This window comes from Labedaea rhizosphaerae (genome assembly GCF_004362825.1).
Taxonomy (GTDB): Bacteria; Actinomycetota; Actinomycetes; order Mycobacteriales; family Pseudonocardiaceae; genus Labedaea; species Labedaea rhizosphaerae.
On the sequence record NZ_SNXZ01000001.1, the window covers coordinates 1,879,295 to 1,935,939 of the forward strand.

The 56,645-nt window shown below is 69.4% G+C and carries 56 protein-coding genes and 2 pseudogenes (2 of these 58 running past the window's edge); 35 read left to right on the plus strand and 23 right to left on the minus strand.

Annotation, left to right across the window (positions count from 1 at the left end; genetic code table 11):
* Positions 1–2,073 carry the 3' portion of a DNA helicase PcrA gene (pcrA, locus tag EV186_RS09075; protein WP_133848542.1) on the plus strand. The gene continues 336 nt to the left of window position 1, outside the view, so the window shows 2,073 of its 2,409 coding nt (coding positions 337–2,409); its start codon lies off the left edge, out of view; the stop codon is at positions 2,071–2,073.
* A gap of 95 nt (positions 2,074–2,168) precedes the next feature.
* Positions 2,169–2,447 (plus strand): hypothetical protein, encoded by a 279-nt coding sequence (locus EV186_RS09080; protein ID WP_133848543.1) that lies wholly within the window; start codon positions 2,169–2,171, stop codon positions 2,445–2,447.
* A gap of 229 nt (positions 2,448–2,676) precedes the next feature.
* Here the strand turns inward: EV186_RS09080 and EV186_RS09085 are convergent, their stop codons facing one another.
* Positions 2,677–3,426 (minus strand): M23 family metallopeptidase, encoded by a 750-nt coding sequence (locus EV186_RS09085; RefSeq protein WP_243753888.1) that lies wholly within the window; start codon positions 3,424–3,426, stop codon positions 2,677–2,679.
* 609 nt (positions 3,427–4,035) lie between these two features.
* Here EV186_RS09085 and EV186_RS09090 point away from each other — a divergent pair.
* The 8 genes from EV186_RS09090 to purH all read left to right on the plus strand — a co-directional run bounded on the left by EV186_RS09090 (position 4,036) and on the right by purH (position 13,248).
* A complete protein-coding gene (locus EV186_RS09090; protein WP_133848545.1) occupies positions 4,036–5,925 on the plus strand; it encodes a hypothetical protein in 1,890 nt (629 codons plus the stop codon).
* On the plus strand, positions 5,922–6,179 hold the full coding sequence (locus EV186_RS09095; RefSeq protein WP_133848546.1) for a hypothetical protein: 258 nt from the start codon (positions 5,922–5,924) through the stop codon (positions 6,177–6,179). Before EV186_RS09090 ends, EV186_RS09095 begins: the two co-directional genes overlap by 4 nt.
* A gap of 107 nt (positions 6,180–6,286) precedes the next feature.
* On the plus strand, positions 6,287–7,456 hold the full coding sequence (sucC, locus tag EV186_RS09100) for an ADP-forming succinate--CoA ligase subunit beta (protein ID WP_133848547.1): 1,170 nt from the start codon (positions 6,287–6,289) through the stop codon (positions 7,454–7,456).
* A gap of 3 nt (positions 7,457–7,459) precedes the next feature.
* Entirely contained in the window at positions 7,460–8,350 is an 891-nt protein-coding gene (sucD, locus tag EV186_RS09105; protein WP_133848548.1) for a succinate--CoA ligase subunit alpha, read from the plus strand.
* 190 nt (positions 8,351–8,540) lie between these two features.
* Complete coding sequence (locus EV186_RS09110) at positions 8,541–9,212, plus strand: DUF5336 domain-containing protein (RefSeq protein ID WP_133848549.1); 672 nt, start codon at positions 8,541–8,543, stop codon at positions 9,210–9,212.
* A gap of 415 nt (positions 9,213–9,627) precedes the next feature.
* Positions 9,628–10,971: a cell division protein PerM gene (locus tag EV186_RS09115; protein WP_133848550.1), complete on the plus strand. Its 1,344-nt coding sequence runs from the start codon at positions 9,628–9,630 to the stop codon at positions 10,969–10,971.
* A gap of 58 nt (positions 10,972–11,029) precedes the next feature.
* Positions 11,030–11,671, plus strand: coding sequence for a phosphoribosylglycinamide formyltransferase (gene purN / locus EV186_RS09120; RefSeq protein ID WP_243753944.1), 642 nt, complete (start codon positions 11,030–11,032; stop codon positions 11,669–11,671).
* Entirely contained in the window at positions 11,668–13,248 is a 1,581-nt protein-coding gene (gene purH, locus EV186_RS09125; RefSeq protein WP_208115505.1) for a bifunctional phosphoribosylaminoimidazolecarboxamide formyltransferase/IMP cyclohydrolase, read from the plus strand. Before purN ends, purH begins: the two co-directional genes overlap by 4 nt.
* Here purH and EV186_RS09130 read toward each other — a convergent pair.
* On the minus strand, positions 13,181–14,122 hold the full coding sequence (locus EV186_RS09130) for a TetR/AcrR family transcriptional regulator C-terminal domain-containing protein (RefSeq protein WP_133848552.1): 942 nt from the start codon (positions 14,120–14,122) through the stop codon (positions 13,181–13,183). The two genes, purH and EV186_RS09130, sit on opposite strands and share 68 nt — an antisense overlap.
* A 146-nt stretch (positions 14,123–14,268) precedes the next feature.
* Here EV186_RS09130 and EV186_RS09135 point away from each other — a divergent pair, with 146 nt between their 5' ends.
* A complete protein-coding gene (locus tag EV186_RS09135; RefSeq protein WP_133848553.1) occupies positions 14,269–15,489 on the plus strand; it encodes an FAD-dependent monooxygenase in 1,221 nt (406 codons plus the stop codon).
* Here EV186_RS09135 and EV186_RS09140 read toward each other — a convergent pair.
* Positions 15,474–16,247 carry a putative hydro-lyase gene (locus EV186_RS09140; RefSeq protein WP_208115506.1) on the minus strand — a complete coding sequence of 258 codons (774 nt, stop codon included), beginning with the start codon at positions 16,245–16,247 and terminating at the stop codon, positions 15,474–15,476. The two genes, EV186_RS09135 and EV186_RS09140, sit on opposite strands and share 16 nt — an antisense overlap.
* 92 nt (positions 16,248–16,339) lie before the next feature.
* Between EV186_RS09140 and EV186_RS09145 the strand changes: the two genes are divergently transcribed.
* The 4 genes from EV186_RS09145 (at position 16,340) to EV186_RS09155 (ending at position 22,524) form a co-directional block, all read left to right on the plus strand.
* Positions 16,340–17,119: a hypothetical protein gene (locus EV186_RS09145; RefSeq protein ID WP_208115507.1), complete on the plus strand. Its 780-nt coding sequence runs from the start codon at positions 16,340–16,342 to the stop codon at positions 17,117–17,119.
* A 385-nt stretch (positions 17,120–17,504) separates the two neighbouring features.
* Positions 17,505–19,067 (plus strand): DNA polymerase Y family protein, encoded by a 1,563-nt coding sequence (locus tag EV186_RS09150; protein ID WP_133848554.1) that lies wholly within the window; start codon positions 17,505–17,507, stop codon positions 19,065–19,067.
* Positions 19,067–19,192, plus strand: coding sequence for a hypothetical protein (locus EV186_RS40445; RefSeq protein ID WP_279538284.1), 126 nt, complete (start codon positions 19,067–19,069; stop codon positions 19,190–19,192). Before EV186_RS09150 ends, EV186_RS40445 begins: the two co-directional genes overlap by 1 nt.
* Positions 19,192–22,524, plus strand: coding sequence for an error-prone DNA polymerase (locus tag EV186_RS09155; RefSeq protein ID WP_133848885.1), 3,333 nt, complete (start codon positions 19,192–19,194; stop codon positions 22,522–22,524). Before EV186_RS40445 ends, EV186_RS09155 begins: the two co-directional genes overlap by 1 nt.
* On the opposite strand, the gene EV186_RS09160 is transcribed toward EV186_RS09155, so the two are convergent.
* Positions 22,454–23,707, minus strand: coding sequence for a cytochrome P450 family protein (locus EV186_RS09160; RefSeq protein WP_133848555.1), 1,254 nt, complete (start codon positions 23,705–23,707; stop codon positions 22,454–22,456). The genes EV186_RS09155 and EV186_RS09160 overlap by 71 nt on opposite strands.
* Before the next feature lie 43 nt (positions 23,708–23,750).
* Between EV186_RS09160 and EV186_RS09165 the strand changes: the two genes are divergently transcribed.
* The 5 genes from EV186_RS09165 to EV186_RS09185 all read left to right on the plus strand — a co-directional run bounded on the left by EV186_RS09165 (position 23,751) and on the right by EV186_RS09185 (position 26,945).
* Complete coding sequence (locus EV186_RS09165) at positions 23,751–24,818, plus strand: TetR family transcriptional regulator (protein WP_133848556.1); 1,068 nt, start codon at positions 23,751–23,753, stop codon at positions 24,816–24,818.
* Between the two features lie 87 nt (positions 24,819–24,905).
* Positions 24,906–25,298 (plus strand): MmcQ/YjbR family DNA-binding protein, encoded by a 393-nt coding sequence (locus tag EV186_RS09170; RefSeq protein ID WP_133848557.1) that lies wholly within the window; start codon positions 24,906–24,908, stop codon positions 25,296–25,298.
* 39 nt (positions 25,299–25,337) lie between these two features.
* Complete coding sequence (locus EV186_RS09175) at positions 25,338–25,880, plus strand: dihydrofolate reductase family protein (protein ID WP_133848558.1); 543 nt, start codon at positions 25,338–25,340, stop codon at positions 25,878–25,880.
* Positions 25,881–25,902: 22 nt separating this feature from the next.
* Entirely contained in the window at positions 25,903–26,355 is a 453-nt protein-coding gene (locus EV186_RS09180; protein WP_133848559.1) for a universal stress protein, read from the plus strand.
* Complete coding sequence (locus EV186_RS09185; RefSeq protein WP_133848560.1) at positions 26,352–26,945, plus strand: pentapeptide repeat-containing protein; 594 nt, start codon at positions 26,352–26,354, stop codon at positions 26,943–26,945. The genes EV186_RS09180 and EV186_RS09185 overlap by 4 nt, the downstream gene beginning before the upstream one ends.
* A 67-nt stretch (positions 26,946–27,012) precedes the next feature.
* On the opposite strand, the gene EV186_RS39855 is transcribed toward EV186_RS09185, so the two are convergent.
* A complete protein-coding gene (locus tag EV186_RS39855; protein WP_243753889.1) occupies positions 27,013–31,962 on the minus strand; it encodes a glycohydrolase toxin TNT-related protein in 4,950 nt (1,649 codons plus the stop codon).
* 75 nt (positions 31,963–32,037) lie between these two features.
* Here EV186_RS39855 and EV186_RS09200 point away from each other — a divergent pair, with 75 nt between their 5' ends.
* Genes EV186_RS09200 through EV186_RS09215 form a run of 4 tightly spaced genes read left to right on the plus strand, consistent with a single transcriptional unit; the run spans position 32,038 to position 35,262 of the window.
* The gene (locus EV186_RS09200) at positions 32,038–33,054 is read left to right on the plus strand and encodes a DMT family transporter (protein WP_166659064.1); all 1,017 of its coding nucleotides are present in this window, start codon (positions 32,038–32,040) and stop codon (positions 33,052–33,054) included.
* Between the two features lie 12 nt (positions 33,055–33,066).
* Positions 33,067–33,921, plus strand: a complete 855-nt coding sequence (locus tag EV186_RS09205) for a bifunctional methylenetetrahydrofolate dehydrogenase/methenyltetrahydrofolate cyclohydrolase (RefSeq protein WP_133848561.1) — start codon at positions 33,067–33,069, stop codon at positions 33,919–33,921.
* Positions 33,918–34,220 carry a DUF3017 domain-containing protein gene (locus tag EV186_RS09210; protein WP_133848562.1) on the plus strand — a complete coding sequence of 101 codons (303 nt, stop codon included), beginning with the start codon at positions 33,918–33,920 and terminating at the stop codon, positions 34,218–34,220. Before EV186_RS09205 ends, EV186_RS09210 begins: the two co-directional genes overlap by 4 nt.
* 49 nt (positions 34,221–34,269) lie before the next feature.
* Positions 34,270–35,262 (plus strand): malate dehydrogenase, encoded by a 993-nt coding sequence (locus EV186_RS09215; RefSeq protein WP_133848563.1) that lies wholly within the window; start codon positions 34,270–34,272, stop codon positions 35,260–35,262.
* Here the strand turns inward: EV186_RS09215 and EV186_RS09220 are convergent.
* Positions 35,255–35,770: a hypothetical protein gene (locus tag EV186_RS09220; protein WP_133848564.1), complete on the minus strand. Its 516-nt coding sequence runs from the start codon at positions 35,768–35,770 to the stop codon at positions 35,255–35,257. The two genes, EV186_RS09215 and EV186_RS09220, sit on opposite strands and share 8 nt — an antisense overlap.
* 153 nt (positions 35,771–35,923) lie before the next feature.
* Here EV186_RS09220 and EV186_RS09225 point away from each other — a divergent pair, with 153 nt between their 5' ends.
* Complete coding sequence (locus EV186_RS09225; RefSeq protein ID WP_133848565.1) at positions 35,924–36,328, plus strand: SsgA family sporulation/cell division regulator; 405 nt, start codon at positions 35,924–35,926, stop codon at positions 36,326–36,328.
* Here EV186_RS09225 and EV186_RS09230 read toward each other — a convergent pair.
* Together EV186_RS09230 and EV186_RS09235 are read right to left on the minus strand one after the other, a co-directional pair.
* The gene (locus tag EV186_RS09230) at positions 36,325–36,666 is read right to left on the minus strand and encodes a hypothetical protein (RefSeq protein ID WP_133848566.1); all 342 of its coding nucleotides are present in this window, start codon (positions 36,664–36,666) and stop codon (positions 36,325–36,327) included. The genes EV186_RS09225 and EV186_RS09230 overlap by 4 nt on opposite strands.
* Before the next feature lie 9 nt (positions 36,667–36,675).
* Positions 36,676–36,996, minus strand: coding sequence for an ArsR/SmtB family transcription factor (locus EV186_RS09235; protein ID WP_243753890.1), 321 nt, complete (start codon positions 36,994–36,996; stop codon positions 36,676–36,678).
* A 79-nt stretch (positions 36,997–37,075) separates the two neighbouring features.
* Here EV186_RS09235 and EV186_RS09240 point away from each other — a divergent pair, with 79 nt between their 5' ends.
* Positions 37,076–38,239: an MFS transporter gene (locus EV186_RS09240; RefSeq protein WP_243753891.1), complete on the plus strand. Its 1,164-nt coding sequence runs from the start codon at positions 37,076–37,078 to the stop codon at positions 38,237–38,239.
* A gap of 2 nt (positions 38,240–38,241) precedes the next feature.
* Here EV186_RS09240 and EV186_RS09245 read toward each other — a convergent pair whose 3' ends face one another.
* A complete protein-coding gene (locus tag EV186_RS09245; protein ID WP_133848569.1) occupies positions 38,242–38,430 on the minus strand; it encodes a DUF1918 domain-containing protein in 189 nt (62 codons plus the stop codon).
* A 76-nt stretch (positions 38,431–38,506) separates the two neighbouring features.
* On the opposite strand from EV186_RS09245, the gene EV186_RS09250 reads away from it, so the two are divergent.
* Complete coding sequence (locus EV186_RS09250) at positions 38,507–39,142, plus strand: spermidine synthase family protein (protein WP_133848570.1); 636 nt, start codon at positions 38,507–38,509, stop codon at positions 39,140–39,142.
* Here EV186_RS09250 and EV186_RS09255 read toward each other — a convergent pair.
* Positions 39,135–39,634 (minus strand): annotated as a pseudogene (locus tag EV186_RS09255) (HhH-GPD-type base excision DNA repair protein); the annotation flags it as partial. The gene EV186_RS09250 and the pseudogene EV186_RS09255 overlap by 8 nt on opposite strands.
* A gap of 92 nt (positions 39,635–39,726) precedes the next feature.
* On the opposite strand from EV186_RS09255, the gene EV186_RS09260 reads away from it, so the two are divergent.
* Positions 39,727–40,707 carry a TIR domain-containing protein gene (locus tag EV186_RS09260; RefSeq protein WP_166659065.1) on the plus strand — a complete coding sequence of 327 codons (981 nt, stop codon included), beginning with the start codon at positions 39,727–39,729 and terminating at the stop codon, positions 40,705–40,707.
* A 16-nt stretch (positions 40,708–40,723) separates the two neighbouring features.
* Entirely contained in the window at positions 40,724–41,485 is a 762-nt protein-coding gene (locus EV186_RS09265; RefSeq protein ID WP_133848572.1) for a DUF6414 family protein, read from the plus strand.
* On the opposite strand, the gene EV186_RS09270 is transcribed toward EV186_RS09265, so the two are convergent.
* From EV186_RS09270 to EV186_RS09285, 5 genes are all read right to left on the minus strand, one after another.
* Positions 41,472–42,053, minus strand: a complete 582-nt coding sequence (locus EV186_RS09270) for an HhH-GPD-type base excision DNA repair protein (protein ID WP_133848573.1) — start codon at positions 42,051–42,053, stop codon at positions 41,472–41,474. The two genes, EV186_RS09265 and EV186_RS09270, sit on opposite strands and share 14 nt — an antisense overlap.
* 447 nt (positions 42,054–42,500) lie before the next feature.
* Positions 42,501–43,850 (minus strand): replication initiator, encoded by a 1,350-nt coding sequence (locus tag EV186_RS09275; protein WP_341814452.1) that lies wholly within the window; start codon positions 43,848–43,850, stop codon positions 42,501–42,503.
* Positions 43,850–44,008 (minus strand): hypothetical protein, encoded by a 159-nt coding sequence (locus EV186_RS38815; RefSeq protein WP_208115509.1) that lies wholly within the window; start codon positions 44,006–44,008, stop codon positions 43,850–43,852. The genes EV186_RS09275 and EV186_RS38815 overlap by 1 nt, the downstream gene beginning before the upstream one ends.
* A gap of 300 nt (positions 44,009–44,308) precedes the next feature.
* Complete coding sequence (locus EV186_RS09280; protein WP_133848574.1) at positions 44,309–44,617, minus strand: hypothetical protein; 309 nt, start codon at positions 44,615–44,617, stop codon at positions 44,309–44,311.
* Positions 44,604–44,849, minus strand: a complete 246-nt coding sequence (locus tag EV186_RS09285) for a hypothetical protein (RefSeq protein WP_133848575.1) — start codon at positions 44,847–44,849, stop codon at positions 44,604–44,606. The genes EV186_RS09280 and EV186_RS09285 overlap by 14 nt, the downstream gene beginning before the upstream one ends.
* 129 nt (positions 44,850–44,978) lie before the next feature.
* On the opposite strand from EV186_RS09285, the gene EV186_RS09290 reads away from it, so the two are divergent.
* On the plus strand, positions 44,979–46,403 hold the full coding sequence (locus EV186_RS09290; RefSeq protein ID WP_481808308.1) for an NsdA family TPR-like regulatory protein: 1,425 nt from the start codon (positions 44,979–44,981) through the stop codon (positions 46,401–46,403).
* Here EV186_RS09290 and EV186_RS09295 read toward each other — a convergent pair.
* From EV186_RS09295 to EV186_RS40455, 6 genes and pseudogenes are all read right to left on the minus strand, one after another.
* Positions 46,400–46,954, minus strand: a complete 555-nt coding sequence (locus EV186_RS09295; RefSeq protein ID WP_133848577.1) for an NUDIX hydrolase — start codon at positions 46,952–46,954, stop codon at positions 46,400–46,402. The two genes, EV186_RS09290 and EV186_RS09295, sit on opposite strands and share 4 nt — an antisense overlap.
* Positions 46,955–46,971: 17 nt before the next feature.
* On the minus strand, positions 46,972–48,264 hold the full coding sequence (locus tag EV186_RS09300; protein ID WP_133848578.1) for a hypothetical protein: 1,293 nt from the start codon (positions 48,262–48,264) through the stop codon (positions 46,972–46,974).
* 59 nt (positions 48,265–48,323) lie between these two features.
* Entirely contained in the window at positions 48,324–49,919 is a 1,596-nt protein-coding gene (locus EV186_RS09305; protein WP_133848579.1) for a recombinase family protein, read from the minus strand.
* Positions 49,920–49,945: 26 nt separating this feature from the next.
* Positions 49,946–50,041, minus strand: a pseudogene (locus EV186_RS09310) (HhH-GPD-type base excision DNA repair protein); the annotation flags it as partial.
* A 60-nt stretch (positions 50,042–50,101) separates the two neighbouring features.
* Positions 50,102–51,094: a Fic family protein gene (locus EV186_RS40450; protein ID WP_208115510.1), complete on the minus strand. Its 993-nt coding sequence runs from the start codon at positions 51,092–51,094 to the stop codon at positions 50,102–50,104.
* A gap of 106 nt (positions 51,095–51,200) precedes the next feature.
* Positions 51,201–51,335 (minus strand): hypothetical protein, encoded by a 135-nt coding sequence (locus tag EV186_RS40455; protein ID WP_279538288.1) that lies wholly within the window; start codon positions 51,333–51,335, stop codon positions 51,201–51,203.
* A gap of 225 nt (positions 51,336–51,560) precedes the next feature.
* Here EV186_RS40455 and EV186_RS09320 point away from each other — a divergent pair, with 225 nt between their 5' ends.
* The gene (locus EV186_RS09320; RefSeq protein ID WP_208115511.1) at positions 51,561–51,914 is read left to right on the plus strand and encodes a phospholipase A2; all 354 of its coding nucleotides are present in this window, start codon (positions 51,561–51,563) and stop codon (positions 51,912–51,914) included.
* 89 nt (positions 51,915–52,003) lie between these two features.
* Here EV186_RS09320 and EV186_RS09325 read toward each other — a convergent pair whose 3' ends face one another.
* Together EV186_RS09325 and EV186_RS09330 are read right to left on the minus strand one after the other, a co-directional pair.
* A complete protein-coding gene (locus EV186_RS09325; RefSeq protein WP_208115547.1) occupies positions 52,004–52,381 on the minus strand; it encodes a YciI family protein in 378 nt (125 codons plus the stop codon).
* A 17-nt stretch (positions 52,382–52,398) separates the two neighbouring features.
* Positions 52,399–53,208 (minus strand): metal-dependent hydrolase, encoded by an 810-nt coding sequence (locus EV186_RS09330; RefSeq protein ID WP_166659067.1) that lies wholly within the window; start codon positions 53,206–53,208, stop codon positions 52,399–52,401.
* Between the two features lie 138 nt (positions 53,209–53,346).
* Here EV186_RS09330 and EV186_RS09335 point away from each other — a divergent pair, with 138 nt between their 5' ends.
* The 4 genes from EV186_RS09335 to EV186_RS09350 all read left to right on the plus strand — a co-directional run.
* Complete coding sequence (locus EV186_RS09335) at positions 53,347–54,477, plus strand: serine hydrolase domain-containing protein (RefSeq protein WP_133848583.1); 1,131 nt, start codon at positions 53,347–53,349, stop codon at positions 54,475–54,477.
* Between the two features lie 148 nt (positions 54,478–54,625).
* Entirely contained in the window at positions 54,626–55,309 is a 684-nt protein-coding gene (locus tag EV186_RS09340; RefSeq protein WP_133848584.1) for an LPXTG cell wall anchor domain-containing protein, read from the plus strand.
* Between the two features lie 123 nt (positions 55,310–55,432).
* Positions 55,433–56,407 carry a hypothetical protein gene (locus tag EV186_RS39395; RefSeq protein ID WP_208115512.1) on the plus strand — a complete coding sequence of 325 codons (975 nt, stop codon included), beginning with the start codon at positions 55,433–55,435 and terminating at the stop codon, positions 56,405–56,407.
* A 166-nt stretch (positions 56,408–56,573) separates the two neighbouring features.
* Positions 56,574–56,645, plus strand: the 5' end (the start) of a protein-coding gene (locus EV186_RS09350) for an NADP-dependent isocitrate dehydrogenase (protein ID WP_133848585.1). Its footprint extends 1,149 nt past the window's final position; only the first 72 of its 1,221 coding nucleotides appear in the window; its start codon is at positions 56,574–56,576; its stop codon lies off the right edge, out of view.

The window sequence follows — 56,645 nt, forward strand, 5'->3', positions numbered from 1 at the left end:
CGCCGTGAGGCGAAAACCCTTGGCATGTCGTCGAACCTGTCCATCTACGACTCCGACGACACGCGCCGGCTGATCACCCTCGTCGCGCGCGACCTCGACCTCGACCCGAAGCGCTACCCGGCGCGCACGCTCGCCGTGCAGATCTCCAACCTCAAGAACGAGCTGATCGACGCGATCACCGCGACCGACCGCGCGTCGGGTGACATGGAGCGCCGGGTCGCCGAGGTCTACACCGAGTACCAGCGGCGGCTGAACGACGCCAACGCGCTCGACTTCGACGACCTGATCATGCGCACGGTCGAGTTGCTGCAGGAGCACCCGGACGTCGCCGAGTACTACCGCAGGCGGTTCCGGCACGTCATGGTCGACGAGTACCAGGACACCAACCACGCGCAGTACACGCTGGTCCGCGAGCTGGTCGGCACGGAAACGACCGGCGACCTCCCCCCGGCCGAGCTGTGCGTGGTCGGCGACGCCGACCAGTCCATCTACGCCTTCCGCGGCGCCACGATCCGCAACATCGAGGAGTTCGAGCGGGACTACCCGCAGGCCACCACGATCCTGCTGGAGCAGAACTACCGCTCCACGCAAACGATCCTGAACGCCGCCAACGCGGTGATCAGGCGCAACCCCGGCCGCCGGGACAAGCGGCTGTGGACCGCCAGCGGCGACGGCGCCCAGATCGTCGGCTACGTCGCCGACAACGAGCACGACGAGGCCGCGTTCGTCGCCGGGGAGATCGACGCGCTGATGGACGCGTCCGGCGACGACCACGCCGACTACGGCGACGTCGCGGTCTTCTACCGCACCAACAACCAGTCCCGGGTGTTCGAGGAGATCTTCATCCGCCTCGGCCTGCCGTACCGGGTGGTCGGCGGCGTGCGCTTCTACGAGCGGCGCGAGGTGCGCGATGCGTTGGCGTACCTGCGAACCCTGGCCAACCCGCAGGACACGGTGTCGCTGCGGCGGATCCTGAACGTGCCCAAGCGCGGCATCGGCGACCGCGCCGAGGCCGTCGTGGCGACGTACGCCGACCGCGAGCGGATCCCGTTCATCGACGCGCTGCGCGCCGCCGTGGCCGGCAAGGTCGACCTGCTCAACCCGCGCTCCCGCAACGCGATCGCGGGCTTCGTGGAGATGCTCGACCTGTTGCTGACCAAGGTCGACGAGGGTGCCGACGTCGCGGAGATCCTGGAGGCGGTGCTGGAGAACACCGGCTACCGCGCCGAGCTCGAGGACTCCGACGACCCGCAGGACGCCACCCGCGTGGAGAACCTGACCGAGCTCGTCACGGTGGCCCGCGAGTTCACCGAGCAGGCCGAGGACGTGCCCGCGACGATCACCGAGGAGGCGATCACCGACGGCACCCCGGTGCCCGGCTCGCTGGCCGCGTTCCTCGAGCGGGTGTCGCTGGTCGCCGACGCGGATTCGGTGCCGGACAAGGATTCCGAGGACGACGATGACGGCGGTGGCGACGCGGGCGTGGTCACGCTGATGACGTTGCACACCGCGAAGGGCCTGGAGTACCCGGTCGTGTTCTGCACCGGCTGGGAGGACGGGATCTTCCCGCACATGCGTGCGCTCAGCGACCCGGTGGAGCTGGCGGAGGAACGCAGGCTCGCGTACGTGGGCATCACCCGTGCGCGCCAACGGCTCTACGTCTCGCGTGCCGTGGTGCGCTCGGCGTTCGGCCAGCCGATGACCAACCCGGCGTCGCGCTTCCTGGACGAGATCCCGGCCGAGCTGATCGACTGGCGCCGCGTCGAGCCGTCGTTCGCCGCGCCGGGCGTGAGCTCGCGGTGGGGCAGCAGGCGCTCGGACCGCGGCGGTGGCGACTCGGCCCAGGCGCGCATCGCGTCTCGTGGCCTGCGCTCGACTCCGTTCAAGGGCTGGCAGGACACCCCGGCGCTCAGCCTGGCCGTGGGCGACCGCGTGAATCACGACAAGTACGGCCTCGGCACCGTGGTCGCGACCGACGGCACCGGTCCGCGTGCGACCGCGACGATCGACTTCGGCGCGTCGGGCACCATCCGCCTGATGCTGATCGGCAGCGTCCCGATGCAGAAGCTCTGAGCCACACTTTAGGGTGATGACTCGAACAAACGTTCGACAAATGGTCCCAGCTCCGGTTGACTGAACCCACAGCACAACCTGGGGGGACACCGAATGTGGACGAGCTGCTCCACCGAGCGCTGGCCGAGCGCATCGCCGCCTACTTGGACACCGTCGACCGCCTCGTCGTCGAGCAGCCGTGCTCGGCGGCGTACGAGACGCGCAGGCTCGTCGCGGCCTGGCGGGCGCTGTTGCGCCAGCACCACCCGGCGGGGTCCAAGGGCCGGTGTGCGGGCTGCGGACGCCCGCACGGCGGGCGCGGGCACGCGGGCATGTGCACCGTCTGGCGGGTGGCCGTCGCGTACTTCATCCGCCGCACGGCCCACCACCGTTGAACTGCCGCCACTCGGACAGCCGGGCGACGAAGGCCCGGCTGGATCAGGGCTTGCTGCAGTGCCAGGCGAGGCGTGCCTCGCGGCCGGCCCAACGCCACCTGTGCTCAGGCAGTCGGCCGGCTCTAGCCCGGTCGGCCGGAAGCTTGGCGAACGGCCACCGCGGGTTCGTCTCGCAGCCGCCCAAAACCCGCCCAAGCCGAAGGGGCTCGGCGGCCGTGGCCGGGCTGGGTCAGAGGTCGATGCCGTGCTCGGCGAGCCAGGGCTGCGGGTTCATCTTGCGCCCGCTGGCGTCCCAGATCTCGAAGTGCAGGTGCGGCCCGGTCGACTCGCCACGGTTGCCCATGTGCGCGATCATCTCGCCGGCCTTCACGTGCTCGCCTTCTTGGACCACGTAGTCGTTCACGTGGCCGTAGACGCTGATCGTGCCGTCCGGGTGCTGGATGCGCACCCAGAGGCCGAAGCCGCTGGCCGGACCGGCCTCGATCACCACGCCGTCGGCGACGGCCAGGATCGGCGTGCCGATGTGGTTGGCGATGTCCACGCCGTAGTGCATGGCACCCCAGCGACCGCCGAAGCCCGAGGTGAACACGCCCTGCGCGGGGCGGACGTACTTCGGCCGGTTGGCCTCTTCCTCGGCCGCACGGACCTGCTTGACCAGGTTCGAGCTGGCGGTGAGCTTCGCGGCTTCGCTGCGGCTGTCCAGCCGCTGCGAGACCGGCAGGATCTCCATGTTGCCGCTGTACGCGGTGTTCGCGTTGAGCGTGACGCCGGTCGCGCCGCCGCCACCCATGCCCATCATGGCCGCGTTCGCGCCTGGTGCGTCGGCGAGCTTCACGCCACCAGGCGATGCGGGCGAACCGTCGAAGTGGAAGATCTGCCCAGCGGCGGCGGCCGCGAAGGCGCCGGCCGCGACGGCGGCGATCATGACCCGGCCACGCGCCGCCGAAGACGGCGGTGGGATGCGATGCGAGGTCGCCACCCGCCTCGGGGCAGCCGAGGCCGAACGTTCGAACTCCGGGTAATGCCAATCGCCGCCCGGTGAGCGGTGCTGAGACAAACTCCAGACCTTCCGTTTTCGGGGAGGTCGGACACGAACGCGTGGCTCGCCGGGGAACGAGCGTCGGCAGTGGGCGCCGGGCGGGGGTTCCCGGCTGGTTCTGCACTCATGCAGACCCGTGCCCATTCGTGACCGGACCGTGACAACGGACCCGGGGACAGTAACGAAGAGGTACCGCTGCGGGCAACATCAGGATCCGCCAGCAACCATTCAGGTGGTGCGTGCGCCGGGCGTCAGCAGCCCTGATTACGGAAGGTCAACCGCAAACTACTCACCACTTGTGACCTGGCTAACAGCGTTTACGGGTATCTGGACCTCGTCGCGCGGCTCTTCACAGAGGTTGAGACGTGCCCGCACCGGCTCGGTGCGCGGCCGGTCTCCGAGCTTTGCCCGCCCGGACCACTCAGGATCGCCTGGGCCATTCGAGATGGCCTGGGCTATTCAAGATCGCCTGGACTGTTCAAGATCGAGAGTGCGGCAGACGTGAGTCGACGACAGCTCCGCGCACCCCCGCTTGCTAGCGTCGATTCGATGAATTCGCCGACTCGGACGCCTGCGGAGCGTGGATCAGCGGCGGCCCGAGCGTCCGCCGCCAAGGGTGAACCGCACGGCCTGGCCGCTGCCCCGGCACGCCTCAAGGCCGCGCTCGGCCTCTCGCTGCTCGCCGCCGTCACGGCCGCGATCGCCCTCCCCTTGGGCGTCTTGCGTGCCGCCCCGCATGCCGGGTTCAGCTCGGGCCCGCTCCTGTTCGTCCTGGCCCTGCTCCCGACCGCCGTGGCGGTAGGACTGGTCGCGGCCAACCGGCACCTCACCGGTGCGCGCGTCCTGGTCGGCGCGGCCGTGCTGGCGCCGGGCGCGCTGCTGACCGACCTGCAGCTCGTCGTCGACGCCACCCGGGTCGCCCGCCCCGAGATCGTCATGCCGACGAGCCTCACCAGCCTCGATGCGGGCCTAGGCGCCTGGCTGCTCCTGGCCGCGCACGTGCTCACCGTTGCCGCCGGGCTCTGCGCCGTGGGTTACGCGGGCGCCGCGGCCGACAGCGCCTTCGCCGAGGCCGTCGACAACCCGGACCGTCCGCGTTCGCTGACCCAGGCCCGCCGGCTGCTCGGCGCCTCGCTGGGCTGCGGGGTGATCATCGCCGTCGGCTCGGTGCTGCCCGCGCTCTACTCGCACGACGCGCTCCTGGTCGCGGTCGACATCGTGCCCAGCCCATGGCTGGTCCGCGTCGGCTCGGTGCTCGTCGCGGTGGCCGCTGTGGTCGCGCTCCCGTGGGCGGCGGGCACCGGCAACCCGGCCGTCCACCGCGGCGTTTCGCTGGGCGTCCTGACGGCCGTCGCCGCGGTCTCGGTGCCGCCGTTGGCCGCGGGCCTCGTCATGGCCCGGGTCGGCGTGGCCCCCGGCCCGATCCTCGCGCTTGTCGGCGCCGCGCTTGCGGTGGGCGCCGCGTTAATCCCCGCCAAGGCCGAGGACGCCGATGAGGCCGAGGACGAGCACGAAGCCGAGATCACCCTCGGCGGCAACCGCCTGCACAAGACGGCCGGCGTGCTGGGTGTCCTGCTCGGCGTCGGCGCCGTCATCTCCGCCGTCACCGCCGTCTACGTGGCCAGCGTGGTCGGCGACTCGCCCGCACCCGCGATCGTCGGCGCACCGACGAAACTCGGCCTCGCGGCCGGCGTGCTGGTCGGCGTGCTCGGCTTGGTCGTCGCCACCGGCGGGCGGGCCGCGCAGACCGCGCGCCCGGCCTTCGTGGTCGCCCTCGGCGCGCTCGCGCTGCCGGCCGCGGCCACGCTCGACGACGCGCTGGGCGCAACCAGGGCACGCGACTCGATCCAAGGCCAGTCCGTGCCGGGCGCCGACTCCTGGATGACGGTGTTGCTGCAAGGGCAATCCGGCCCCGCCGCCGAGCAGGTCACGCTCGGCGCCGCGTTCTGGCTGAGCGTCCTGCTGCTCGTCGGCGCCGCGATCGCCGCGGTCGTCGCCGGGCTCGCGGGCGTCGCCGAACGCGAGGAACTCGACCTCAGCGACCGCCCCGACAACCAGGTCCTGTGGGCCCCGGCCGGACTCGCGGCGGTGGCGGCCATCGGGGCGTTCGCGCTCCCGCTGGTCAACGCGCCGAACTACCGGATCCCCGACCTCTACTCGACGTTCACCGTCGCGTCCGCCGGCCAGCTCCTCGCGCTGATCGCCGTGGTGGCCGCGGTGCTGCAGGCCCCGCTGGCCCGCCCGGCCCGCGGCGCCGCCCTGTTGATCGGCGCGGCGGGCGTGGTCGGTGTGCGGCTGCTGCAGTTCCCGCTCGGCTCGTCCCGCGTGCCCGGCGCCTCGACCGGCCCCGGCTGGTGGCTCGCCCTGCTGACCCTCGCCCTGCTCGTGGTCGCCGCCGCGGTCGCCGGGTCGGCCGAACCGGAGAAACGCACGCGATGACCCGGGTGCTCGTCGTGGGCGACGTGGCCATGGCGCGCGCCCTGCGCGACGCCGGTGCCGAAGTGGTCTTTGTGGACGGTGCGGCCGACCACCTCGCTGCGATGGCCGTGCAAGAGGACGTCGACGCGATCGCCTTGCCCCGCGCCCGGCACGACGCCGTCGCCGCGGCGCTCGCGGCCGCCGACGCCACCGAGATCGTGCTCGCGGTGCTGGGTGAAACGACCGCCGAGGAGCTCGTCCAGCACGTCCGGTGACCGAACTCACCCGCTCGGTGATGGACCTCACCGCAGGCCGTGCGTGCGGCGTCCCGGCAGGTGACTAGGGTCTTGACAGTCCGACACCGACGTCGCAGGAGACTCTGGTGGACCTGTATGAGTACCAGGCGAAGGAGCTCTTCGCCGCCCACGGAGTGCCGGTGTTGCCGGGCGACGTGGCTGAAACCCCCGACGCGGCTCGCGCCATCGCGGAGCAGCTCGGCACGACCGTGGTCGTCAAGGCCCAGGTGAAGACCGGCGGTCGCGGGAAGGCCGGCGGCGTCAAGCTCGCCGACGACCCCGCCGACGCGCAGGCGAAGGCCGAGGCCATCCTCGGGCTCGACATCAAGGGGCACGTGACCCGCAAGGTCCTGGTGACCCCGGCCTCGGACATCGCCGAGGAGTACTACGTCTCGTTCCTGCTCGACCGCGCCAACCGCACCTTCCTCGCGATGGCGTCGGCCGAGGGTGGCATGGAGATCGAGCAGCTCGCCGTCGAACGCCCCGAGGCGCTGGCGCGGATCCCGGTCGACGCGATCGCCGGGGTGGACGCCGCCAAGGCGCGCGAGATCGTCGAGGCGGGCAAGTTCCCCGCCGAGGTCGCCGACCAGGTGGCCGACGTCCTGGTCAAGCTCTGGGAGACCTTCGTCAGCGAGGACGCCACGCTGGTCGAGGTGAACCCGCTGGTGCGCGACCCGCAGGACAAGATCGTCGCGCTGGACGGCAAGGTCACCCTCGACGAGAACGCGGACTTCCGCCAGGCCGGGCACGCGGCCCTGGTCGACAAGGAGGCCGAGGACCCGCTCGAGGCCAAGGCCAAGGCGAAGGACCTCAACTACGTCAAGCTCGACGGCCAGGTCGGCATCATCGGCAACGGTGCGGGCCTCGTGATGTCCACTTTGGACGTCGTGGCCTACGCGGGCGAGAAGCACTCCGGGGTCAAGCCCGCGAACTTCCTCGACATCGGCGGCGGCGCGTCGGCCGAGGTGATGGCCAACGGCCTGGACATCATCCTGCACGACCCGGACGTGAAGTCGGTCTTCGTCAACGTCTTCGGCGGCATCACCGCGTGCGACGCGGTGGCCACCGGCATCGTGACCGCGCTGGACATGCTGGGTGACGAGGCGACCAAGCCGCTCGTGGTCCGCCTCGACGGCAACAACGTCGAGGAGGGCAGGCGGATCCTCGCCGAGGCCAACCACCCGCTCGTCACCGTGGTGGACACTATGGACAACGCGGCCGACAAGGCCGCCGAGCTCGCTGCTGCGGGGGCGTGACCCATGGCTATCTTCCTCACCGACCAGAGCAAGGTCATCGTCCAGGGGATGACCGGCTCCGAGGGCACCAAGCACACCGCGCGGATGCTGAAGTCCGGCACCAACATCGTCGGCGGCGTGAACCCGCGCAAGGCCGGCCAGAAGGTGGAGATCGAGGGCGTCGCCCTGCCGGTCTTCGCCACCGTCGCCGAGGCGATGGAGGCCACCGGCGCGGACGTGTCGGTGATCTTCGTGCCGCCGCGCTTCGCCAAGGACGCGGTGATCGAGGCGATCGACGCCGAGATCCCGCTGGCCGTCGTGATCACCGAGGGCATCCCGGTGCACGACTCGGCCTACTTCTGGGCGCACGCCGGTGCCAAGGGCGGCAAGACCCGGATCATCGGCCCGAACTGCCCCGGTCTGATCAGCCCCGGCAAGTCCAACGCGGGCATCATCCCGGCCGACATCACCGGCCCCGGCCGGATCGGCCTGGTGTCCAAGTCGGGCACGCTGACCTACCAGATGATGTTCGAACTGCGCGACATCGGTTTCTCCTCGGCCGTCGGCATCGGTGGTGACCCGGTCATCGGCACCACGCACATCGACGCGCTCGAGGCGTTCGAGGCCGACCCGGAGACCGAGCTGATCGTGATGATCGGCGAGATCGGCGGCGACGCCGAGGAGCGGGCCGCGGCCTACATCAAGGAGAACGTGACGAAGCCGGTCGTCGGCTACGTCGCCGGGTTCACCGCGCCCGAGGGCAAGACGATGGGCCACGCGGGCGCGATCGTGTCCGGCTCGGCCGGTACCGCGCAGGCGAAGAAGGAGGCCCTCGAGGCCGCCGGGGTCAAGGTCGGCAAGACGCCGTCGGAGACCGCCGCGCTCGCCCGGCAGCTCATCGAGGCCAAGGGCTGAACCCAACTCGCGCGTTATGCCCACGGTGGGGCCAGATGCTGGTGTAGCGTCCGGCCCCATCATGGTGTCGGTGGGGGTTCGCAGGGAACCGCTCGATCCCGGCGATCGTCCAATTGCCGGATGGGCTAGCGTTCCATCCAGCCGATACTTTTTGTCCTTATCGCGTCGAGTGAGCTGAGGAGAGCACGCGATGACCTTCCCAGGCGGTGCACCGGGCGGATTCCCCGGCCAGCAGCCCCAGCAGGGCCCCGGGTACGGCCCGGCGGCCGGTGGCCCGAAGCTGGCCCTGCCGCAATTCCTCCACCTGGGCACCGCGGGCCTCGGGGTGGTCAACCTCTTCGTGGCCTTCGCCAACCTCGCCGACGCGGGTGGCTCGGATGAAGGTGTTCAGTTCTACGACTTCCAGGTCAACGAGGGCTGGATCCCGATCCTGCTGCTGATCGGTGGTCTGCTGTCGCTGTCGTTCCTGTTGCCCGGTGAGGCGAAGAAGCCGGGCCTGCTCCCGCCGGTGCTCACCCTCGGCGGCATGCTCGGTCTGCTGTTCGGCGTGTTCACCACGTCGAAGGCGTTCGAGATGGGCGCAGGCGGCATCATGGTGATGATCTTCTCGATCATCCAGACGATCGTCGCGGTGGTCGCGTACCTGTTCGACGCGGGCATCGTCAAGGCTCCGGCGCCGAACCCGTACGCGCAGCAGCAGTTCGGTGCCCCGCAGACCGGCCAGTTCGGTGCGCCGCAGGGCCAGTTCGGTCAGCAGCCGCCCCCGCCGCCGGGTCAGCAGACCACGTACGCGCCGCAGCAGGGCCAGTTCGGCCAGCAGCCCCCCGGCACCCCGCCGGGCGGCTTCGGCGGCCAGGGCTGACAGCTCACTTGGGAAGCGGGGGCGGCACTTGCCGCCCCCGCTTCTTTTTGCCCCACAACGTGTGATCCCCGAGCCCGACCCATCTCAGCTTCCCGCGATTCAGCGGACCAATTCCCTTCGGACGCGGATCCCCTTCCCCTCCGACGTGGATCCGCGCGGTGGGGCTCGCGGAATGCATGCGGACTGAATGCCCTTCGCATTCCGAGTTGTCCACAGATTGCCCGCACACCGGTTGACCAGGCCAAATCCCGATAGACTGGTGCAGGGGTCGCCCTCCGGGTTGGGTGGGGGTCTCTTTAGCGCCAGGCGGTTGCGTGACGACAGCGACCGCATTGTCGGGTTTTCGTCACCCGGTCGAGGGGTGTCGGCGGCGCGCCTGACCCGGACGGTTCCGTTCGAATGTCATGGTCGCCGCATGGCGTTGCTGCATCCGGGTGAGCCTGCGCTCGGCCACGAGGCGCACACCGCGCCGCTCGGTCGCGCCCGCGCCCTGCTCACGGCGGCCGTCGTGCCGCTGGTCACGGGCTACGCCGCCATCGCCGCCGTGCTCGCCGCGGTGGTCGCGATGGCCCCGCACAGCCAGTTCGACACGGTCGGTGCGCTGACCGGCGCCGCGCCCGGATGGCTTGCGGCACACCAGGTTCCGCTCGCCATCGGCCACAAAGAACTCGGCGCGCTGCCGCTGCTGCCGACCATCCTGCTGATGCTCCTGGTCGCCCGCACCGCCGCGGCCACCGCCGAGCGCCTCGACGACCACCTGCCGCGCCACGCGGGCAAGCTGATCGCGACCATCGCCGCCGCGCACGCCTTGTTCGGGCTGGTCCTCGCCCTGCTCACCGAGTCGCACCCGATCACCGCCGCCGCGATGCCGGGCATGACGTACCCGGCGCTGCTGTCCGCGATCGCCGCGACGGTCGGCGTCGCGCGCCGTTGCGGGCTCCTCGACGCACTCCGCGACCGCGTCGACGGGCCCGCGATCGCCGGGCTGCGCATGGGATTGCTCGCGATCGCGGCCCTGCTCGCCGCCGGCGCCGTGCTGCTGGTGGTGGCGCTGCTCGGGTCGGTCACCGAGGTCCGCGCGACCTACACGTCGCTCGCGCCGGGGCTCGGGGCGGGCGCGGGCATGCTGTTGCTCTGCGCCGGTTACCTGCCCAACGCGATCGTGGCCGGCACCGCCTTCGTCGCCGGGCCCGGCTTCTCGCTCGGCTCCCACGTCGTCGGCCCGGCGCAGTACACCGTCACCCCGCTGCCTGAGTTCCCGTTGCTCGACGCCATCCCGGACCACTACGCGAGCTGGTGGCCCGCGTTGTGCCTGATCCCGTTGGCCCTCGGCGTGCTGATCGGCTGGCTGCTGCGCGACGTCGACGAGGAGCTGCTCGCCCGGTTGCGAGCGGTCGCGGTCGCCGCGGTCATCGCCGCGCTCGGCTGCGTCCTGTTGTCCGGCATGGCCGGCGGCCGGATCGGCACCGGATCGCTCGACCCGTTCAGCACCCGCGCCCTGCTGTTGTCGGTGAGCGTGCTCGGCTGGATCGCGGTGCCGGGTGGGCTGGTCGCGTGGCTGCGCGGCCCGCGTCCGGAGGCCGTCGATCCGCCCGGCCTGATCCCGTTCGACGACGAGGACAGTGATCTCGCTGACGATCCCGTCGAGGACGTCGACGAGGAACCCGAGCCCGAAGAACCCGACGAGCCGGATGAGCCGGATGACCTGGCCGAAGACGCCGAGCCCGCCGACGAGGAGCCACCGGCCCGAGAGCGGTGATCGACTCGGCACCGTTTACGCTGGCAGCGCCCCGTCCGGTCGCCGCCAGGAGAGCACGCTGAGCCCGTCCGAGTCCGTTCTCGCCCCGGTCGTTCCGGCCAGAGCCGCGAGGGTCGTCGTGCTCGTGTCCGGCTCCGGCACCCTGTTGCAGGCCTTGCTGGACGCGGCGCAGGGCGACTACCCGGCCCGGATCGTCGCCGTCGGCGCCGATCGCGCGGACATCGAAGGTCTCAAACGCGCTGAACGCGCGGGGCTTCCGTCGTTCGTCGTCCGGCTGCGCGACCACGCCGACCGCGCGGCGTGGAACACCGCGCTGGCCGACGCGGTCGCCGCGCACGAACCGGACCTGGTGGTGTCCGCGGGTTTCATGAAGATCCTCGGACCGGCGTTCCTCGACCGGTTCTCCTGGGTGGTCAACACCCATCCCGCGCTGCTGCCCGCCTTCCCCGGCGCGCACGCGGTCGCCGACGCCCTCAACTACGGCGTGCGCGTCACCGGCTCGACCGTGCACCTGGTGGACGGCGGCGTGGACACCGGGCCGATCCTGGCCCAGGAACCGGTCCCGGTTCGGCCGGACGACGACGAAACCGGGCTGCACGAGCGGATCAAGACGGTGGAACGGCGCTTGCTGGTCGACGTGGTCGCCCGGCTCGCAACCAAGGGGTGCACTGTGGACGGACGAAAGGTGAGCATGCCGTGACCGAGATTTCAGCCCGACGCCCGGTGCGCAGGGCGCTGATCGGGGTGTCCGACAAGACCGGCCTGCTCGAACTCGCCACCGGCCTGCACGCGGCAGGCGTGCAGATCGTCTCCACCGGCGGCACCGCGAAGGTGATCGCCGACGCGGGCGTGCCGGTCACGCCGGTCGAAGAGGTCACCGGCTTCCCCGAGTCGCTGGACGGCCGGGTGAAGACGCTGCACCCCCGTGTGCACGCGGGCCTGCTGGCCGACACGCGCAAGCCCGAACACCTCGCACAGCTCGAGCAGCTGGGCATCGAGGCGTTCGACCTGCTCGTGGTGAACCTCTACCCGTTCACCGCGACGGTCGCCTCCGGCGCGGCGCCCGACGAGTGCGTCGAGCAGATCGACATCGGCGGCCCGGCCATGGTGCGTGCCGCCGCGAAGAACCACCCGAGCGTGGCCGTCGTGGTCGACCCCGCCCGCTACGGCGAGGTGCTGGAGGCCGTGCAGGCCGGCGGGTTCACGTTGGCGCAGCGGCAATCCCTTGCCGTGGCGGCGTTCCGGCACACCGCGAGCTACGACATCGCGGTCGCCTCCTACCTCGGCAGCGTGGTCGCGCCCGACGACGAGGGCTCCGGCTTCCCCGGCTGGGTCGGCGCGAGCTGGACCCGTGCGTCGGTGCTGCGCTACGGCGAGAACCCGCACCAGAAGGCCGCGCGCTACGTCAACCAGGACGGCCGCCCGGGCCTGGCCAACGCGACCCAGTTGCACGGCAAGGAGATGTCGTACAACAACTACGTGGACGCCGACGCCGCCTGGCGCGCCGCGCACGACCACGACGCCGCGTGCGTCGCGATCATCAAGCACGCCAACCCGTGCGGCATCGCGATCGACAACACCGGCGCCGAGGACATCGCGCTGGCGCACCGGCGTGCGCACGCCTGTGACCCGCTGAGCGCGTTCGGCGGCGTGATCGCGGCCAACCGCGAGGTCTCCGTGGACATGGCCGAGCAGGTCGCGGACATCTTCACCGAGGTGATCGTCGCGCCGTCCTACGCCGAGGGCGCGCTGGATGTGCTGACCCGCAAGAAGAACATCCGCATCATGACCGCGGTCCCGCCCGTGCGCGGCGGCGCCGAGTTCCGCGCGCTGTCCGGCGGCCTGCTGATGCAGACCGTGGACACCATCGAGGCCGACGGCGACGACCCGGCCAACTGGACGCTCGCGACCGGGCAGCCGGTGGACGAGGCCACCCTCGCGGACCTGCGGTTCGCCTGGCGGGCCTGCCGCGCGGTGAAGTCCAACGCCATTCTGCTGGTGCATGACGGCGCGACCGTCGGCGCGGGCATGGGCCAAGTGAACCGGGTCGACGCGTCCCGGCTCGCGGTGGCGCGGGCCGGTGACCGGGCAAAGGGTTCGGTGGCCGCGTCGGACGCCTTCTTCCCGTTCCCCGACGGGCTCGAGGTGCTGACCGAGGCGGGCGTCGCGGCGATCGTGCAGCCCGGCGGCTCGGTGGGCGACGCCAAGGTCATCGCGGCCGCGGAGGCGGCGGGGATTTCCTTGTACCTGACGGGGACGCGGCACTTCGCACACTGACGGCGATGCCGTCGAGCAGGGCACGCATGCCGAACTCGAACAGCTCGTCGAAGTCCAGCTCGAAGTCGTCCCCGTCGATCAGCGCGGCGAGGACGGGGTAGCGGCCGGTCGTGCGGATCGCCTCGCCGGCGTCGTGCTGCAGCTCCATCCACTCGTCGCCGGTGAGCCCGGTGTCGCGGCGGGCCTCGAGCTCCGACTCGTTGCTCAACGCGGTGGCCCGCACGAAGCTGAACGCGGTGATGTGGGTGTGCAGCATGACGTCGGTCGGCAGGTTGAACGGCGCCAACGCGCGCAACGACCACTCGGCGTGCGTGACGAGGTTCGGCAGGAACTGCGGGCGCGCCATGGAGATCGTCTGCGCGAGCCACGGGTGCCTGCGGTAGACCGCCCACTGCAACCGCATCACCGTCTCCAGCTGGGCTCGCCAGTCACCGCGGGGCCGGGCGGGCAGCGGGTGATCACCGATGACCGTGTCGGCCATCAGCTCGGTCAGCGTCTCGCGGCTGGCGACATGTCGATAAAGCGACATGGTGGCAACGCCGAGCTCGGTGGCCACCCGCCGCATCGACACCGCGCCCAGACCCTCGAGGTCGGCGATGAGGATCGCCGTCCGCACGATGCGCTCGGCCGTCAGGTCGGCGGGACCGCCTTGGGCTGATGCCCGCTGGTGGCCGGCCACGACCGTGCCGACGCCCGGCCGCGCTTCCACCAAGCCTTCCTGGCGCAGGATCGCGAGCGCCTTGGACGCCGTCGCCATCGCCACACCCCAGTCGGCGACGATCTGCCGCGTCGAGGGCACTCGGTCGCCGGGGCTCAGCTCGCCGGCGCTGATCCGGCGACGGAGCTCGGTGGCGATCTTGACCGAAGCCTGCATACACCCTCCGCCGCACTAGTGCACTGAGTCACCACGTGAGCGTGTGACCGCCGCAGTGTACTAGTGCTCTCTTGGTTTGTTGCCAGCGCTTTCTCGCAGTTCCTAGGGTGCGCCTATACAACGTACAGACTGTTCGAGGGGGCCTCATGAAGGTATTGATCTCCGGCGCCAGCGTCGCCGGACCCGCGCTGGCCTACTGGTTGCACCGGCACGGCTTCGAGCCGACGCTCGTCGAGCGCGCGCCCGCGCCGCGGCCCGGCGGGCAGGGCATCGACCTGCGCGGCACCGCGCGCACCGTGGTCGAACGGATGGGCTTGATGGACCAGATCCGGGCGCGGCACACCGGCGTGCACGGGATGGTGCAGGTCGACGCGTCCGGCAGGCGCCTGTTCGACTTCGGCGGCGACGTGCTCGGCGACTCCGGCGGGATCATCGCGGAGCTCGAGATCCTGCGGGGCGACCTCGTCGACATCTTCCACCGGGCCACCCGCGACGACGTCGAGTACCTCTTCGACGACTCGATCACGTCGCTTTCCCAAGGCGCAGAAGGGGTTTCGGTCACCTTCGCCCACAGCGCGCCACGGAAGTTCGACCTGGTGATCGGCGCGGACGGCGTGTGGTCGGCCGTGCGGCGCCTCGCGTTCGGCCCGCACGAGGAGTTCCTGACCGACGGCGGCTACCACTTGTCGGTGTTCGCCACGCCCACGCTGACCGATCTCCAGGGCCAGGAACTGATGTACAACATGCCCGCGGGCAGCGGCGTCGGCGGGCGGATGGCCGGGCTCTACCCGACCGCCGACCCGGACGTGGCGCGCGGCATGTTGTTCTTCGCGACCGACCCGCTGCCCTACGACCGGCGCGACATCGCCGCCCAGAAACGCTTGGTGGCGGGCGCTTTCACCGATGCGGACTGGCTGGTGCCGCGGATGGTCGAGTCGATGCTCGCGGCCGACGACTTCTACTTCGCGCGGGCCACCCGGGTGCACGTCGACGAGTGGTCGCGCGGGCGGGTGGCCCTGCTCGGCGATTCCGTCTTCGGCGGCTCGGTCGGCATGGGCACGAGCATGGCGATCGTCGGCGCCTACGTCCTGGCGGGCGAACTGGCGGCGGCGCGGGGCGATCACTCGGTGGCGTTCGCCGCGTACCAGGAACGGCTGGCCGACTACGTGTGCCAGTGCGGCAGGCCGATGCCGGGTGGCACGAAGGGCATGCTCCCGGCGACGCGGCTGGGCATCCGCGTGCGCAATGCGGGCACCCGGCTGATGCTGGCCGGCCCGTGGCGCGGTGCGATCACTGGTGGTCTGCAGAAGGTCGCCAACATGATCACGTTGCCGGACTACGGGCTCGCCGTTCAGCCCACCCGGTAGTCGGCGTCCGGCACGTCGGTGATCAGCATGTGGCCGGGCGCGTGGGTGATCGCGAAGGGCGGCCGGGACGCCATCAGCGCGGCCTGCGGCGTCACCCCGCACGCCCAGAACACCGGCACGTCACCGGGTTCGGCCCGCACCGGGTCGCCGAAGTCCGGCCGGTCGAGGTCGTCGATGCCCAGCGCTTCGGGGTCGCCGGTGTGCACGGGTGCGCCGTGCACACCGGGCATCCGAGCGGAGAGCGCCGTCGCTTCGGCCACCCGGTCGGCCGGGATCGGGCGCATCGAGACCACGAGCGGGCCGTGCAACCGACCGGCCGGGCGGCATTGCCGCGTGGTGACGTACATCGGCACGTTGCGGCCCTGTTCGTTGTGGCGCAAGGGAATCCCGGCGGCGGCGAGGTCGGCCTCGAAGGTGAAGCTGCAGCCGACGAGGAACGCGACCAGGTCGTCGCCCCAGAGGTCGACCACGTCGGTGCGCTCCTCGGCGAGTTCCCCGTCGCGCCAGACCCGGTATGCCGGGAAGTCGGTGCGGAGGTCGGTGTCGTGCGCCAGGATGGTGCCGGTGCCGCCCGGGTCGGTCACGTCCAGGACGGGGCAGGGCTTGGGGTTGCGCTGGGCGTAGAGGAGCATGTCGTAGGCCCAGTCGGCGGGCACCGCGATGAGGTTGACCTGGGTTCGACCGGGTACCCAGCCGCTTGTCGCGGCGACGGTCCCGGCCCGGAAAAGGGCCCTGGCTTCGGCCGCGGTGGCGATCACCGGTTCAGCTTGACACACCTACTGTTCGAACGTATGTTCGACCACGACAAGGGAGACCTTGTCGCCGCCGACTTCCCACGGCGGTCCGTGCCTTGGAAACGCACGTGCTGTCGTGGAGGTGTCGTCGGTTGTCTGTGGTGCTGGCTGTTCCGTCGCTCTCGCCCGCTTCGGCGGGTTTGCTCGACGGTACGGCTCTTGTACAGGCCGACCAGGAAAGAGTGCTGCCAGTCGGGGACGGGCTGACAGCACTCTTTCCCCATGGCGGTCTGCGGCGCGGCAGCACGGTGGTGGTGCGCGGGTCCATCACCGTGCTGCTTGCGTTGCTGGCCGAAGCGACGACGCAGGGGTCGTGGGCGGCGGTGGTCGGCATGCCCGAGCTGGGGATGCTGGCGGCGGCGGAGCTCGGGGTCGTCGTCGAGCGGGTGGCCGTGGTGCCCAGACCAGGCGCCGAGTTCGGCGCGGTGGTGGCCGCCTTGCTGGACGGCATGGACATCGTGGCCGTCGAGCCGGGTGCAGGTCTCGCGCCGCAGTTGGCTCGCAGACTGTCCGCACGAGCTCGAAACCGTGGCTCGGTGCTGCTGTCGTGTTCCTCCTGGCCCGCCGCCGACCTGGAACTGACCTGCGGCGCGGCGACCTGGTCCGGTTTGGGTCTCGGGCACGGCCACCTGACCAGCCGGTCGCTGCCGGTGCAAGCCAAGGGCCGGGGCGCCGCGGCCCGCCCGATTCGCCGGGACCTGACCATCGCCGACGGCACGATCGGCGAGCAGGCCCCGCCTCAACCAACCTTCATCGGCACGCCTTTCGCTGATCTCGTCGAGTCCGTCGGTCCCGTCGATCCCGCCGCGCCGGCTCCCGTCGAGGTGGCGGGATGATCCCCACTCGCGCCGCGAACCGCGGCCGCAAGAAGTCCTGCCAGGGGGTACGCCCCCCGGCCTCCTGGCAGGGCGCAACCTTGGTCGTCACCTCGCGCTGGCTGCCCGCGCTGCTCTGTCACAGCAGACGGGCGACACGCCGAAATCCGGGCAGGATCCCAGGCGTGTCCACCCGATCAGGGGACAGATTTCCCGCGGCGCCACCCCATCCCGGCCGCGACGAGCGCACCTCCCACCTGAGCGCCGTCGTGGTCTTGCGGCGCCCCTGCCAGGAGACCCAGCTCCCGGCCTCCTGGCAGGGCGCACCTTCTTCACCCGCCGGTGCGGCCGCCTCGGTTCCGGCCGCACCGGCGCCTGTCGTTGCCCTTCCCGGCGGGCGGGCGTCGTGAGCACGCGCACGCTTGCCGTCTGGTGCCCGGACTGGCCGGTCGTCGCGGCCAGCGCGGGGGCCGGGCTCGCCATCGGGTTGCCGGTCGGGGTGCTTGCCGGCGGGCACGTGTCGGCGTGTTCCGCACAGGCCCGGGCCGAAGGCGTTCGCAAGGGCATGCGGCGCCGGGACGCGCAGGGCCGTTGTCCGGAGCTGATCGTCTTCCCCGACGACCCGGCCCGGGATGCGCGGCTGTTCGAGGTGGTCGCGTCCGCGGTCGAGGAGCTCGCGGTCGGCGTCGAGGTGGTGCGACCCGGCCTCGTCGCGGTGCCGGCCAAGGGACCGGCGGGCTATCTCGGCAGCGAGGAGGCGGCCGCGGAGCGCCTCGTCGACCACGTGGCCGCACGGGCCGGCGTCGAATGCCAGGTCGGCATCGCCGACGGGCTCTTCGCCGCCACGCTCGCCGCACACCGTGGCCTGCTCGTCGAGCCCGGCGCCAGCCCGGACTTCCTTGCGCCCCTTGGCATCTGGGAGCTCACCCGGCTGCAGGACACCGAGGAGCGCAACGAGCTCGTCGACCTGCTCCGCCGCCTCGGGCTCGGCACGCTCGGCGCGTTCGCCGCCGTGCCCGAGCGCGACGTCGCCACCCGGTTCGGCGCCGACGCGGTGCTCGCCCACCGGCTCGCTCGTGGCGCGGAGAAGCGCCCGCCGTCACGGCGCACCCCACCGCCCGACCTGGTGGTCGTCGAGCGGTTCGACCCACCGGTGGACCGGGTCGACGCGGTCGCGTTCGCCGCTCGTGGCCTCGCCGCCACGCTGCACGGCCGGCTCGCCGCTCATGGCATGGCATGCACCCGCCTTTCCATCACCGCCACCAGCGAGGGTGGCGAAGAACGTTCTCGTGTCTGGCGCAGCGCCGATCCGCTCACCCCGGCGGGCATCGCCGACCGGGTGCGCTGGCAGCTCGACGGCTGGCTGCGTGGCGGTCCCGGCGTGCGCCCGAGCGGCGGCATTGACACCTTGCGCATCGAGCCCGAGGAGATCGTCGACGGCCAGGTGTTGCAACTGCACCTGTGGCAGGCGGGCAACGACGACAACAGCGAACGCGCCGCCCGCGCCATGGTGCGCGTGCAGAGCCTGCTCGGCCCGGAGGCCGTCGCCACCGCGGTCATCGAGGGCGGCCGTGGCCCGGGCGACCAGGTGCGGCTGGTGCCGTGGGGCGATGAGCGCGAGCCGCGCACCGATCCGGAGCGACCGTGGCCGGCCAAGCTGCCCGCGCCGTCACCGAGCATCGTGCCCGCCACTCCCATTCCCGTCGAAGTCTTCGACAGCAAGGGAAAGCCGGTGCGCGTCACCGACACCCACGGCTTCACCGGCGAACCGACGGCGATCACCGTGCTGGGCGAGCCGAAGGCAGTGCTCGGCTGGGCGGGGCCGTGGCCGGTGGACGAGCACTGGTGGGTGCAGCCGGCCAACAGGCGCTCGCGCATGCAAGTGGTAATCGACGACGAGGAGCAGCAGCGAGCGCTGTTGCTGGTCGCAAGGGCCGGAACCTGGACCGTGGAAGGGATCTACGACTGATGAACGACACCCCCGATGACGCGACGATCCGCGTCGACATCGACCTCGACGACCTGATCCCGCGGCCGCGACGGTCCCCTGAGGACGCTTGGCCCGGCGCCGGATCGGCCTCGACCCCCAGCTGATGGGCTGGAACAACCCGCCGGTGCGCTGGGGTGCCCTGGAACGGGCACTTTCCGGCAAACCGGCGCTGCCCGGCGACGGCGGGGACAGCCCGGCGTGGACGAAGCGTCGCGAGCGGTACCAAGCGCCGCTGGGATTCCGCCCGCCCGGGGTGACCGACCAGCCTGACGGCGACTCCCGGGTGCCCTACGCTGAGCTGCACTGCCACTCCAACTTCAGCTTCCTCGACGGCGCCAACCACCCCGAGGAGCTGATCGAGACGGCCGCGCGGCTCGAACTCGACGCCATCGCGCTCACCGACCACGACGGCATGTACGGGGTCGTTCGGTTCGCCGAGGCCGCGAAGGAACTCGGCGTGCGCACCGTGTTCGGCACCGAACTCTCCCTCGGCTTGCCCGCGCCGCAGAACGGCGAGCCGGACCCGGTCGGCGAGCACTTGCTGCTGCTTGCTCGTGGCCCCGAGGGTTATCGGGACCTGTGCCGGGTGCTCACCGAGGCCCACCTCGACCCCGATGCCGAGAAGGGCCACCCCATCTACCACCTGGACGAGGTGATCGACGGGACCAAGGAGAACTGCGTGGTGCTGACCGGCTGCCGCAAGGGCCCGGTGCGCACCGCGTTGCGCGAGCACGGCCCGGCCGCCGCGTTCGAGCGGTTGCAGTTGCTGGTGGACCAGTTCGGCAAGGAGAGCGTCTACGTCGAGCTGACCGATCACGGCTACCCCGAGGACAGCGCCCGCAACGACCTGCTCGCCGAGATGGCCGCGGCGCTGCACCTGCCGACCGTCGCCACGAACGCCGTGCACTACGCGATTCCCGAGCAGGCGCGGGTCGCCGAGGCGATGGCCGCGATCCGGGCCCGTCGTGGCGTCGAGGAACTGGACGGGTGGCTGCCCGCCGCGGGAACCGCCTACCTGCGCACCGGCCGGGACATGGCCTACCGGTTCCGCCGCTACCCGGGCGCCGTGCAGCGCGCGGCGTTGCTGGGCATGCAGTGCCAGTTCGACCTGACCCTGGTCGCGCCCCGGCTGCCCCCGTTCAAGCTCGTGCAGGACGGGGTGGTCGACCCGCGGGACGAGAACACCTTGCTGCGGGACCTCACGATGGCCGGCGCCCAGGAGCGCTACGGGTCCAAGACGAAGAACCCCAGGGCTTACGAGGTGATCGAGCACGAGCTGGACGTGATCAAACAGCTCGGCTTCCCGGGCTACTTCCTGATCGTGTGGGACATCGCGAAGTTCTGCCGGGACCACGGGATCTACTGCCAGGGCCGGGGTTCGGCGGCGAACTCCGCGGTCTGCTACGCGTTGGGCATCACCAACGTGGACGCGGTGACCCACGAGCTGCTGTTCGAGCGGTTCCTCGCCCCCGCGCGCGACGGCCCGCCCGACATCGACCTGGACATCGAGTCCGACCAGCGCGAGAAGGCCATCCAGTACGTCTACGCCAAGTACGACCGCAAGCACGCCGCGCAGGTCGCGAACGTGATCAGCTACCGCGCCCGGTTCGCGATCCGCGATGCCGCGCGGGCGCTGGGGTATTCCCCCGGTCAGCAGGACGCGTGGAGCAAGCAGGTCGACCGCTGGGGCCCGATGAAGTCCACTTTGGACGACGCGGACGAGGTGCCGTCCGCGGTGATCGGGCTGGCCAAGCGGCTGGAGCAGTTCCCGCGCCACCTCGGCATCCACTCCGGCGGCATGGTGATCTGCGACCGGCCGGTCAGCGAGGTGTGCCCGGTGGAGAAGGCACGCATGCCCGACCGCACGGTGCTGCAGTGGGACAAGGACGACTGCGCCGCGATCGGCCTGGTCAAGTTCGACCTGCTCGGCCTCGGCATGCTCTCCGCCATCCGCTACATGGTCGAGATGGTCCAGGAGCACGAGGGCGAGAAGGTCGACATCGCCCAGCTCGAAATGAAGGAAAAGGCCGTCTACGACATGTTGTGCAAGGCCGATTCCGTGGGCGTGTTCCAAGTGGAGTCCCGTGCCCAGATGGCGACCCTGCCCAGGCTCAAGCCGCAGGTGTTCTACGACCTGGTCGTCGAGGTCGCGCTGATCCGGCCCGGCCCGATCCAGGGCGGCTCCGTGCACCCTTACATCCGCCGCTACAACAAGCAGGAGGAGTGGGACTACGAGCACCCGCTGCTCAAGCACGCGCTGGAACGAACGCTGGGCGTGCCGCTGTTCCAGGAGCAGATGATGCAGGTCGCCATTGACGTCGCCGGGTTCAGCGCGGCCGAGGCGGACGAGCTGCGCCGGGCCATGGGCGCGAAACGCTCGACGTACCGGATGGAACGGCTGCGGGAGCGGTTCTACCAAGGCGCCGCACGCAACGGCATCACCGGGGAGCTGGCCGACCAGATCTTCGCCAAGATGCTGGCGTTCGCCAACTTCGGCTTCCCGGAAAGCCACGCCTACAGCTTCGCGCACCTGGTGTACGTCAGCGCCCACTTCAAGCTGCACCACCCGGCCGCGTTCTGCGCCGGCCTGCTCAAGGCGCAGCCGATGGGGTTCTACTCGCCGCAGTCGCTGGTCGCCGACGCCCGGCGGCACGGCGTGCAGGTGCGCGGACCGGACGTGAACGCGTCCAGGACGCTCGCCGACCTGGAACCGGTCGAGCCCGGCGAGCGGGAACTCGCCGTGCGGATCGGGCTCGCGTCCGTGCGCACGATCGGCAAGGAGCTGGCCGAGCAGATCTACGAGGAACGCAAGGCGGGTGGCCAGTTCCGTGACCTCACCGACCTCGCCCGGCGCGTCCAGCTGACGAGGGCACAGCTGGAAGCGCTGGCCACGGCCGGTGCGCTCGGCTGCTTCGGGTTGCGGCGCAGGGAAGCGCTGTGGGCCGCGGGTTCGGCGGCAGGCGAGCGGGCCGACCGGTTGCCGGGCACCGCCGTCGTCGCGCCCCCACCCGCGCTGCCCGGCATGGACGAGGTCGCGGTGGCGGTCGCCGACGTGTGGGCGACCGGGCTCTCCCCGGACAGCTTCCCGACGCAGTTCATCCGCGGCCGGCTGGATGCCCTCGGCGCGAAACCGGCGGCGGAGCTGTCGACGGTGAAGTCCGGCACCCGGGTGCTGATCGGTGGCGCGGTGACGCACCGCCAGCGCCCAGCGACCGCGGGCGGGGTCACGTTCCTCAACATCGAGGACGAGACGGGCATGGTGAACGTGGTGTGCACGCAAGGCCTGTGGGACCGCTACCGCAAGGTCGCGCGCTCCAGCTCCGCCATGCTGGTGCGTGGGGTGGTGGAGAGCGTGGACGGCGTGGTCAGCCTGCTGGCAGACCGGCTGCAACACCTGGACCTCCGGATTCCGTCGCGCTCCCGCGACTTCCGTTGAGCGACAAGGGAAGGGACATGAGCCGCCACGTCCCCGGATCGGGTGCCCGCTGCGCCTCGCCGGCCCGCGTGAGCTCCGGGAACCGGCGCAGCAACGCCTCGATCGCCACCTCGGCCTCGACCCGGGCCAGCGACGCGCCGAGGCAGTAGTGCGGGCCGTGGCCGAACCCGAGGTGGCCGGGCTGGCGCAGCGCGCGCAGGTTCAGCGTCTCGGGGTCGGCGAACACCCGGGGGTCCCGGTTGACCGACGCGACCACCGCGGACACCGCCTCGCCCTTCCCGATCACCGCGCCGCACAGCTCGACCTCCTCGCTGGCGTAGCGGGGAATGGACAGCAGGGCCGGACCGCACCAGCGGATCAGCTCGTCGACCGCGACCGGCAGCAACGCCGGGTCGTCACGGAGCACAGCCAGCTGGTCGGGGTGGGCCAGCAGCGCGTCGACCGCGTTGGCGATGAAGTTCGTCGGTGTCTGGCCGGCGAGCACGAGGTGCCAGACGAGGGTGATCATCTCGGTGTCGTCGAGGCGATCGCCTTCGTGTGCGCGCAGCAGCTCGGATAACACGTCGTCACCCGGCGCGGTCTTGCGTCGGGCCAACGCCTCCGTGGCGCCTTCGACGACGCGGGGCACGGCTTCGGCGAACCCGGCGGGCGATCCGGACGCCACCGCGGCGCCCGCGGCGCGCCACAGTGGACGGTCCGCCGCCGGGATGCCCACGAGTTCGCAGATGACCTCCATGGGCAGTGGCTTGGCGAAGCTGTCGAGCAAGTCGGTCCGGTCGGGCAGGTCGTCGAGCAGCCGGTCGACGATCGCGGCGATGCGCGGCCGCATGGCGGCTGCCTTGCGCGCGGTGAACGCGGGTGTGGCGAGCCTGCGCAGCCGGGCGTGCTCGGCGCCGTCGCGTTCGGACATCGTGCGCAGGTAGGGAACGCAGTGCTCGGGGATGCCCGGCGGACGCATGAAGCTGCCGCCGGTGATCGCGAACCGCGGGTCGCTGAGCATCGTGCGGGCGTCCTGGTGGCGCAGCACGGCCCAGACCGACCCGATGCCCGGCATCGGGATGCGGCCGATCGGCGCCTGCTCGCGCAGCTTCCCGTAACCCGCGAACGGATCTTTCAGCAGGTCGGGGTCGGTCAGGTCGATCTCGGGGACGCTCACTGATGCTCCTTCGGATGTTGTCGTCATTCGGATGGTACCATCATCGGCATGGCGACGATATCTTTCGAGCATGGCCCGGCTGACCAGGGTGGAGACCCAGGAACTCACCCGCCACACCGTGTTGGATGCCGCGTACCGGGAGTTCACCGAACGCGGCTTCCGCGATGCGAAGATCGATTCCATCGCCGAGCGCGCGGACCTGACGCGTGGTGCGGTCTACTCGAACTTCCCCGGCAAGCGCGCCTTGTACCTGGAGGTGCTGGCCGGACAAGTCGAGCTGGGCCCACCGCAGGAGCGCGGGCCGGTCGGCGACACCCCGCGATCGGCGATCGCCGCGCTGGCCCGCGCCTGGCTCGCCCGCCTGCCGATGGCCGACGGGCTCGACGAGCCGCATGGCGCGGCCCGCCTGGGCCTGTGGCTCGAGTCCGAGGTCCTCGCCGATGAGCAGCTGCGGCGGCACTACGCGCAGCTGATGAAGCTCGACGGTCTGCTGCTGGGGCTCGCGTTGGAGCGCCTGGAGTCGGCCGGCCGGCGGGTGCGGGCGGCCGAGGCGGTGCTGACCACGTTGCACGGTGCCCGGGGCATGGCGGCCGCGGCGCCGGGCTACCTGGAACCGTTCGACGTGATCAAGGCCTGTGAGCGGCTGGTGGAGCTCGACGTCGACGACACGTGGCCGACGCCGCCGATCGTCGCGGACGCGGACCTGGTCGACGAGCCGTGGGCGCCCACGTTCGCGTTGTCGGACATCGTCTCCGGTCGCAAGGTCGGGATCGACCACGACGGGGTGCACGTGGTGCTGGGGCCGGAGCGGCTGGCGGCCGCCGAGGACGCGGTGCGTGCCGCGCCGCCCGGCGTACCGGTCACGATCGTCATGGTGGCGCCGGAGGTGTCGGAGGCCGGGCCGCTGGCGCGATATGTGGTCGGCGACCTGTGTGCGTGCATCCGGCAGGCGTTCCCGCGCATGGCGTGGCCGCGGGTGACGGTGGCGTGGGGCTTCGAAGACATGGCGGAGGCCGTCAGGGTGGAGGTCGGTCCGCGGACCGAGGTGGCGGTGCGGGTGATCGGTGACCGGGTGGTGGCCCGGGCATCGGGTATCGGCGCCGGGCACGCGGTCGCGGGGGTCCGCGATCGTCGGTGACGGCGGTCGTCGGTGACCAGTGGTTTCCGGTGAGCGGTGGTTGTCGGTGAGCCGTGGTTGTCGGTGACCGTCGCTAGGGTGCGGTTCGTGGCTACCTGGGACGACGTGCGTCGCGTCGCGCTGGCGCTGCCGGACACCAGCGAGGAGGAATCGCGGGGCACACCGCGGTGGCTGGTGCACGGCAAGGGTTTCGTGTGGGATCGGCCGCTGCGCAAGGCCGATCTGGAGGCATTGGGTCCGGCCGCGCCCGACGGGCCGATCCTCGGCGCCCGGGTGGCGGACGAGGGCGTCAAAACCGCCCTGCTCGCGGACAACCCGGACGTTTACTTCACGACACCGCACTTCGACGGCTACCCGGCGATCTTGGTGCGGCTGGACGACATCAACACCGACGAATTGGAGGAATTGGTCACGGAAGCATGGCTGCTCAAAGCTCCGAAACGCCTGGCGAAGCAGTTCCTGGCCGATCGGGACAGTTGACGGCAAACGTTTGCTGCATTCGTTTGCTACCGTCCTGGCATGCCGAAGGTGGCGCTGGACATGTCGGTGTCGCTCGACGGGTTCGCCTCCGGTCCGGACGACGACCTGTCGCGCATCCACGCGTGGATTGGCGAGGCCGACGCCCAGGAGGCCGTCGACGAGTTCTTGGCGGCCGGTGCCGTTCTCGCCGGTCGGCGCACCTTCGACAAGGGGCAGGAGTCGTGGGGCGACGATCCGCCCTTCCCGATGCCGGTGTTCGTGCTGACCCACGAGAAGCGGGAACCGCTGACCAAGGGTGCAAGCACTTTCACCTTCGTCTCCGACGGCATCGAGGAGGCCTTGCGCCAGGCGCGGGCCGCGGCAGGGGACGAGGACGTGGTCGTCATGGGTGGGACGTCGATCGCGCGGCAGTACTTGTCCGCCGGGCTGGTCGACGAGCTGCGGTTGCACCTGGTCCCGACGTTGCTCGGGCTGGGCATCCCGTTGTTCAGCCCGGTCGGCGGGCCGAGCGCGGAGTGGCGGCGCACCAAGGTCGTCGAGGCCGATGGTGTGACTCATCTGTGGTTCGAGGCGATTCGCTAGAGCCTCGCTCTACGATTCGGGCATGCCTGCGGATCCGCCCGTTTTCGAGATCGGCAAGGACGGCATCATGGCCGTCGTTGCCGGCGTCGACGGATCACCGTCGTCCCTGCACGCGGCCGCGTGGGCGGGTGGACTCGCCAGACGGGAAACGGCATTGCTGGTCCTTGTTTACGTCGAGCCGTTGGGCAGCCCCGCGTACTGGAGCCCGCTGAGCATGGCCGGCGCTTCGCAGGCCGCGGCCGACTACGTGGAAGAACTGCGCGCCGAGGCGCAGCGCTACCTCGACCCGATCGGGGTGCACTGGAAACTGGTGCACCACCGGGGCGATCCGGCCTCCGGGTTGGAAGCCGTGGCCGAGCAGTTCCGGGCCGACTGCATCGTGGTCGGGCGGTCCCGGCACGGCGGCGGGCTGCTGGGTTCGGTGCCGCGCACGTTGATCAACGATGCCGGGCGTCCGGTGGTGGTCGTGCCGTGACAACCCCGGAGATCGACGAGAACTACCGCGAGGCCGTGTTCCCGGAGGCGCGGTGGGAGCGGCGGGAGTTCGAGCGCTGCGACTTCACCGAGGCCGACTTGCGTGGCCTGGTCACCGAGGGCTGCACGTTCACCGGGTGCAACTTCACCCGCACCGACCTCGGCGATTCACGCCACCACGCGACCGCGTTCCGCCAGTGCACGTTCGACCGCACGGTCCTCGGCGGCAGCGAGTTCACCGCCTGCACGCTGCTCGGGTCGATGTTCCTGGAGTGCAGGCTGCGTCCCTGGACGGTGCGTGAGGTCGACCTCACCCTGGTGGGGTTGTCCGGTTGCGACCTGCGCAAGACCGACCTGAGCGGCCTGCGTTTCCGCGAAGCCAACCTGATCGACGCCGACCTGCGCGACTCGGACCTGCGCAACTCCGACCTCACCGGCGCGCGGCTGACCGGCACGAAGCTGACCGGCAGCGACCTGCGTGGTGCGCGCATCGATGCCGACGGGTACGCCCAAGCCGTTCTCCGTGGTGCTCGGGTCGACCTGGAGATGGCGGTCTCCTTCGCCGCGGCCAACGGACTGGTCATCGGCTGACCGGCCGCACAAAAGTGTGGCCGCCAGCTTGATCGCGGACGGCCACACCGGTCGAACTCCCGGGAGGTCAGGCCGGTGGCTTGGCGTCCTCGACCTCGACCAGGAAGCCGGCGTCCACCAGGTCGCCGACCGATTCCGGCAGCAGGTACGCCGTACCGCCGCCGGGCTGGTCGAACCACGGGATCGCGACGCCCGAGAGCACCTCGAGCGGGCGCACCAGCCGGTACGCGTGGTACGGCCGCTCGATCCAATCGGGCACCAGCGAACGCTGCTCGAACGGCGTCGCCAGCGTGTACGTCAGGTTGCCGTCCGGCTCGCCGTAGCGGTCGACCTCGGTGCCGGTCGGCAACTCGCGCATTTCCTTGCCACGGAACAGGGTCAGCGGCGGCTCGCCGTCCATCGGCTTGATCGGCCACGGCGGGCCACCCGCCGGTTTGGGCGCCGGACGCGGTTCCGGGTTCGCCGCCGCGGGCTGGGTCGATTCGTCGACGGCCCGGCCGTTGACCGGCGCGGCCGGGGTGAACAGCTCCGCTGCCTCCTTCGCCGCGCGTCGAGGCATCGGCCGCGATCCGGGTTGCGGTGCCGCGTCGGCCGGCACGGTCGGCGTGAACAACCCGCCGCCACTGGGTGCGGCGTCCACATCGGACCCTTGCTCCATCCGCCGCGGCAACTCCGCCCGCCGCGGTTGCGAAGGCGCGTCGACCGCGACGTCGGGCTCGTCGTGGTCTTCGTCTTCGTCGTCGAAGGGGTTGTGCACCTGGGTGGACTCGAGTTCGTCGGCCGGTGACCCGCCGCCGTGGGTCAGCAACTCGGGTTCCTCGACGGCGCCGGCGAGCGTGGCCGGATCGGGCTCGATGTGCGCCGGCCCGGTGTCCTCGATGCGGTCGGGCAGCACGTCGTCGGCGGGCGCGGCGTCGAACTTGGGCTGGAACCGCTCCTCCGGCCGGAACTGCTGCGACCGGAACGGCTCGTCATCCGGGTCGGAGGTCATGAACCGCGTTTCACGCTGGTCAGTGGGCTGGAACAGGTCATGACCGGAACCCGTTTCGCGCAACTGGGCCGGGTCGTCGCCCGTGGCCCCGAACGAACTTCCGGGACGGAACGGCTGGTCGCCCTCGGTCTCGGAGCCGGTGGCCCCGCCTCGCTCACCGCCTCGGAAGGCCTGGCTGATCGAAGCACCGGCGGCCGAGCGGTCGTCCGCGGACGACTGGTCGTGTGATCCAGCCGCGAACAGATCCGTCGAATGCGATGCCTGCTCGTCGGAGCGGAAGAGGTTGTTGTCATCCGAACCGGTGGACTCGGCGCGGTCGAAGCGATTGCCGGCGGCGAAGGGTTCGTGCGCCGCAGCCGGCCCGTCGCCGGTGGCCGCGAAGTGCTCGTTCGAGCCCGGGAGCTCGTCCGTGAAGCGTTCCTCCGGTTGGAAGGACTGAGTGCCGGACCGCGCGGGCCGGTCGGACTCGCCCGGGCGGAATGGCCGGTCGCCACCAGCGGCGGGTTCGTTGCCGAACGGCTGAGCGGGCCGGAACGGTTGGTCGCCGGCGGCGAAGTGGTCGGCGCCGGTGGCTTCGTCGGCCGGTGCGGGATGGTTCGGCCCAGCGGACTGGTCGTCCTCGGCGAAGCGATCGCCGCGGCTGAACGGCTGGTCGCCGACAGCCGCGGAACGTTCGGACGCGGCGGGCTCGCCGCTGCCACGGAAGCCATCCTCCGGCCGGAAGCGCTCCTCGCCAGTGGGTTCAGGGCGGTCGGAGCCGGACGACACGTGACCGCTGCGGAAGCGCTCGTCGCCCGGGGCGAAGAGGCTGGAGCTCGCGGCCTCGTCGTCGAAGCGGTCGTCCGGGCGGAACCGTTGCCCGCCAACGGCTCCGGGCTGGTCGCTGTCGGCGAACCGGTCCGGGTTGACGTGTTGATCGCCGGCGGCCGCGGGCTGGTCGGTTTCGGTGGACTGGCCGCCGCTGCCGAAGCGCTGGTCGCCGACCGGCCGGTCGGCCTCGTCGCCGAAGCGCTCGTCCCCGCCGAATGGCTGGCTGCCGGCGGCTTCGTTGGCGAACCGTCCGGAGCCGAACTGCTGGTCGCCGGTGTCGAAGGGCTCGCCTTGGCGGAACCGTTGGCCGCCAACGGCCTCGCGTCGATCAGTTCCGGCGGTCTGGTCGCTGTCGGCGAACCGGTTCGGGCTGAAGTGTTCCTCGCCGGTGCCCGCGGGCTGGTCGTCGGCCGGGCGGGCGGGGTCGTCGCTGAAGCGCTCGTCCCGGCCAAATGGCTGACCGCCACCGGCGGCTTCGTTGGCGAATCGCCCTGCCGAGCCGAACTGCTGGTGGCTGGTGTCGATGGGCTCGTCTGAGCGGAACCGTTGCCCACCAACGGCTTCAGGCTGGCCTGGTGCGGTGGACTGGCCGCTGTCGGCGTAGCGGTCCGGGCTGAAGTGTTCCTCGCCGGCGCCCGCGGGCTGCTCGGTTTCGATGGCTTGGTCGCCGCTGCCGAAACGCTCGTCCCGGCCGAAAGGCTGGTCGCCGGGGTTGACCGCGCCGGCGGCTTCGTTGGCGAACCGTTCGGAGCCGAGCTGCTGGTCGCCGGTGTCGAAGGGTTCGTCTTGGCGGAACCGTTGGCCGCCAGCGGCTGCAGGCTGGTCTGGTGCGGTGGACTGCTGGCTGTCGGCGAAGCGGTCCGGGCTGAAGTGTTGATCGCCGGCGGCCGCGGGCTCGTCGCCGAAGCGCTCGTCCCGTCCGAATGGCTGGCCGCCACCGGCGACCCCACCGGTGGCTTCGTTGGCGAACCGTTCGGAGCGGATCTGCTGGTCGCTGGTTTCGAAGGGCTCGTCCGGGCGGAACCGTTGGCCGCCAGCGGCTTCAGGCTGGTCTGGTGCGGTGGACTGGCCGGCGTCGGTCAAGCGCTCGTCGGGATGGAACGGCTGGTCGCCAGCCGACGTGGACTGGTCAACGGCGGCAGCGCGGTCGTCATCGAAGGGGTGGTCGCTCGAAGCGTCCGCCGATTCGTTGGCGTAGCGGTGTTCTGAGCGCGACAGTTGTTCGTCGGCGGATTCGCGGCGTTCGGCATCGGCGGGCTCGTCGCCCTTGGTGATGCCGTCGTCGGCCGCCGTGGATTCGGCGTAGCGCTCTTCCGGGCGGAAGGGCTGGGAGTGGCCGCCTGCTCCGGGTTCGGCGTCGGTGAAGCGTTCCTGCGGGCGGAATGGTTGGTCGGCGCCCGCACCGAAGGCGGCGTCGCTGTCGGCGAACTGGCCGAAGGGCCGGCCGCCGGTGGCTTCCGGCTCGTCGTCGGCGACGGGCTCGTCGTCGGTGGTGGCGAAGGAGCCGCTGTTGTCCGCGAAACGTTGTTCCGGGCGGAAGGGCCGGCGGTCTTCGGGGTGATCCTGGCCGGGCTCGTCGCTGGTGGCGCCGAAAGCGGTGTCAGCGAAACGTTCTTCCGGGCGGAAGGACTCGCTTCGGGTCAGGTCTTCGGCGCGGGCCGTGGCTTCGGGGTCCGCGGATTCCGCCTCGGTTTCCGCGGACGGAGCTTCGTCCTGGCGGGGTTGGAAGCGCTCGATCGGGCGGAACGGTTCCGGCTTGGGCTCGTCCCTACCGGCCAGGGCGGCGGCCCCGGCCAGTGCCGCGCCTCCCGCCAACGCCGCACCGCCGGCCAGTGCACCACCGGCCAACGCGCCGCCAGCCGGCGTGGCACCTCCGGGTGCCGCACCGCCGCCGGGTGCGGCGCCGCCCAGAGCAGCCGGACCGGCCGCTTCGTCCCGGGGCTGGACCCGGTCGTCGGACTGGCCGGGCTGACCGGGCTGGCCGGGCGGGAACGGGGGCCGCGGCGGTCGCGCGGGGCGCTGCCAGCCGGTGTCCATCAGGACCTTGCCCAGCAGGAACGCGGCCGCGTCGGCCACGTCCTCGAACATCGCGGGCGCCACGAAGACGCCGCCCTGGAAGAAGCCGACCCGCCAGCTGTCGTCCGCGTGTTCCAACGTCCAGGTGTTCTCCACCGGCTGGCCGATCCGGACCACCGTCTCCGGCACGCCGTACTCGGCGAGCTTGGCGGTGAGCTGGTTCAACGTCGGCCGGGGACCACCCTGTGACGGCAAGGCCGCCACGGGTGGGCGGCCGGGGCCGGGGCCGGCCGGTCGAGCGGGCGGCACGGGTGCTGCGGGCGGCCCGGCCGGCAGGGCCTGTGTCGGCGGAGCGGCGGGCGGTGGTGGCGGGCCCTGGCGGGGTGCGCGGTCGAGGAAGGCCGCCGCCGCGGTCAGGGTGGCCTCGTCGACCTCGCCCACGGTGAAGTTCTGCGATCGCACGTGCTCGACCAGGTCGGGCTCCGGGGGCACGCGGTACTTGCGCAGGTAGTAGTTCACCGAGGCGGGCCAGATCCACGTCCCGTCGCTGTGGAACGCGACCGGCACCGACTGGCGGGCCTCGGCATCGAGGCGATCCACGTCGTAACCGCGGCCGGGGATGATCACCGGCGCCCGATCGAGGTAGTCGAGCAGGTCCTCGACGTCGGCGTCCTCGACCGGCGGGCGGTTGACGATGGGCCGCCCGGACTGGCCCATGCCGTCGAACGCGCGGGCGATGCGGAAGTGCGGACCCGGGCGCTCCGGCCCGACCCCGGCCAGCCTGCGCACCAGCCACTCCGGGACGTTTTCTTCCTCACGCGGGAAGATCCGCAGCTCGTCGGCGTACGCCTGCGGGGGCGGCGGCGCCTCCCAGTGCGGCTCGTCGCGGTCGTACTCGAGGTTGTAGCTGGTGGGCCGGTCCAACTGGTAGCGGGCGTTGAACCAGGTGCCCCGGCCTTCGCGGTACATGCCGGCGCGCAACTTCGCGAAGAGCGTCGCGATGTCGCCGGAGATCCGCCAGGGCCGGGCATCACCGGACTGGGTGACGACCTGGCCACCGGACTCCTGGTGCCTGCCGACAGCCCGGTAGTCGATGACGATCTGTTCCCAGTCCTGCGGTGCGGCGCGCAGCAACGCGAGGCCGATCTGCTTGACCAGCGCGTCCTGCTCGGTCGGGTTCAGCTGCGTCGGGTGTGCCACCCGTCCATCTTCTCTTGTCCGGCCCTCGTCGGCACACAGTGGTCACCCACGCGCAGGGGTGCAGAATGGACGCACGTGAGCACGACGAGCGCGATCAAGGAGCGCACCAGCAGGTACGGCAAGGTCGTCGGAGCGCTGGTCGCGGCGGGCGGTGGACTCGGGCTCGCCCTGCAGGGCCGGCTCAACGGCCAGCTCGGGGCACGGTTGCACGACGGCATCGGCGCGGCGGTGTTCTCCTTCGGCACCGGTCTGGTGCTGCTCGTCGTCATGGTCGCCGCGATGCCCCGGGCGCGGGCCGGGATCGGCCGGTTGCGCACCGCGCTCAAGGGGCACGAGCTGCGCTGGTGGGAGTGCCTCGGCGGCATGTGCGGCGCGTTCTTCGTGACCGCGCAGGGCATCACGATCACCGCGCTCGGCGTCGCCGTGTTCACCGTGGCCGTGGTCGCGGGCCAGACCGCCAGCGGTCTGCTGGTCGACCGCGCGGGCATCGGCCCCGGCGAGCCACGCCCGATCACGCCGCCGCGCGCGCTCGGCGCGGCGATCGCGGTGGTGGCCGTGCTGGTGTCGGTGTCCGGTGAGTTCGCCCACCCGTCGGCGCTGTGGCTGGCCGTGCTGCCCGCGCTCGCGGGCATCGGGATGTCCTGGCAGCAGGCGGTGAACGGGCTGGTGCGCGACGCGTCGGCCAACGTCATCGTGCCGACGGCGATCAACTTCGGGATCGGCACGGTCGGGCTGCTCGCCGCCTTCGCGGTCGACGTCGCGGTCCGCGGCCTGCCCGCGACCCCGCCGGCCGACTGGTGGCTCTACCTCGGCGGCCCGCTCGGCATCCTGGCGATCCTGTCCATGGTGGTGGCCGTGCGGCTGGTCGGCGTGCTGCTGCTGGGGTTGTGTTCGGTGGCCGGCCAGCTCATCGGCGCGCTCGTGCTGGACCTCGTGACGCCGGCCGCCGACGGCGGGTTGACGCTGACCAGCGTGCTCGGGGTGGCCATCACGCTGGTGGCGGTGGTCGTCGCCGCACTGTCCACTCCTGGTCGACCCAGGCCGGACGGCGGTCGACCCGGGAGCGCGGAGCGCGACCATCCGGCACGGTGAGAGGATGCAGGCGTGACGGCGACGATCCTGGACGGCAAGGCGACCCGCGACGCGATCTTCGACGACCTGCGCAAGCGGGTGACCGAGCTGGCCGAACGCGGGGTGACCCCCGGCCTCGGCACCGTCCTCGTCGGCGACGACCCGGGCTCGCACGCCTACGTGCGCAGCAAGCACAACGCGTGCAAGAAGCTCGGCATGAACTCGATCCGCCGTGACCTGCCTGCCGACATCTCGCAGGCAGCGCTCGAAGAGGTCATCGACGAGCTCAACGCCGACCCGGCCTGCCACGGCTACCTGGTGCAGCTGCCGCTGCCCGGGCACCTGGACGAGGGCGCGATCCTCGAGCGGGTCGACCCGGACAAGGACGCCGACGGCCTGCACCCGGTCAACCTGGGCCGGCTCGTGCTCGGCAAGCCGGGCTCGCTGCCCTGCACCCCGCTGGGGATCATCACCTTGTTGCGCCGCTACGACGTGCCGATCGCCGGTGCGCGCGTGTGCGTGGTCGGTCGTGGCGTGACCGTCGGCCGCCCGCTCGGTCTCCTGCTGACCCGGCGCAGCGAGAACGCCACCGTGACCCTGTGCCACACCGGCACCAAGGACCTCGCCGCCGAGGTGAAGCGGGCCGACATCGTCGTCGCCGCCGCGGGCCGGGCCGGTCTGATCACCGGCGAGATGATCAAGCCCGGTGCCGCGGTGCTGGACGTCGGCCTGACCCGCACCGAGAACGGCATCGTCGGCGACACCACCCCGGAGGTCCGTGAGGTCGCTGGTCACCTCGCGCCCATGCCGGGCGGGGTCGGCCCCATGACCATCGCCATGTTGCTGTCCAACACGGTGGAGATCGCCGAGCGGGGCCTGTCGGCGTGACCGCGTCCGGTCAGTCCCGCGGCGGTGGCAGGCGATTGCTCGTCCACCTGCCGTTCCTGCTGGTCATGGCCGTCGTCATGGTCGGGGTCGGGCTGATCGTGCTCTATTACTGGCGCCGCGGCACCACATTGATCGGTGCGGCCCTGCTGCTCGCCGCGGCTTTCCGGCTCGTTCTGCCCGACGAGCGCGCGGGCCTCATCATGGTGCGCAAACGACCGGTGGACGTGCTGGTCTACACGGTGTTCGGCGTCATGGTGTTGTACGTGTCGCTTTCGATCGAGGGCGGCATCCTGCATTGATACTGTCCGGCTGAATCACAAAGTCGTGTCTCGGGAAGGACCTTCCAAAGTGGCAAGCAAAGCCGCCGTCAACGTCACCGTGACCGGTGCCGCCGGCCAGATCGGCTACGCCCTGCTGTTCCGCATCGCCTCCGGCCAGCTGCTGGGCGCCGACACCCCGGTGCGGCTGCGGCTGCTGGAGATCCCGCAGGCGGTGAAGGCCGCCGAGGGCACCGCGATGGAGCTCGACGACTGCGCCTTCCCGCTGCTCGACGGCATCGACATCACCGACGACCCGAAGAAGGCCTTCGACGGCGTCAACGTCGCCCTGCTGGTCGGCGCCCGCCCGCGGACCAAGGGCATGGAGCGCGGCGACCTGCTCGAGGCCAACGGTGGCATCTTCAAGCCGCAGGGCGAGGCGATCAACGCCGGTGCCGCCGACGACGTGCGCATCCTGGTGGTCGGCAACCCGGCCAACACCAACGCCCTGATCGCGCAGTCCAACGCGCCGGACGTGCCGGCCGAGCGGTTCACCGCCATGACCCGCCTCGACCACAACCGCGCGATGTCGCAGCTGGCGCAGAAGCTCGGCGTCGCGCTGACCGACATCAAGAAGCTCACGATCTGGGGCAACCACTCCGCGACCCAGTACCCGGACCTCTTCCACGCCGAGGTCGGTGGCCGCAACGCCGCCGAGGCCGTGGGTGACCAGGACTGGCTGGAGAACACCTTCATCCCGACCGTCGCCAAGCGCGGTGCGGCGATCATCGAGGCGCGCGGCGCGTCGTCGGCGGCGTCGGCGGCCAACGCGGCGATCGACCACGTCCACGACTGGGTGAACGGCACCGCCGAGGGCGACTGGACGTCGATGGGCATCCCGTCGGACGGTTCCTACGGCGTGCCCGAGGGCCTGATCTCCTCGTTCCCGGTGGTCTGCAAGGACGGCAAGTACGAGATCGTCCAGGGCCTGGAGATCGACGAGTTCTCCCGCAAGAAGATCGACGCCTCGGTGGCCGAACTGGCCGAGGAGCGCGACGCGGTCAAGGGCCTCGGCCTCATCTGATCTGTTCGTCCGAAGGGCCGTCCTGGTTTCGGGGCGGCCCTTTGTCGTACCAGGCGACCCGGCCGATCTTCTCGACGAACCGGCACTCGGTTCCGTCCTGGGCGTACAGCACGGGTTCGGGCGGGTCGGTGGTCCAGATCGGCACCCCGTACAGCGTCCAGTTCCGGTAGCGCACCGGCGTCGGGTGCTCCTGCATGAACCGGGCCCAGCTCTCGGCGTGCTCCTTGGAGGTCCACAGCCGCGGCGGCCCCACTTCGACCTCTTTGGTCAGCAGGTCGTAGATGCCTTGCTGATGAAGCGGTTTGACCCGGAAGTTCGTGAGGTACCGGCGGTCCAGCACCAGCCGGCTCTGCTGGTTGGCCGGACCCTTGTGCCTGCCGACCACCACCAGCTGCTCGCCGCCGTCGCCCCACTGCGGCGGCAGCACCCAGACCTTGGCGCCCTGGCTGAAGTGCTTGGTGTCCTCGCCGGTGTTGGCGACGACGCACCAGGTGAGCGGTTCGTCCACGGCTACGGTTCTAGCAGCCTGCCCGCTCTTTTACTTGATCACCCGTCTGGCTGACGGAACCACCATAAGGGTGAATGTTCCTCAAGCCGCATCATGAACGGCCCGTTCGACGATCCCTCCTGCGACATGAGCGAGGCGTCTTGGGAGGCAGAGATGAGCTTCGACGGTGTGCACGAGGAAATGTTGGTCGCTGTGCACGGCGACGGAACACCGGTGCGGTCGCGCTGGACCTACCGGGCCGGCGAGCCGTACGCGGTGACGGTCGCGTTCCAGGCCGGGCCCGGCCGGTGGGTCGAGTGGGTGTTCGCCCGCGACATCATCGACGCCGGTCTCGTCGGGTCGGCGGGCCTGGGTGACGTGCGGATCCGGCCGGAGCGCACGCTGGAGCATTCGGTTGTCGTGCTGGAGATCTCCTCGCCCGAGGGCGAGGCGCGCCTCGAGCTCGACCTGCGGTCGGTGGCCGCGTTCCTCGACGCCACGGCGGCGATCGTGCCGCTGGGCGAGGAAGAGGACTACCTGGACATCGACGGGCTCATCGACGAGCTGACCCGCGTCTAACCGCAGGCCTTGCGCAGCGCGTCCAGCTGCTGGCCCTTGCGGGCGAGGTAGCCGGGCACGTCCTGCGGGTCGAAGTCCTCGATCGTCCCCGCCATGTCCGTCAACGCCTGCTTGAGCGCCTGGTCGGGGGTTTCCCCGGCCAGGTTGTTCAGCTCTTCAGCCGTCTGCCTGGCCTCTTCGACCGACTGCCGCGGGTCGGACACGTCCGGCGTGAACCCCGCGGCCTTGAGCGCGTCGACGCAGATGCTCGCGCGATCGGTCACCTGCTCCACCTGAGCGCACCCGCTGACCAGCAGTGTCACGGCGATCAGCGCAAGCGCGCCGAGGCGTACCCCCATGATCAAAGTCTAGTCGACGCCGGACAGCACTCCCGTGAGCAACCCGGGGAACCGTGCGTCCAGGTCGTCCTTGCGCAGCGTGCTGGCCCGTGCCGTGCCCACCTGCCGCACCTCGATCACGCCGGCTTCGCGCAGCGTGCGCACGTGGTGGGTCACGGTCGACTTGCCGACCTCGACGTCGAAGTGGCCGCAAGGGATCGGCTCCGCGCTGTTGGCCAGCTCGGCGACCATGCGCAGCCGCACCGGGTCGGCCAAGGCCTGCAGCACCGTCTCGACCCGGATCTCGTCGCGGGTCGGCTGGGGGAGCACCTTGCCGGTCACGGTTCCCATGGTACGACGCCGTTCGTATTTCGGCGAACTACGTAGTACGGTCGTCATCGAACCTTTCGTCTCTTCGAGGAGCGATGGCGTGTCTGCTCGCAACTACCTGCTCGCCTTCGGGGCGTTCGGCATCGGGACCAGCGGCTACGTCGTGGCGGGCGTGCTACCGGACGTGGCCGGCGACCTGCATGTATCGGCGTCGACGGCCGGTCAGCTCGTCACGGCCTTCGCCATCGCCTACGCGATCGCGTCGCCCGTGCTCGGCGCGCTCACCGGCCACTGGGAACGCCGCAAGCTGCTGATCGTGGCGATGCTCGTGGCCGCGGCCGGCAACGCGGTGTCCGCGGTGGTGACCAACTACCCGGCCCTCTTCGGCGCCCGGATGCTGACCGCGCTCGGCGCCGCCGTCTACACGCCGGTCGCGTCCGGGGTGGCCGCGGGGCTCGCCGAGCCGGGGCGCCGGGCGCGGGACATCGCGCTGGTGTTCGGCGGCCTGACGATCGCGTTGATCATCGGCGTCCCGGCGGGGTCGCTGATCGGCGGCGTGGTCGGCTACCGCGGCGTGTTCGCGCTGGTGGCGCTGCTCTGCGCCGCCGCGGCCGCGGGGTTGTGGTGGGTGATGCCACGGGTGTCGGCGCCGGCGGCGGTCAGTCTGCGGGCCCGGCTCGCGGTCGCCGTCGACCGGCGGATCGGCGCGCTGCTGCTGGTGATGTTGCTCGGTTGCACCGCCGCGTTCAGCGTGTACACGTTCATCCGGCCGCTCTTCGCCGAGACGTCCGGCGTGCGGGGCGGCGCGGCCAGCCTGCTGCTGGTGGTCTACGGGATCGGCGCCGCGGTCGGGAACTGGGTCGGCGGGCGGGCCGCGGACCGGTTCGGCAGCCGGGGCCCGCTGGCGGTGTCGTTGGGGGCGGCCACGGTCGTGCTCGCCGCGATGCCCTTGGAGTTGGAGACCGTCGCCACCTCGGCGGTCGCGCTGGCGATCTGGGGCGCGGCGACGTGGTCGACGCTGCCGGTGGTCCAGCACGCGTTGTTGACCGTGTCGTCGCCGAAGATGGGGCCGGTTGCGTTGTCGCTCAACGCATCCGCGATCTACCTGGGCGTCGGGTTCTCCAGCGCGATCGGCGGCGTGGTGTTGCGGGTGGCCGGTCCGCTCGCGCTCGGGCCGGTGGCCGCGGTGCTGTGCCTGCTGGCGCTGGGCGTGGTCGTGCGCGCCCGGGCCCAGGTCGAGGAGCCGGTGCCGGTCGCGGCGTGAGGTCAGCGCTCGGGGTGCTCGACGAAGCAGTCGGGGCCGGGGTAGACGAGGCCTTCGTGCCCGTCGGCGAACCGCACGAGGTAGGGCGGTTGGCCGTCGTCGCCGCGGATCTCCAGGATCTCGCCCTGCTGTTCCACTTTGCCCACGATGCGTCCTTGGATGTGCAACTGGTCGCCCACTGCAGCTTGCATGCTCTTCTCACCTCCAGTGCGTCTCCCAGCGTAAGGCGGCGGGCGCGTGCCGGCCAGGGCACTACGATCTGGTGCTGTGCGGGTGCTGGATCGGCGTGCGGGTGTCGGGGGCGAGCTGGTGCTGCGTGTCGTGGGGGAGCACTTCGAGGTCATCGCCAACGGCGTTTTCCTGATGGACACTCGCAATGGCGAGTCCGAGCGGTTGCTGATCTCCGCCGCCGCATCGCGGATGCCGATGGGTGGCCGCATGCTCGTCGGCGGGCTCGGGGTCGGGTTTTCCTTGCGTGCCGCGGTGGACGACCCGCGGGTCGGTTCGGTCGTGGTGGTGGAGCGCGAGCCGGCGGTCATCGCGTGGAACCAGGGACCGTTGCGTGCCGTGCACGGCGACGCGCTGGCCGATCCGTCGGTGACCGTGGTCGAGGCTGACCTGGTGTCCTGGCTGTCGTCTTGTGCGGAGTCTTTCGACGCCCTGTGCCTCGACATCGACAACGGTCCGGAGTGGACGGTCAGTGAAGGAAACGCCGCACTGTACGGCGATTCCGGCCTGACCATGCTGCGCGCGCGGTTGCGCCCCGGCGGCGTGCTGGCCGTGTGGAGCGCGAACGCCAGCGCGTCGTTCGAATCGCGTCTGCGTGCTGCGTTCGCGTCGGTCTCGATGCTCCCGGTGCCCGTGCCGCGCGGGGAGCCGGACGTCGTGTACCTCGCTACTTAGCCTCGGCCTTGGCGGCGGCTTTCGCGGCCTTCTTGAACGCGCGCACCTCGGCCAGGCTCTCGGCGCTCGTCACGTCGGCGATGGACCGCCGCGAGCCTTCGTCGCTGTAAGCGCCCGCGGCCTCGCGCCAGCCGTCGGGGCGGACGTTGAACTGCTTGCCCAGCAAGGCGACGAGGATCTTCGCCTTCTGCTCGCCGTAGCCGGGCAGGGCCTGCACCCGCTTGAGCAGCTCGGCGCCGGTCGGCTTGCCGGACTTCCAGATCTTGTCGGCCTTGCCGTCGTAGTTGTCGAGGATGTGGTGGGCGAGCGCGTGCACCCGGCGCGCCATCGAGCCGCCGTAGCGGTGGATGGCGGGCGGCCGCACGCTCAGCTCCACGAACTCCTCGACCGGCATCGCCGCGATCTTCGCGATGTCGAACCCGTCCATCCGTCGGCGATCTTCTTCGGACCCGCGAAGGCGTGCTCCATCGGGTACTGCTGGTCGCAACACATACATAGATGTATGTGTGAGACACGACCTGATGTTATTGAGTGTTGACGAAGCCGGTGCGAGTAGCATTGTCACAGCGCAGAAAGGTGATCTCGTGGAAGAATATTTCCATGTACGCGTCTCGGTAGCAAATTCTACGGACGAGGAAGTCAAGCTTGACTTGACGCAGGAAACACTAGATCAGCAGTTTCTTGAGCCGTACCGCAATGGTACGAGCATCACTGTCAACGGAAGAACAATTGCCGTTTCTGATATTAATCGTCTGCAGATTTCGAGAAGCGAGAATCCGTCATCTGTTATTCGTGACGAAATTGCTGAGCGGGATCGACGTTCGCCGGTTGTGATGGTCGGCGGGCCGTCGATGTCTTGGAGGATTGCGCGAGCAGCGCCGGATGTCACTGACGAGTACATCGTGGGGCCGCCCGGCGATTTTGCCGAGTTGCGGGCGACGCCCGCCGCCAGGGCATCTGATGTTGCAGGATCTGATCGAACCGAAACAGGGAAGCTCGGGGACAGAGTGTTTCTTGTTCACGGACGTGATTTCTCTGTTGTCTCACAAATGAAGACCTTCTTGCGATCGCTCGGTCTCCGTATTGTGGAGTGGGAACATGCGGTTGGCGCGACCGGTCTACCCAATCCGTACATTGGTGACGTGGTGCGGCAAGGTTTGAATATGGCCGATGCGGCCGTAATTCTGTTCACTCCTGACGATCAAGTTCGCTTGCGCGCGGACCTTCTCGGCTCGGACGATAACGAGTCGGAGCGTCAGCTATATGGGCAGGCGCGGCCCAATGTGTACTACGAAGCGGGTATTGCAGATGCCATCGACATCTCTCGGACTGTGTTGGTGGAGGTTGGTCGAGTAAAACCATTTAGTGATGCGGCAGGGCGTCATGTAGTTCGCTTTGACGGGTCGCCAGCGAAGCGGTCAGCGCTAGCTCAGCGATTGCAAACTGCTGGTCTAGCTGCGGACTTGAGTGGACAAGACTGGCTTACTGCCGGCGCTTTTTCGGCCCCGGAAGGTTCGTCTGAGGTTGATCAAACAATTTCTGCCATCTGGGCAAAGCCGGAATAGTGAGGGTTTGGGGCGAATGAAGTTTCGAGATTTTCTTTACTACGACACCAATATGGTAGAAAGTTTCCTGTCAATTGTGGAAGGCGGCATATATGATGAGGAGGATCGCCACGTAACGCTTGACACTTCGGGCGCCGCCCCTGGTGAAGAAGAAGTTCTTTCCGATAGATTCTCCACCACGGATAGCAGGCGAAAGGTGGTCCGCCAAACTGAAGCGGCGCGGTTTGATCGGCTGTTCGGACATGTGTCCGATTCGGAGGATGTCCTGACGGTCGGGTCTGGCGACCGATTCAGTTTGACCGATGCTGAAGATGATCGATTCTGTGAAATTAAGGGCGTTGTCGAGATACCGCCTGCAATTAACGCGATTATGAATGCCGCGACCTTCAGGGCGGCTGGGGAATTTGTAGATCGAATCGGTATGTTGGACGCGGAAGGTAGGAAAGTTATAGAGCAGCTAGGCTATCTCGACCAGGCAAGAGAGGCAATTGGTGACACTCCGCCGCTGGTTCTCAAGGTAGCCTCGTCGCCGAGCTTGATCATGCCACTGCGGCAGGAGTTCATAGTCCGCGGGTTTAACGATCTAGAAGGGCGCGCCACAGTCTACGGCCGTGTGGCGGAAACAATACCTGCTTCAAGCAGGTATCCTCTGATAAAGATTCCCGGTCAGCAATTGACGCGTCAGCAACGTCGTAAAGCCGCCCGATCGAGTTCAGATGACGCTGCCTATTTGAAAGGTCCGGCAACTATCCTTCACGTCCTGGCTATTTATCGGTAGCCCGTGCTGCGATTTTTGCTGCTTTCTTGAACGAGCGAACCTGTTGAAGGCTGTCATGGCTTGTGACGTCGGCGACGGAGCGGTGTGAGCCCGCCGTGCCATAGTCACCAGCGGCCTTGCGCCACCCATACGGCTGGACACCCCGCTGCTTGCCCAGCAGTGCCAAGAAGATCTTCGCCTTCTGCTCTCCGAACCCAGGCAGCGCCTTCAGCCGCTTCAGGACCTCGGCCCCGGTCGGCTTGTCGCGCGTCCAGATCGCCTCGACGTCCCCGTCCCACTCGGAGACGATGAACTGGCAGAGCGCCTGCACCCGCTTCGCCATCGACCCGCCGTAGCGGTGGATCGCGGGAGGCGTACATGCCAGCGTTGCGAACGCCTCCGGGTCGTAGTCCGCGATCGTGTGGACGTCGAGCTTGCCGCCCAGGCGGTCGTACAGCTTCTTCGGGCCGAGGAACGCGATCTCCATTTGGATCTGCTGGTCGAGCAGCATGCCAAGCAGCAGGGCCAGCGGGGAGCTATCCAGCAGCTCGTCTGCCTCGGGGTTCTGGGCGATGCACAGCTTTGTCACGCCGACAGGATGGCACGTCTTTTCCCAGACCACACCTGTCCGAGTGCCATCCCGTCGACCTGGCGCAGCCCGATCAGGCCTGCCCGGGGCCGCACCTTCGAATGTCACGCGACGTGTCTTGCCAAGCTTGCGGCCCCGGGCCGGCCTGATAGCCCTCGGGGAGGTCGTCGGGGTGGCACGGGCACCAACCGCGCAACCGCTGGACCAGGGCTGACCATCCTGGAGACCTGCCCGTCCGGCGAGGACATCTCTCTTCCTGAAAACCGCGTCGCCGCGCGTACGGGACGGGCACCTTGCCGCCCGTGAGAGTGCCGCCCGGCCGGGCAGAGCGGAGCGGAGCCCGAGCCGTGGCGGGCGCTCTCACCGGTGGGCGGCAAGCCAGCCCAACTCCCGCGCGCCGCGCGGCGGCGCGCTTGACTCAGGAGAAGAAAGTCTGAACCAGATCGGTCAACTCGCCTGCTGGTCGGTCTCAGGTCGTCGGGGTAGTGGACGATGGCGCTTCTGCTCCCGGATCATCTCCGCCCACGTGTGCTCGCTGATGGTCCGGTACCCGGTGCCCGCGACCTGCCAGGCTCCGACGCGTTCAACCGGCGTGTCCGGCAACGGCTCCAGTCCGGCGAACGATCGGGCCTCGTCCGCGCGGTAGCGGGCTCGGTCCCTGCGCATCGTGCCCAGGGTGGTCGAGTACCTGCGGCTCTTGGTCGTGAAGTGCCCGCCGTAGCCGAGCATGTGTGCCCACTGCCGCAAGCTCGGTCCGAGGTCCCAGCACGTCTCGATCATCGCGCGTGCTTGCGGGGACAAGCCGCGGACGCGATGCAGGTGCTTGATGGTTCGCAACGGCCGGTCGACGGTCCCCGCGGCTTCGGCACCCTTCGTCGCGTACTTCGCGATGTAGCGGGCCACGCGCTGATCGGTCCAGGTCGCGTTGGTCTCGATCGGACGGACGTCGAGCTGGCGACCCCACCGGACGGTGAAGTCCCGCATCTCGACCTGCGACGCACGAGCCGCCGCCTCGATTGCTTCGGACAGGACTTCGAGGTCCACGCCGAACGGTGGTGGCTCGGTCGGACCACCTGGCCCGTCCAGCCTGATCACAGCATGGAAGTGGATCACGCCGCGCGCCTGGTACTCGGCTACCTTGGCGTACTCGACCCGCAGCACCGTGTTCAGCTTCGAGCGGGCCACGCCGACCGCTTCGGCGAGCTGCCTGCGCAGGTAGACGGTGAACACGTGCCACAGCTCGCCGGCCTGGTTGTTCCACAGGACCGCGCCCCGATAGTCGTAGCTGGCGGGGTCGATGGCGTGGCCCAACCGGGGATCACCCTCGGCGTGCCGCTGACGACAGGACGGCCCTTCGTTGCGTGGGTGGCACGGCCGGACTCGTCCCCGCGCGTCAACAGCCCGCGAGTGCACCGGACCGAACGATGGCGCGGTGAACGTGACGAACACCCTGGGGTGGGCCGACACCGACTCGGGCACGTCCCGGCCTCCGGCCAGACCGGACTTGATCAGGTGGAACGTGTCGTCGGCGTACACCCGCGCGCACGACTCGCACCGGCTCGCCCGCCTGTTGCCACACGCGGTCAGCAGGTAGCCGGTCGGCTCGTCGTGGGTGGAGTAGCTGCCGAGGATCTCCCCGGTCGCGCTGTCGACCGTTGTGGTCTGACCGATCAGCCGGATCGGGTTCGAGCAGCCGCCGGTGCTCTCGACCATCTGGCGCCAGCGGTCGAAACCCGGCTGTGCGGCCTTCTCTCCGAGCTGGTGCAGCCATCGCGGCAGTTCGTGCGGCTCGACCATCACGCCGCCTCCGACCACGAGACGGCTTGCTGGTCGGGTTCAGCGAGCTTGATGCCGAGCGTTGCGTTGATGCGCTCCCAACGCTCGTCACTCCACAGCGGAGCGGACGCGGCCGTCTGCCGTGCCCACTCCCACAGCTCATCTTCGTTGTGCTCCACCGAAAACACTTCCATTCATGTGCTTGCGGCGGAGTCGCGACGCGGCAACTCGTGGTGTTCGTTCGCTGCAATGCCGAAGCATGAATGGAAGTGTTTTTGTGTTTCGTGGCTCTACTTGGCCACAGCCCGGAGGCTCGTCTCTTTGTGTTTGGGGAGCAGCTTTATGGAGTTGTGGCGGTGAGCTCGCGACTCAGGCTGGTTGGGATGGTTGGCGGGACGCGGGGAGGGACCGGAGTTGGTGCGCCCCGCCAACCGACGGTCGGCCATCGCCTGCCGGGAGCAGACGACGGTCGGCCGGGTCTAGGTGATCGACGGAACGTCGAAATGTGCGGGCTCGACGGTCAGGAAGCCGTGGAACCAACGCCAGAGATCGCACGGCGCTGCGACCTTGCGCCACCAGTGCGAGCAGGTCGGGCAGTTCCCGTGCTTGTCGGGCTCGTGGGCTTGCAGGCGGGGCAGCCAGTGCCGCAGGTGCCGGGGCAGTTCGGTGCGCGCCAGTTGTGCCGCGTAGGCGTCGTTGTCCGTGGTCGCGGCGGTCTCGTAGGCGTGCAGGCGGGCATAGACCGCGACGCGATAGGCCAGGAACTCGGCGGGATCAGCGTTGGGCACGGTGTGCCTCCACGCGTCGCAGCTCTTCAACAGCCCGGGCGACCTGGTGAAGAAAGACGTCGGCACCGGCCAGCGTGAGCCCAAGCAGCACGATTGCGCTGTCACCGCTCACTAGCACTGACACCACGCGGTCGTGTTCGTTGATCGAGACGCTGACCGGGGTGTGCTGACGAACCATGGCGACGTTGACCGGTGTCTTGCCGGTGCGCGGGCTGGTGGTGTCTGGCTGCATGGCTCCTCCGAGGTCTGTCCCACCACCATCGGGACGAATGCGGCCTGGCCCCACGACGAAACCGACTGATTTATGTGAGGCGTACATAAGCGCAGGTCACGCGTTGTGTCGATCGCTACACTGGGCGGAATGGGGACGACGCCGGCCAAACGCGCATGCACCGGTTGCGGTGCGCGGCTGGCGGCTGACAACCGTTCGTCCACGTGTGGGCCGTGTGCGCGTAAAGCCGTTCGTTCATCCTCTGCGCCGGACAAGCCCGAGGAGTTCTGGCGACGGGCCGCGCTGCGGGACGCCTTTCGCAGCAGGCACTTCGGGCAGGTGCTTTACGCCTACCGGTTCGAGCACCGTCCGGTGTTGACGCAGGCCAAGATCGGCAGATGGCTGGGGCTCACGCAGAGTCAGGTGAGCCGTCTTGAACGAGCTGCTGAGTCCGTCCATGACCTGAACAAGCTCGACTACTGGGCACGCGTGTTGCACATCCCGGAACGGCATCTGTGGTTCCGGCTCTCGTCGGACGACGTTCGCGAGGCAGAGGAAGGAGACGACGTGCGGCGTCGGCAGTTGTTCAAGGTCGCCGGTTGGACGGCGGCGGCGAGCGGCTTCGGCTGGTTCGGTTCCGGTCATGCCTCCGCGAGCCCGGCCCGCAGCATCGGCGCTACCGACGTGGCGACCATCCGCGAGATGACGCGGACGTTCCGACGCCTCGACAACCGGTTCGGCGGCGGGCACGCGCGGGGGACGGTGAGCAACTACCTGGCGTCGGACGTGGTGCCGATGCTGCGTGAGGCGCGGTCGACCGATGCGATTCGGTCCGAGCTGTACGGCGCGGTGGCGGAGCTGAACCAGCTCGCGGGGTGGATGGCGTACGATGTGGGCGACGCCGAGACCGGGAGCAAGCACCTGCGGCAGGCGCTGCGGCTGTGCCAGGAGATCGACAACGATGGTCTGGCGGCCGAGATGCTGGCGGGGATGAGCCACCAGGCGGCGTTCTTCCGGTCGGGCTCGATCGCTGTGGACCTGGCGCAAGCGGCGCACTCGGATGCGAACCGGTCCGGCCTGCACGCGCTCGTGTCGGAATCCGCGGTGATGGCGGCGCACGGCTTCGCGCTGCAAGGTGACTCGCGGTCGTGCCTCGACGCCTTGGCCGAGTCGGAACGGGCGTTGTCGGCTGCGGATCGGCAGGACGCGCCGGAGTGGTTGGGCTACTTCGATGCCGCGTACCTGGCTGCGAAGTTCGCGCACTGCTTCCGGGATCTCGGCCAGCCCGTCGACGCCGAGCGGTACGCGCGCCGGTCGCTGGAGATGAACGAGGGCTACGACCGGGGACGGCTGTTCAACATGTCGTTGCTCGCGTCGGCGCTGGCGGACCAGGGGCAGGTCGAAGAGTCCTGCTCGACGGCATCGGAAGCGGTGACGATGGCGGGCAGCGTGCGGTCGGTGCGGACGGTCGCGTACCTGGCGGACGTGGGTCGACGGCTCAACCGGTATCGGTCGGCGGAGCCGGTGAAGGCGCTCTACGCGCAGATGTCGGCGGCTGCGATCCCCGTGCCTTAGTGGCCCTGCTCGGCGAGGACGAACATGATGCCGAGCTGGGCGCCTGCGCCGATGACCTCGCCGTTCGCGATGCGCTCACGCATGGTGTTGAGCGGTAGCCACTCGACGCGGGCGGCCTCGTTGATGTCGGCTTCCTTGCCGGTGTTCTCGGCGCCTTCGGCCAGGTAGAGCAGGTTCTCGAAGTCCGCGGTTCCGGCTAGGGGTTGGAAGCTGGACAGCGGGCGGATGCTGCGGGGTCGCCAGCCGGTCTCTTCCTCGACCTCACGAGCAGCGGTGGCGGCGGGGTCCTCGTCGGGGTCGACGTAGCCGCCGGGGAGTTCCCAGGTCCAGCGATCCATGATGAACCGGTGACGGTAGATCATGAGCACGTTCTCGCGCTCGTCGTCCAGGACGACGGTCATCGCCGCCTTGGGCATCCGTAGGACGTATTGCTCGAACTGCACCCCGTCAGGAAGCTCGACGTGCGCGATATTGAGATGTAGGCGCCGCGTGTCATCAACTGTGCGCTCGTCGTGGATGTGCCACGTATTGGTAATATCTTGGTCGGCCACCGTGCCAGAATACCTTGCTACGGAGTGGTGATTTCGTCGAGTGTCTGTCCACTGCGCAAAGTGGGGAGGTGTACAGGTATGAAGGCGAGCCTGATCGCCCGTTTACTGTCCGAAGTAGATGCGAGAATAAACTCTCGCTGATTGTCGATCTCGCCGACTTCGTCGCCAGAGATTATCTGTGGATGCTGGAGAATAGCTTTTACGGCCTTTGTGATGATCGCCGACACATCCCGACGGTCTCGCACGAAGAGGATGAGAGCTATGCGCGTGTCTCGCCAAACGGTATAGCCGAGGAGTTGGTCGATTGCCTCGACGAACTTCTTGGTTCCGGTCCAGAACTTGCATTCTGCTATGAAGGCGTTCCGGTCTCGCCAGCGGAGAAGTATGTCCGTCTTTCCTTTTCCGGTAAAGGTCTCTCCAGTTGCAATGCCGGTGAAGTTCGCATTCAGCACGAAGAGTAGTACGTCACGGAGCGTCTCTTCGTCGGCTCCTGCGAGACGGTCAGCGGTCGTGTGCAGTCGCTCTAGTGCATTTGTGAAACCTAGAATGATGTTGAGAACGTCGTCTGCCAGGTTGTTTGCCAGTGCCGGCTCGGGTGTACCGGAGTCCGCTTGTTGCTCGATCCTTTCTAGTGTGAGCAAATTTGCCTTTAGTGGGATGGAAACCGATGGAGCCAAGTTCGGGCTAAGCGGTATCGCGAGGTTGGCTGAGGCGGTCCGGAGGGCTATGACACGTCGTTGTCTCGCCTCGATCAGTGGTCGGATGTCGTTAGCCAGCTCCGCTCTGCGCTTCCTGATGATGGTATTTGCATCACGAACGTTGATCTTTAGCGCATCCTGCCACTTTTCCCAGGTCTGCATAAGTCCCGACTCGAAAGCATCGATATGTGCTGATGAGTCGAGCGAGTAGGTAAACTGGATTCTTACGGAGTTTTGAGGCTGGTCTGCCGGAGGTCGTGGCTGGATAGATCCGCTGCCATGTGTGCATCTGCTGTCGACTTCATGGAGTGCCGCTATGGTTCCATAGCACGGCACGTGGAACTCCAACAAGATTTCGGGGGGATCATTGCTTTCTTGCGTGCCTGGTCTTGTTATTTCACGCTGAGTGTTCCACTTGCCTTCGAAAACCGGAAGGATCTCCTCTTCGGCGTGCTGATCGAGGATTGACCGCACAAGTACGGCTGCATCGTTTGCTGCCAACTGATCGTCGGTAAGTCGATGGGCCGCGCTGATGGCTCGGCGACGTCTCTCAGGAAAGTTCACGAAGAAGTGAGAGACCGGATCTCTTGGTATCTCGTTCGGCTTCGTCACGCTAGGACACGTTACTGCGCTGCGTGCCCGTCAGCGTCGAACGAAACGTATGTATGTGTCTAGCCGCGCCAGATGAGTTCTACGCGATCGGGGTGGAAGCCTCGGCGGCCGTTGGCTGGGTAGACGACTACGGCGGTCAGGGCCTCTTCGATCAGGGCTCGTTTCTGGGCCAGGGGGTAGTCGTCCCAGTCTTGGCGGATGGTGGCGTGGGTGGTTGTTGCGGCTGTGGTTTGGGCCAGCCAGCGTTCGCGGTCGGCCAGTAGGGCGTGTTCCTGTTGTTCCAGGTCGGGCAGCATGGCGAAGTAGCGCTGGGCGGAGATGCGACGCTCCTTGCGGGCCGTGGACAGCTCGCGCAGGTCGTCTTGGACCTCGGCCAGCTCCGCCTGCTGTGGCCACGGCTCGGGCTCGGTGGCGGCGTCGCGGCGTTGTGCTTCTTGTTCGTACTTGGTGATCACGGCGGCGCTGATCCACTTGTCCGTCTCCGGGCCGGGAATGCTGACGCCGCCACCGCAACCGCGCTGGCTCTTGGCGGGGCACGAGTAGTAGAAGCGGCCGGGGGTCTTCACGCGGGATGCGTGGGCCTTCAAAGCTCGTAGGCGTGCGTTGCACTCCGGCTTGCCGCAGCGGAGGGTGCCCGTGAGCAGGTACGTGCGGGTGTTCTTGCCTCGGCTCGCGATGGTGCGGTTGCCGAGGATCGCGGTCACGGCTTCCCACTCGGCGACGGTCAGGATCGGGTCGAACTGGCCGATGACGGGGTTGCCGTCCGCGTCGCGCACGATCTCGACGTGGATGGTTTGGCGGCCGGTGTCCGGGTCGATCTCGTGGACGTTGCGGGAGCGGTAGCCGCAGAGCCTCGGGTTGCGGAAGACCGTCTTCACCGAGCCGTTGGTCCAGCGGTTGCCCAGGGCCGTCGTCACTGCCTGGTTGTTCCAGTCGACGGCGACGCTGGCCAGCGGGGCGCCCTTGATGATGCGTTGGGCGGCTTCGCGGATCAGCTCGGCTTCGGGCACGCGAAGGGTGCGCTTGTCGTCGTTCCAGCCGAAGGGGCGGCGGCCACCGGTGGGGATTCCGGCCAGCTCCAAGGCTCGATGCTTGCGCTTCACTCGGCGGGCGGTGTCCGCGGACTGCTTGTTGTTCGTGGCTACGACGATGCGGGCGACCGTCCGGCCGTTGTCGGTCAGGAGGTCCAGGGTGCCTGTGATGTCGATGATGGGACGGCCGAAGTGTTCGACCACCTCTATCGCGTCTTCCAGGTGGCGGTTGTCGCGGGTCAGGCGGTCGATGTCGTAGACGACCAGGCCGTCCAGGGGCTCGCCGTCGGGGGTCTTGCCGCGCTTCAGGTCTTCCAACGCCGCTTCGAAGACTGGGCGGATGACTCGGTAGCCGGTGCGGCCGTCGGGCAACCTGACGCGCTTGCGCTTCCACGCTGACGTGTGCGGCTCGACATAGGTGTGGACGTAGCTGCCGCCGCGTGATTCGACGTAGGTGCGGCAGTCCTTCTCCTGCTCGTCGCGGCCTCGGATGTCGCGGCCACGGATGGGCACGACCTGCGGGTCGTCGTGGTCGAGCTCGAACGACAGGCGGACCAGGCCGGCCAGGCGTAGACCCTGGAAGTCGCCCCAGTGGGCTCGTTGTACCTGGTCAGATGGGCTCATGCCCTAGTCATACATCAAACAGTGTGCTGGTCGAGCAGGAGGCCGACGAGGAGGGCGAACGGGTCCGAGGCGAGCAGCTTGTCGGCGTCGGGATCGCCGGTCAGGCGGAGTGCGCGTGCCATGGCGCACAGCATCGCACGTCTAGCTGATGGTCACACCAGTCCGGCTGCTGGCTCGTGCCTTCACTTGGCACGCTGATGTCTTGACGCTCGATAGTTGTCCACCCAATTCTTGCTGCTCTGCCAATGGCCGTCATCGCCCTTGACTGCTTTCAAACGGTGGCGGGTGGCAGCGACGCGGAGGGCGTTCTCTGTCAACTCTGGGGTGGCAAGCGCTGCCAGAGGGACGAGCTTCGCTGGACCTGCGACGGCGGGCATGACGAACTTGTAGAGGTTGGCTGTGACGCTTCGAGCGATGAGCTCGCCAAGCGGGCCGACGTCGCCACGGTCGGCCTTTCGCATCGCCTGGAGGTATCGCTCACGGTCGCGCTTGAAGATGATCGCTGGGGGGTAGCCGAGGCGTCCGAGAAGGAGGTTGAGCAGGAGGCGGCCGGTCCGGCCGTTGCCGTCGAGGAAGGGATGGATGCGCTCAAACTGGTTGTGGAGCCGCGCCAATTCCTCCGGCAGGGGGCCGTTCGAGGTTCGCAACGTGCCGACCTCGGTCACCCAGCCGCGCATGTGCAGGTCGACTTCCGGCCAGGTCGGGGGTTTCATGCCACCAGGGAACGCGGCGATTTCGTGTTGCCGGAACGCGCCTGGCCCTTCCTGGTCGGTGGCGTGGGGATGGGGCGCGACTGTCCAAACCGGCGTCATGCAGAGGTAGTGGACGTGACGGATCTCCTGGAGCGTGACCAAGTCGTCTGCGGCCCAATCGCTTGGGGCGACTGCCTGTCCGTACACCCATTTCGCTGCGTCGCCATAACCCTGCACTTCCAGGTAGTCCCGGAGGGGTTTGGCACCGACCGTCTGGCCTTCGTCGAGCAGCCGCTCAACTTCCCTGAGAACGAGGGTGTTGCCTTCGATCGCGGTGCTGTTGTGGGCCTCTTGATGCCAGATGTCGGACCATATGTCATCGGCCTCGGCCGGTTTGGGCAAGCCACCCAAACGGCTGCGGAGATCGGCTACGGCATCGTCCAAGCGCTGGTAGACGGCTGTTCGGCTTGGTCGCCCGGCCATGCGCATCCCTTGTTGTGCGGTACGAGGTCGACTAACGGTACCGAACAACCAACAAAGTTGTGCGGTTGGGACCCGAGGAATCGAACCGTACAACTCGGGTCATACGTCAAACAGTGTGCTGGTCGAGCAGGAGGCCGATGAGGAGGGCGAACGGGTCGGAGGCGAGCAGCTTGTCGGCGTCGGGATCGCCGGTCAGGCGGAGTGCGCGTGCCGTGGCGCACGGCATCGCACGAATGCGCATGTTGATACTTGTCCATCTATCGGCTGTTGACGTGAAGGAGTGACCACGGCATAACTGATTGTCGTCAGTGTTTGTCGACAGTCGGGAGTCATCGTGTTGGTTCGAGCGAAGTTACTTGCGGTCGCCGGCGGGGTTGCGGCGTGCGCCGCCCTGTTCTCGGGGACGGCCATGGCCGATACACCCACTTCAGCGGCCGTGGTGGCCCCGCGCGCGACCGTCATCCAAGTGCCCTCCAACTACGTCTACAACCCCTCCCTCGGCTCCCTGCACGACTACTGCACCGACTCGCCCGACAGCTGGTTCAGCGCCGACTTCCGCGGCCCCTGCGCCCGCCACGACATGTGCTACGAAGCCCCCGGCGACCACAAGGCCGCCTGCGACTCCGAGCTGAAGTACGGCATCACCAACAACTGCGTCGCCGCCTACCCGACCCACCCGGACGCCTGCAAGGCGGCGGGCTACACCTATTACGCGGCCGTGGTCGCCTTCGGTGACGACCCGGCTTTCGCTTCACCATCGACCGTGCTGCCATCGACCAGTGAGGCGCAGGACGTCGCGAAGTTCACCAGTCGCACCTGACGGCCGGTCGGCGTGGGCGGGCTGCGGCCCGTCCACGCCGAGCCCGGGCACGCGCCAACCGGATCAGGCGTACCTGGCCATGACGGACCTCAGCCGCCGGTGGATGCGCCGCGAACGCCGTCCATGACCTCCTGCGACTCCATCACGCGCCGCACCTCGATGAGCGACTTCTGTGCCTCGGGCAGCTTGGCGGCGATCTCCTTCGCCCGCTCCAGGTCGGGCACGTCGACCAGGTAGAAGCCCGCCAGGACCTCCTTGGCCTCGCTGAACGGACCGTCCGTCGTGGTCAGGGCGCCCTCGCGGAACCGCACGACGGCCGAGCCCTCGGTGGTCAGGCCCTGGTTCGACACCAGTTCGCCGCGGGTGGTCAGCTCGGCGACCACATCCGCGTGGGCCTGGATGATCCGGTCGCGGTCGGGACCGTACATGTCCTGCCACGCCTCGGCGTTGCCGTAGATCAACAGCATGTACTTCACGAGTACTCCTACGTCCAGGGGATCAGCCGCACGCCGTTGAGCATGGGCAGCGCGCCGGCTCGTTGCAACGCGATCGCCGACAGCCAGATCGCCACGACGGTCAGCACCGGCGCCAACAGCACCAGTTCCACCTTGCCCCCGGTGCGCATCCGGAAGATCTTCGGCGGCGCGACCGGGTACCACGTGCGCCACGCGATCGGCACCGGCCACAGCATCGGGCAGCCCTGCTCGGTGATCGCGTCGCCGAGGTAGTGGGCGATGCAGCCGATGCCCACGGCGACGCCGCAAGTAGCCGCGGTGGTCGCGCTCTGGTCCGTCCACTTGAGACACGCGATGGTGAGCGCCAGCGACGTCACCGCGATCCACACCGCGTCGTGCTTCGGGCTCCACTCGTGCATCAGGCCGCGCACGGCAAGACCGCAGAAGAAGAACATCAGGATCGGCAACGCCCACGACTTGCTCGTCTGCACCACCGCGGTGGTCACGACCGCGGCCAGCACCGCGAAGACCAGCGTGTGCGTGAGCCCGCGGTGGCCGCCGTCGCGGTTGGGGTCGCGCTTGGTCCGGCTGATCCGGTAGACGCCGTGGCTGATGGCGTTCAGCACGCTGCTCAACGCCAGCGTCACCGAGCCGAACGTGCTCGACACCGTCGACTCGGGGTGGTCGAGGTCCGGTAACAACGCCGCACCCGACGCCAGCGCCGCGCCCACGAACCACGCCTGTGGCGTCAGATTCCCCACCGGGTGGTGCGACGCCAGCACCGTCAGCGCACCCCACGCCGCGAGCCCGCTCATGGCGTGCGTCGGTCCCGTCGCCACCGGTCCACCCCCTGATCGACTTCCGCGCGGCGAGCGTAGGGCACCGCACCGACAATTCCCGGCACTGATCAAGACCAGGGTCGCAACCAGGGCCATTCCCGATGCCCGTGTCGCGCCGGCGCGGACAGGCTGGACGCCATGAAACCCAAGAGAATCACGGCGATCGTCGTCGCGGCGACGCTTGGCGGGGCGGTGCTCGCCACGCCCGCCGCCGCTGCGGCCACGACCCTTCCGCCGCTCAACCCGGCCGCGCTCGAAGCGGCCATCGCGGACTTGCCCAATGACGAGGTCTCCGGTGCGCTGGTCCAGGTGCGCGGCTCGGCCGGCGAGTGGACCGGCACGTCCGGCATCGGCGACCTCCGTACGGGCCGGGGCGTTCCGGCCGACGGCCGGTTCCGCATCGGCAGCATGACCAAGACGTTCACCGCGACCGCGGCGCTGCAACTGGTCGCCCGCCACCGGCTCGACCTGGACCGCACCGTGCAGAGCTACGTGCCGGACCTGCTGCCCGCGAGCTACCCGCCGATCACCGTCGGGCAGCTGATGGACTTCACCGCCGGCATCCCCGGCATCAAGATCGACCACAAGGACCCGGTCTGGTTCCTGGCGCACCGCTTCGACACCTGGACGCCCCGGCAGCTGATCGACCTGGCGACCAAGGACGCGCCGATGGAGTTCGCGCCCGGCACGATGCAGCACTACGGCAACATCGACTACCTGGTGCTGGGCGTGGTGATCGAGAAGGTCACCGGCCGCCCCTACGGCGACGCCATCCGCGACGGCATCATCCGGCCGCTGCACCTGACCGCGACCGTGGTGCCCGGGCGCGACCCGCGCATCCACGGCCCGCACGCGCACGGCTACGAGGCCGTCACGCCGGACCAGTGGGTCGACGTGACCGACGCCAACCCGACCTTCCAGTGGGCGGCCGCGGAGATCGTCTCCAACGCGCCCGACCTCGACCGGTTCCTGGTCGCGCTCGTCTCCGGACGGCTGCTGCCGCCCGCGCAGACCGCCGAGCTGTTCCGGATCCCCGACGTACCGACCTACGAGACCGGCGAGCCCGCCACCTACGGCCGCGGCCTGGAGGAGCTGGTCGTGAACGGGCAGGTGTTCTGGGGGAAGTCCGGTGACCGGCCGGGCTACAACAACGGCATGGGCACGACGCTGGACCTCGCGCGCCGGTTGGTCTACTCGGTCAACACGTTGCACATGGGCGGTGCGATGCCGGCGGTGGCGCAGCGGATCGTGCTCGCGGCCGTCAGTTGAGCCGGCGGTGACCGAAGATCACGCTCGGACGCTAACGGGTGACTAACAAACTGATTGCACCACTCAGCCCAGCTTTCGCGCGTCCGAATGTCCGAGGCAGAATGTCGCGTCCCCATGTGAGTGATCTTGCCTCTCCCGGAGTTGATCCATGGCGTCTTCTGTTGTTGCCCCCCGGTTCGCACGCGTCGCGGCCGTTGCCGCCCTTGCCGCGGGGGCGTGGCTCGGCATCGCGGGCGTTGCCAACGCCGATGCCCCGCAGTCCGGCGACGACCGGGCGACCGCGTACGCGGGCAACGCGAGGCCGGGTGACTGCGCCGGGGCCGGGCTCGCCGGTGAGCGGATCTTGGGGGAGGACAACCCCAGGGGCACCTATTTCGACATCACGTCGATCCCGGCCGGCTACACGGTGACCGGCGTGGTGGTCAAGGGCGGTGACGCCTACAACGTGTACCTGCCGGGCGCGCTCGGGGACCTGCCGTGGCTGAAGCTGCACGCGCCGATCAACGCGAGCGGCGGGCCCGCGGGGCTCAGCCACTGGTTCGCGTGCGGGACCAAGGGCAGCACGACGACCACCACCACGACGGCCCCGGTGACGACCACCACGTCCCCGGGCGGCGGTGAGTCCTCCACGACGGTCACCACCAGCCCCGGGGGCGGCGCGGGCAGCCCGTCGGCCACCACGCCCGGAGCGCAGGGTGGCGAAGGGCTGGCGTCCACGGGGTTCGGCAACGGGTGGCTCGTCATCGTCGGTGGCGCCCTGCTGCTCGGCGGCGGCGCGTTGCTCGTCCTGGTCCGTGGTCGCTCGGTTGCCGCAGCGCGACGGAAGGTCTGAGGTCAACCAGATCACACAAAGTAGTTGTTAACGCTTCACCTACTCCGATCGATGCACCGATCACTAGGCCAATCAGCGGACGACTAGTCAACTTTCCGCGTTCCCAGGGATCGGAGTCGTGTCATGGCGCTCACAGCCTTGACTCGTCGGCTAATCGGCGCGGGTGCGGCAGGCGGGGCCGTGCTCGCCGCGGGAGCGATGCTCCTGCTGGCGGGCGCGGCCTCTGCTGATCAAGCCGACTCCGGCGACTCCCGGGCGACCGCGCACTCCGGCAACGTGACCACCTGCGCCGGCGCCGGGCTCGACGGCACGGTGATCCTGAAGAACGACCGGCCCAAGGGCACCTATTTCGACATCACCTCGGTGCCCGACGGGTTCACCGTGACCGGTGTGGTGGTCAAGGGTTCCGACGCCTACAACGTCTACCTGCCGGGTGCGCTCGGTGATCTGCCGTGGCTGAAGCTGCACGCGCCGATCAACGCCAGCGGCAAGCCCGCGGGGCTGAGCCACTGGTTCGTCTGTGGGACCAAGGACACGACGACCACGACGACGACAACCACCACCCAGCCGACCACCACCACGACCGAAGAAACCACGACGACCGAGCCGACCACCACCACCACCACGGACGAGTCGACCACGACGACGGAGCCGACGACGACCACGACGGACGAGTCGACGACGACGGACGAGACGACCACGACCGACTGCCCGCCGACGACCACGACGACCGACGAGTCGACCACCACGACGACGGACGAGTCGACGACGACCGGTGAGAGCTCGACGACGACCACGGACGAGACGACGACGGAGTCGACGACGACCGGTGAGAGCTCGACGACCACCGGCGAGAGCTCGACGACCACGTCGTCCTCCTCGACCACGCCCGCCCCGTCCAGCACCACCGGCACGAGCCCGGTGACCAGCACGACGACCGGGACCACGCCGCTCCCGCAGGGCGGCACGGGGTCATCGGGCGGACTGGCCTACACCGGCTTCGGTGCCGGCTGGCTGGTGCCCGCGGGTGGCGCGTTGCTGGTCGTCGGCGCATCGCTGCTGTTGCTGGCCCGCCGCCGTTCGGCCGGCCGCGGCTGAGCTCCCACGATCGCGTCGGGCGCGGACAGCGGGTACCCGGATAACCTGCTGTCCGCGACCGGCGCGAGGTCGGGCACACCTCCGACACGTGCGCGCCCCGCAAGCAGTACGCTTGTACCGTTAACGCGGCGCGAGAAGTGAAGACGTGAGAGGAGCACCCCGGCTCATGGCCAAGATCAAGGTCCAGGGGACGGTCGTCGAACTCGACGGCGACGAGATGACCCGCATCATCTGGCAG

Coding starts and splice junctions, on each gene's coding strand:
- EV186_RS09160 (WP_133848555.1), bottom strand. CDS start 23,707: ATGACGACAACATCCGAAGGAGCATCAGTGAGCGTCCCCGAGATCGAC.
- sucD (WP_133848548.1), top strand. CDS start 7,460: ATGGCTATCTTCCTCACCGACCAGAGCAAGGTCATCGTCCAGGGGATG.
- EV186_RS09225 (WP_133848565.1), top strand. CDS start 35,924: ATGAGCTTCGACGGTGTGCACGAGGAAATGTTGGTCGCTGTGCACGGC.
- EV186_RS40450 (WP_208115510.1), bottom strand. CDS start 51,094: ATGGCCGGGCGACCAAGCCGAACAGCCGTCTACCAGCGCTTGGACGAT.
- EV186_RS09175 (WP_133848558.1), top strand. CDS start 25,338: ATGCCGAAGGTGGCGCTGGACATGTCGGTGTCGCTCGACGGGTTCGCC.
- EV186_RS40455 (WP_279538288.1), bottom strand. CDS start 51,335: ATGCGCATTCGTGCGATGCCGTGCGCCACGGCACGCGCACTCCGCCTG.
- EV186_RS09180 (WP_133848559.1), top strand. CDS start 25,903: ATGCCTGCGGATCCGCCCGTTTTCGAGATCGGCAAGGACGGCATCATG.
- EV186_RS09235 (WP_243753890.1), bottom strand. CDS start 36,996: ATGGGAACCGTGACCGGCAAGGTGCTCCCCCAGCCGACCCGCGACGAG.
- EV186_RS09275 (WP_341814452.1), bottom strand. CDS start 43,850: ATGGTCGAGCCGCACGAACTGCCGCGATGGCTGCACCAGCTCGGAGAG.
- EV186_RS09340 (WP_133848584.1), top strand. CDS start 54,626: ATGGCGTCTTCTGTTGTTGCCCCCCGGTTCGCACGCGTCGCGGCCGTT.
- EV186_RS09265 (WP_133848572.1), top strand. CDS start 40,724: ATGAAGTTTCGAGATTTTCTTTACTACGACACCAATATGGTAGAAAGT.
- EV186_RS09115 (WP_133848550.1), top strand. CDS start 9,628: ATGGCGTTGCTGCATCCGGGTGAGCCTGCGCTCGGCCACGAGGCGCAC.
- EV186_RS09245 (WP_133848569.1), bottom strand. CDS start 38,430: ATGCAAGCTGCAGTGGGCGACCAGTTGCACATCCAAGGACGCATCGTG.
- EV186_RS09325 (WP_208115547.1), bottom strand. CDS start 52,381: ATGCTGTTGATCTACGGCAACGCCGAGGCGTGGCAGGACATGTACGGT.
- EV186_RS09165 (WP_133848556.1), top strand. CDS start 23,751: ATGGCCCGGCTGACCAGGGTGGAGACCCAGGAACTCACCCGCCACACC.
- EV186_RS09305 (WP_133848579.1), bottom strand. CDS start 49,919: ATGAGCCCATCTGACCAGGTACAACGAGCCCACTGGGGCGACTTCCAG.
- EV186_RS09230 (WP_133848566.1), bottom strand. CDS start 36,666: ATGGGGGTACGCCTCGGCGCGCTTGCGCTGATCGCCGTGACACTGCTG.
- EV186_RS39395 (WP_208115512.1), top strand. CDS start 55,433: ATGGCGCTCACAGCCTTGACTCGTCGGCTAATCGGCGCGGGTGCGGCA.
- EV186_RS09135 (WP_133848553.1), top strand. CDS start 14,269: ATGAAGGTATTGATCTCCGGCGCCAGCGTCGCCGGACCCGCGCTGGCC.
- EV186_RS09335 (WP_133848583.1), top strand. CDS start 53,347: ATGAAACCCAAGAGAATCACGGCGATCGTCGTCGCGGCGACGCTTGGC.
- EV186_RS09285 (WP_133848575.1), bottom strand. CDS start 44,849: ATGCAGCCAGACACCACCAGCCCGCGCACCGGCAAGACACCGGTCAAC.
- EV186_RS09290 (WP_481808308.1), top strand. CDS start 44,979: ATGGGGACGACGCCGGCCAAACGCGCATGCACCGGTTGCGGTGCGCGG.
- EV186_RS09110 (WP_133848549.1), top strand. CDS start 8,541: ATGACCTTCCCAGGCGGTGCACCGGGCGGATTCCCCGGCCAGCAGCCC.
- EV186_RS09155 (WP_133848885.1), top strand. CDS start 19,192: ATGGGCTGGAACAACCCGCCGGTGCGCTGGGGTGCCCTGGAACGGGCA.
- EV186_RS09130 (WP_133848552.1), bottom strand. CDS start 14,122: ATGCAGGCTTCGGTCAAGATCGCCACCGAGCTCCGTCGCCGGATCAGC.
- EV186_RS09090 (WP_133848545.1), top strand. CDS start 4,036: ATGAATTCGCCGACTCGGACGCCTGCGGAGCGTGGATCAGCGGCGGCC.
- EV186_RS09095 (WP_133848546.1), top strand. CDS start 5,922: ATGACCCGGGTGCTCGTCGTGGGCGACGTGGCCATGGCGCGCGCCCTG.
- EV186_RS40445 (WP_279538284.1), top strand. CDS start 19,067: ATGAACGACACCCCCGATGACGCGACGATCCGCGTCGACATCGACCTC.